This window comes from Psychrobacter luti (assembly GCF_014192115.1).
Taxonomy (GTDB): Bacteria; Pseudomonadota; Gammaproteobacteria; order Pseudomonadales; family Moraxellaceae; genus Psychrobacter; species Psychrobacter luti.
In genome coordinates this window covers 519043-576713 of sequence record NZ_JACHXL010000002.1, presented here as the reverse complement: position 1 = coordinate 576713, position 57671 = coordinate 519043, and the positions used below count along the sequence as shown (strand labels likewise).

At 42.2% G+C, this 57671-nt stretch carries 48 protein-coding genes, 1 tRNA gene and 1 other RNA gene (2 of these 50 only partly in view); 19 read left to right on the top strand and 31 right to left on the bottom strand.

The window, feature by feature from the left end:
- A protein-coding gene (locus FHS24_RS06795) for an FAD-binding oxidoreductase (protein WP_183620006.1) crosses the window boundary here: on the top strand, positions 1-896 show its 3' portion. 565 nt of this gene lie to the left of the window's left edge; 896 of the gene's 1461 nt are visible here — the last part of the coding sequence; the start codon falls outside the window, past its left edge; it ends in the stop codon at positions 894-896.
- A 149-nt stretch (positions 897-1045) separates the two neighbouring features.
- Here FHS24_RS06795 and FHS24_RS06790 read toward each other — a convergent pair whose 3' ends face one another.
- On the bottom strand, positions 1046-1675 hold the full coding sequence (locus tag FHS24_RS06790) for a BLUF domain-containing protein (protein ID WP_183620004.1): 630 nt from the start codon (positions 1673-1675) through the stop codon (positions 1046-1048).
- 640 nt (positions 1676-2315) lie between these two features.
- Here FHS24_RS06790 and FHS24_RS06785 point away from each other — a divergent pair.
- From FHS24_RS06785 to lspA, 4 genes are all read left to right on the top strand, one after another.
- The gene (locus tag FHS24_RS06785; protein WP_183620002.1) at positions 2316-3953 is read left to right on the top strand and encodes a carbon-nitrogen hydrolase family protein; all 1638 of its coding nucleotides are present in this window, start codon (positions 2316-2318) and stop codon (positions 3951-3953) included.
- Between the two features lie 120 nt (positions 3954-4073).
- Positions 4074-4637, top strand: coding sequence for a protein disulfide oxidoreductase (locus FHS24_RS06780; RefSeq protein WP_183620000.1), 564 nt, complete (start codon positions 4074-4076; stop codon positions 4635-4637).
- 425 nt (positions 4638-5062) lie between these two features.
- Entirely contained in the window at positions 5063-7924 is a 2862-nt protein-coding gene (ileS, locus tag FHS24_RS06775; RefSeq protein WP_183619999.1) for an isoleucine--tRNA ligase, read from the top strand.
- A complete protein-coding gene (gene lspA / locus FHS24_RS06770; RefSeq protein WP_183619998.1) occupies positions 7917-8555 on the top strand; it encodes a signal peptidase II in 639 nt (212 codons plus the stop codon). Before ileS ends, lspA begins: the two co-directional genes overlap by 8 nt.
- A gap of 142 nt (positions 8556-8697) precedes the next feature.
- Here lspA and FHS24_RS06765 read toward each other — a convergent pair whose 3' ends face one another.
- Both FHS24_RS06765 and FHS24_RS06760 read right to left on the bottom strand, forming a co-directional pair.
- A complete protein-coding gene (locus FHS24_RS06765; RefSeq protein ID WP_183619997.1) occupies positions 8698-9189 on the bottom strand; it encodes a hemerythrin domain-containing protein in 492 nt (163 codons plus the stop codon).
- 190 nt (positions 9190-9379) lie between these two features.
- A complete protein-coding gene (locus tag FHS24_RS06760) occupies positions 9380-10057 on the bottom strand; it encodes a DUF1294 domain-containing protein (RefSeq protein WP_183619996.1) in 678 nt (225 codons plus the stop codon).
- Positions 10058-10214: 157 nt separating this feature from the next.
- On the opposite strand from FHS24_RS06760, the gene fkpB reads away from it, so the two are divergent.
- Both fkpB and FHS24_RS06750 read left to right on the top strand, forming a co-directional pair.
- On the top strand, positions 10215-10712 hold the full coding sequence (gene fkpB / locus FHS24_RS06755) for an FKBP-type peptidyl-prolyl cis-trans isomerase (protein ID WP_183619995.1): 498 nt from the start codon (positions 10215-10217) through the stop codon (positions 10710-10712).
- A 41-nt stretch (positions 10713-10753) separates the two neighbouring features.
- The gene (locus FHS24_RS06750) at positions 10754-11794 is read left to right on the top strand and encodes an NADP(H)-dependent aldo-keto reductase (protein WP_183619993.1); all 1041 of its coding nucleotides are present in this window, start codon (positions 10754-10756) and stop codon (positions 11792-11794) included.
- A gap of 184 nt (positions 11795-11978) precedes the next feature.
- Here FHS24_RS06750 and FHS24_RS06745 read toward each other — a convergent pair whose 3' ends face one another.
- Positions 11979-12779, bottom strand: a complete 801-nt coding sequence (locus tag FHS24_RS06745; RefSeq protein WP_183619991.1) for a lysophospholipid acyltransferase family protein — start codon at positions 12777-12779, stop codon at positions 11979-11981.
- A gap of 502 nt (positions 12780-13281) precedes the next feature.
- Between FHS24_RS06745 and hflX the strand changes: the two genes are divergently transcribed.
- The 4 genes from hflX to FHS24_RS06725 all read left to right on the top strand — a co-directional run bounded on the left by hflX (position 13282) and on the right by FHS24_RS06725 (position 17485).
- Entirely contained in the window at positions 13282-14727 is a 1446-nt protein-coding gene (gene hflX / locus FHS24_RS06740) for a ribosome rescue GTPase HflX (protein WP_183619989.1), read from the top strand.
- Between the two features lie 333 nt (positions 14728-15060).
- The gene (locus FHS24_RS06735) at positions 15061-15513 is read left to right on the top strand and encodes a CidA/LrgA family protein (protein ID WP_183619981.1); all 453 of its coding nucleotides are present in this window, start codon (positions 15061-15063) and stop codon (positions 15511-15513) included.
- 22 nt (positions 15514-15535) lie between these two features.
- On the top strand, positions 15536-16225 hold the full coding sequence (locus FHS24_RS06730; RefSeq protein WP_183619979.1) for an LrgB family protein: 690 nt from the start codon (positions 15536-15538) through the stop codon (positions 16223-16225).
- A 444-nt stretch (positions 16226-16669) separates the two neighbouring features.
- Entirely contained in the window at positions 16670-17485 is an 816-nt protein-coding gene (locus FHS24_RS06725; protein ID WP_183619977.1) for a lytic transglycosylase domain-containing protein, read from the top strand.
- A 138-nt stretch (positions 17486-17623) separates the two neighbouring features.
- Here FHS24_RS06725 and tsf read toward each other — a convergent pair whose 3' ends face one another.
- From tsf to FHS24_RS06675, 10 genes are all read right to left on the bottom strand, one after another.
- Positions 17624-18505 (bottom strand): translation elongation factor Ts, encoded by an 882-nt coding sequence (tsf, locus tag FHS24_RS06720; protein WP_183619975.1) that lies wholly within the window; start codon positions 18503-18505, stop codon positions 17624-17626.
- Between the two features lie 364 nt (positions 18506-18869).
- On the bottom strand, positions 18870-19673 hold the full coding sequence (gene rpsB, locus FHS24_RS06715; RefSeq protein WP_183619972.1) for a 30S ribosomal protein S2: 804 nt from the start codon (positions 19671-19673) through the stop codon (positions 18870-18872).
- 396 nt (positions 19674-20069) lie between these two features.
- Positions 20070-20519: a chemotaxis protein CheX gene (locus FHS24_RS06710; RefSeq protein ID WP_183619970.1), complete on the bottom strand. Its 450-nt coding sequence runs from the start codon at positions 20517-20519 to the stop codon at positions 20070-20072.
- A 40-nt stretch (positions 20520-20559) separates the two neighbouring features.
- Positions 20560-21009, bottom strand: a complete 450-nt coding sequence (locus FHS24_RS06705) for a chemotaxis protein CheX (RefSeq protein WP_183619968.1) — start codon at positions 21007-21009, stop codon at positions 20560-20562.
- 55 nt (positions 21010-21064) lie between these two features.
- A complete protein-coding gene (locus FHS24_RS06700) occupies positions 21065-21427 on the bottom strand; it encodes a response regulator (protein ID WP_183619966.1) in 363 nt (120 codons plus the stop codon).
- Between the two features lie 20 nt (positions 21428-21447).
- Complete coding sequence (locus FHS24_RS06695) at positions 21448-23649, bottom strand: ATP-binding protein (protein ID WP_183619964.1); 2202 nt, start codon at positions 23647-23649, stop codon at positions 21448-21450.
- A gap of 5 nt (positions 23650-23654) precedes the next feature.
- Positions 23655-24527, bottom strand: coding sequence for a substrate-binding periplasmic protein (locus FHS24_RS06690; RefSeq protein WP_183619962.1), 873 nt, complete (start codon positions 24525-24527; stop codon positions 23655-23657).
- A gap of 383 nt (positions 24528-24910) precedes the next feature.
- Positions 24911-26170: a multidrug effflux MFS transporter gene (locus tag FHS24_RS06685; protein WP_183619960.1), complete on the bottom strand. Its 1260-nt coding sequence runs from the start codon at positions 26168-26170 to the stop codon at positions 24911-24913.
- Positions 26171-26458: 288 nt separating this feature from the next.
- Positions 26459-27271, bottom strand: coding sequence for a crotonase/enoyl-CoA hydratase family protein (locus FHS24_RS06680; protein ID WP_183619958.1), 813 nt, complete (start codon positions 27269-27271; stop codon positions 26459-26461).
- A 181-nt stretch (positions 27272-27452) separates the two neighbouring features.
- Positions 27453-30932, bottom strand: coding sequence for an ATP-binding protein (locus FHS24_RS06675; protein ID WP_183619956.1), 3480 nt, complete (start codon positions 30930-30932; stop codon positions 27453-27455).
- Between the two features lie 453 nt (positions 30933-31385).
- Between FHS24_RS06675 and cysM the strand changes: the two genes are divergently transcribed.
- From cysM to FHS24_RS06645, 6 genes are all read left to right on the top strand, one after another.
- Complete coding sequence (gene cysM / locus FHS24_RS06670; RefSeq protein WP_183619954.1) at positions 31386-32357, top strand: cysteine synthase CysM; 972 nt, start codon at positions 31386-31388, stop codon at positions 32355-32357.
- A gap of 136 nt (positions 32358-32493) precedes the next feature.
- Complete coding sequence (locus FHS24_RS06665) at positions 32494-33318, top strand: 3'-5' exonuclease (RefSeq protein WP_183619952.1); 825 nt, start codon at positions 32494-32496, stop codon at positions 33316-33318.
- Positions 33319-33428: 110 nt separating this feature from the next.
- Complete coding sequence (gene rlmD, locus FHS24_RS06660; protein ID WP_183619950.1) at positions 33429-34970, top strand: 23S rRNA (uracil(1939)-C(5))-methyltransferase RlmD; 1542 nt, start codon at positions 33429-33431, stop codon at positions 34968-34970.
- A gap of 425 nt (positions 34971-35395) precedes the next feature.
- The gene (locus FHS24_RS06655) at positions 35396-37948 is read left to right on the top strand and encodes a RelA/SpoT family protein (protein ID WP_183619944.1); all 2553 of its coding nucleotides are present in this window, start codon (positions 35396-35398) and stop codon (positions 37946-37948) included.
- A gap of 66 nt (positions 37949-38014) precedes the next feature.
- Positions 38015-39001 (top strand): bifunctional DNA-formamidopyrimidine glycosylase/DNA-(apurinic or apyrimidinic site) lyase, encoded by a 987-nt coding sequence (gene mutM, locus FHS24_RS06650; RefSeq protein WP_183619942.1) that lies wholly within the window; start codon positions 38015-38017, stop codon positions 38999-39001.
- 327 nt (positions 39002-39328) lie between these two features.
- Positions 39329-39769 carry a hypothetical protein gene (locus tag FHS24_RS06645; protein WP_183619940.1) on the top strand — a complete coding sequence of 147 codons (441 nt, stop codon included), beginning with the start codon at positions 39329-39331 and terminating at the stop codon, positions 39767-39769.
- 83 nt (positions 39770-39852) lie between these two features.
- Here FHS24_RS06645 and mscL read toward each other — a convergent pair whose 3' ends face one another.
- The 3 genes from mscL to FHS24_RS06630 form a co-directional block, all read right to left on the bottom strand.
- Entirely contained in the window at positions 39853-40296 is a 444-nt protein-coding gene (mscL, locus tag FHS24_RS06640) for a large conductance mechanosensitive channel protein MscL (protein WP_183619938.1), read from the bottom strand.
- A gap of 240 nt (positions 40297-40536) precedes the next feature.
- Positions 40537-42384, bottom strand: a complete 1848-nt coding sequence (gene typA / locus FHS24_RS06635) for a translational GTPase TypA (protein ID WP_183619936.1) — start codon at positions 42382-42384, stop codon at positions 40537-40539.
- Positions 42385-42740: 356 nt separating this feature from the next.
- On the bottom strand, positions 42741-43919 hold the full coding sequence (locus FHS24_RS06630) for an OmpA family protein (RefSeq protein ID WP_183619935.1): 1179 nt from the start codon (positions 43917-43919) through the stop codon (positions 42741-42743).
- 564 nt (positions 43920-44483) lie between these two features.
- Here FHS24_RS06630 and FHS24_RS06625 point away from each other — a divergent pair.
- Entirely contained in the window at positions 44484-45071 is a 588-nt protein-coding gene (locus FHS24_RS06625) for a pilus assembly FimT family protein (protein WP_183619933.1), read from the top strand.
- Positions 45072-45093: 22 nt separating this feature from the next.
- On the opposite strand, the gene FHS24_RS06620 is transcribed toward FHS24_RS06625, so the two are convergent.
- The 13 genes from FHS24_RS06620 to coaD form a co-directional block, all read right to left on the bottom strand.
- Positions 45094-45894, bottom strand: coding sequence for a pyridoxine 5'-phosphate synthase (locus tag FHS24_RS06620; RefSeq protein ID WP_183619931.1), 801 nt, complete (start codon positions 45892-45894; stop codon positions 45094-45096).
- 64 nt (positions 45895-45958) lie between these two features.
- Positions 45959-46726, bottom strand: coding sequence for a DNA repair protein RecO (gene recO / locus FHS24_RS06615; protein ID WP_183619929.1), 768 nt, complete (start codon positions 46724-46726; stop codon positions 45959-45961).
- 80 nt (positions 46727-46806) lie between these two features.
- Complete coding sequence (gene era / locus FHS24_RS06610; RefSeq protein WP_183619928.1) at positions 46807-48000, bottom strand: GTPase Era; 1194 nt, start codon at positions 47998-48000, stop codon at positions 46807-46809.
- Positions 48001-48218: 218 nt separating this feature from the next.
- The gene (rnc, locus tag FHS24_RS06605) at positions 48219-49016 is read right to left on the bottom strand and encodes a ribonuclease III (protein ID WP_183619926.1); all 798 of its coding nucleotides are present in this window, start codon (positions 49014-49016) and stop codon (positions 48219-48221) included.
- Positions 49017-49159: 143 nt separating this feature from the next.
- Positions 49160-49555 carry a DUF4845 domain-containing protein gene (locus tag FHS24_RS06600; protein ID WP_183619924.1) on the bottom strand — a complete coding sequence of 132 codons (396 nt, stop codon included), beginning with the start codon at positions 49553-49555 and terminating at the stop codon, positions 49160-49162.
- 167 nt (positions 49556-49722) lie between these two features.
- Entirely contained in the window at positions 49723-50625 is a 903-nt protein-coding gene (gene lepB, locus FHS24_RS06595) for a signal peptidase I (protein ID WP_183619922.1), read from the bottom strand.
- 108 nt (positions 50626-50733) lie between these two features.
- Positions 50734-52530 carry a translation elongation factor 4 gene (lepA, locus tag FHS24_RS06590; RefSeq protein ID WP_183619920.1) on the bottom strand — a complete coding sequence of 599 codons (1797 nt, stop codon included), beginning with the start codon at positions 52528-52530 and terminating at the stop codon, positions 50734-50736.
- A gap of 430 nt (positions 52531-52960) precedes the next feature.
- A tRNA-Met gene (locus tag FHS24_RS06585) sits at positions 52961-53037 on the bottom strand.
- A gap of 134 nt (positions 53038-53171) precedes the next feature.
- Positions 53172-53538, bottom strand: an RNA gene (rnpB, locus tag FHS24_RS06580) — RNase P RNA component class A.
- Positions 53539-53612: 74 nt separating this feature from the next.
- Positions 53613-54353, bottom strand: coding sequence for a dethiobiotin synthase (gene bioD / locus FHS24_RS06575; RefSeq protein WP_183619918.1), 741 nt, complete (start codon positions 54351-54353; stop codon positions 53613-53615).
- Positions 54350-55666, bottom strand: coding sequence for an adenosylmethionine--8-amino-7-oxononanoate transaminase (gene bioA, locus FHS24_RS06570; protein WP_183620102.1), 1317 nt, complete (start codon positions 55664-55666; stop codon positions 54350-54352). Before bioA ends, bioD begins: the two co-directional genes overlap by 4 nt.
- 24 nt (positions 55667-55690) lie before the next feature.
- On the bottom strand, positions 55691-55939 hold the full coding sequence (locus FHS24_RS06565; protein WP_183619916.1) for a YfhL family 4Fe-4S dicluster ferredoxin: 249 nt from the start codon (positions 55937-55939) through the stop codon (positions 55691-55693).
- A gap of 121 nt (positions 55940-56060) precedes the next feature.
- Positions 56061-56570: a pantetheine-phosphate adenylyltransferase gene (gene coaD, locus FHS24_RS06560; protein WP_183619914.1), complete on the bottom strand. Its 510-nt coding sequence runs from the start codon at positions 56568-56570 to the stop codon at positions 56061-56063.
- A 311-nt stretch (positions 56571-56881) separates the two neighbouring features.
- Here coaD and smpB point away from each other — a divergent pair, with 311 nt between their 5' ends.
- Entirely contained in the window at positions 56882-57355 is a 474-nt protein-coding gene (smpB, locus tag FHS24_RS06555) for an SsrA-binding protein SmpB (protein WP_183619912.1), read from the top strand.
- Positions 57356-57474: 119 nt separating this feature from the next.
- On the opposite strand, the gene rarD is transcribed toward smpB, so the two are convergent.
- Positions 57475-57671, bottom strand: the 3' end of a protein-coding gene (rarD, locus tag FHS24_RS06550) for an EamA family transporter RarD (protein WP_183619904.1). It continues 826 nt past the right edge of the window; the window shows 197 of its 1023 coding nt (coding positions 827-1023); its start codon lies off the right edge, out of view; its stop codon occupies positions 57475-57477.

The following is a 57671-nucleotide window of genomic DNA, read 5'->3' as shown; positions in this document are numbered from 1 at the left end:
TCACAGTTGTCACTGGTAAAGGTGATATCTTGCAATTGAACCGCGGTATGGTAAAAAATGCTACCGGTTATGATTTGCGCCAACTGTTTATCGGTAGCGAAGGCACGCTTGGCTTTGTCACTCATGCGCAAATCAAGCTTGAGCGTCAGCCACAAGATTTAAACGTCATGGTCTTAGGCATGGACAGCTTTACTGATGTCATGAATGTGCTCTCTGCCTTTCAAGCCCGGATAGATTTGACGGCGTTTGAGTTCTTTGATGATGTGGCGATTGATAAGCTCATGGCTCATGGTCAAGTACAAGAGCCGTTTGAATCGCGCACTAAGTTTTATACCCTATTAGAGTTTGAAGCGCCATACGAGCCTATCATGGATAAGGCTATGGCAATCTTTGAGCACTGTATGGAGCAAGGCTGGGTCGTTGATGGGGTGATGAGTCAAAGCCTTGCCCAAGCGGAAGAGCTGTGGAAGCTGCGCGAATATATCTCTGAGACTATCTCAGTATTTACCCCTTATAAGAATGATGTCTCGGTACTAATCAGCTATGTGCCTGAGTTTATCGACGAGATTGACCACATTGTCAGCAGTAACTATCCGGACTTTGAAGTGTGTTGGTTCGGTCATATCGGCGATGGTAACTTGCATCTTAATATCTTAAAGCCTGAGAACATGAGCAAAGATAATTTCTTTGCCGAGTGTCAAATCGTTAATAAACACGTGTTTGAGACGGTAAAAAAATATGGCGGTTCAGTCTCTGCTGAGCATGGCGTTGGTATGACTAAAAAGCCGTATCTAAACTATAGCCGCAGCGAAACTGAGATTGAGTATTTACGCGAGGTCAAAAAAGTCTTTGACCCGAATAATATTATGAACCGTGGTAAGATTTTTGATATGTAATTCGTTCAATTTATGATTATCGCAATAATTTAATTGCATAAAAAAAGACGCTAAACGTTAAGTCTAGCGTCTTTTTTACTACTACGATAACAGCGTGTCATTTGTATAAAAATTTATGCATGTAAAAACATTTGAGCTTTTCTCGTGACTTATAAATAAAGCAGTACCAAGGCGATAATTAGCAATATACTGAGAAAACCTTGCACGACTAAAAAAGCTTGATGCGGGGCAGCCACATGATGCACCATATTGCCGAGCGCATTATAAGTCATACCTGCCGCTTTAATATGTGGCGGGGTGTCAAAGGTTTGGATAATTTGCAAAAACTGCTCGGTATGCTCATGCGACCAATCTTGCGGTGCAAATGGCAAATATGCTGACAGTTGCGCGGCTTGCTGCTTAGTCGTTGGTGACCATAACCAACGCTCCAAAAATAGTAAACGCATACGCCAGTCTGAAAAACGACGCTGCTTGATGGTTTTTAAGAGTAATACTTGTACATTTTTATGGCGAGTATCAGCAAAGATACGCTGAGTAAGCGCCGCAACTTTGGCTTTTTCACCTTCCATGCATTGTAAAAAATGACCATTGCCATAACATAATGTACCTGTGATGCCATGCTGCTGATTATATTCACGCGCATGGCCTTCTACTTCATCAAATATCGTCGCATTAAACCGTGAGGCAAGCGTCAAGCTGCTAACATACACCAGCTGTACCAATGCCGTGTCTGCTATTTCATCTAATTTACTCAAGGCATTAGGATAAGTTAGTGGCATAATAAAAATCCTAAAAGGTCATGGTAAAAGGCTATTGAAAAAAAACGCCAGATAAGATGATGCTTAAACAAATAAACCCATCATTCATAAAAGATTGCGAGTCACAAAAACCTAGCAAATATTTACGCCGCTTGACTGTCATTGAGTACTAGGCTTGCTATCATAAGCAGCGCAGTGTTAATCATATTTAAGCTTAATTGCATTTAAAATGAATTTATCAGCACAACAGCACAAACCCTATAAAATAAGGGCAAGATACAGTGCCAAAATAAGCATTTGCAAACATACTAAACCACCTCATTAAGATTAATAATAACAGAGGCAATGTTTATAACTTATTGGCTATAACTCATTGTAAATACAACGATAATTGATTGTAACGATTATATGAGCTTATTGGTATGTTTTTCTCGCCATTATTATCTGAATAAGTTATACCAAAAATGGAGTGCTAGCTTTTGTATGCAGCGATTGCAGCAAGATAAGAACCCTCATTAGGCGTTTTGCCAACGAGTTTAGATAGCTACCTCTTTTATGACTCACTTTATCAATACCTATTAATACTGATTTATAATTAACATCTTTATAATTAACATCGATTTATTACCACTGATTTATAGCAACGACAGACAGGAACATTATGAGCAAGATAGAAAAATTAGACGACTTTCACCTCACCATTGCTGAGATTAAGAAAAAAGATTATTCGCAACTTAAAGCTTTGATGGATCGTGTTTATGTCAACTTGGGCGGTGCGTGGTCAAAAAACACTATCAATACTTTGATTGACGCCTTTCCTGAAGGACAAATTGCGCTATTTGACCATGACGAGCTGATTGGTATTGTGCTATCTATGCGCGTTGATTACACCAAGTTTTCTAACCCGCATACCTATGATGATTTGATTGGCCATAAAGAAATTATTAGAGATGACCCTGAAGGCGATGCTATTTATGGCTTAGATGCGTTAATCGACCCTGAATATCGTGGCTACCGTTTAGGTCGTAGGCTTTATGATGCGCGTAAAGAGCTGTGCCGCCAGTTAAACTTCCGCGCTATCTTAGCCGGTGGTCGTATTCCCAATTATCACAATCACCAAGACTTAACACCTGGCGAATATATTGAAGCCGTTGAAGCTCGTGAAATTCATGACTCCGCGCTGTCTTTCCAATTATCAAATGGCTTTATCGTTAAACGTATTTTGACGGCTTATTTGCCAGATGACAAACAGTCTAAAGGCTTTGCGACCTTACTCGAGTGGGCAAATATTTATTATGAGCCGCAAGATTATAAGCCCAATACACGTAAATCAGAGGTCAGAATAGGCGGTATCCAGTGGCAAATGCGTGAAGTTGAATCACCTGAAGAGCTGCTACAACAAGTCGAATTCTTTGTCGATATCATGGCTGATTACAACTCCGACTTTGCTTGTTTACCAGAATTTTTTAACGCACCGTTAATGGGTTTGTGTGAATCAACTGACCAAAACGTAGCGATTCGCTTTTTAGCCGGTTATACCGAATGGTTTAAAAACGAGATTTCGCATTTGGCGGTTAGCTATAATGTTAACGTCATCAGCGGCTCTATGCCGTTCTTGGACGACGACGATACCTTGTATAACGTTAGCTATCTATGCCGCCGTGATGGTACAGTTGAAGAGCAGCGCAAAATTCACATTACTCCGCATGAGCGCAGCGCGTGGGTGATTGAAGGTGGTGATGAAGTCAAAGTATTCGATACCGATGCTGGACGTATTGGCATTTTGGTTTGCTATGACGTTGAGTTCCCAGAGCTTGCGCGCTTAATGGCACTTGATGACATGGATATCTTGTTCGTACCATTTTGGACAGATACTCAAAACGGCTATCTGCGCGTCCGCCACTGTGCCCAAGCACGTGCGATTGAGAATGAATGCTATGTGATGATTTGCGGTTCTGTCGGTAATTTACCGCAAGTTGAAAGCTTGGATATCCAGTATGCGCAATCGTCTATTTTCTCACCATCGGATTTTGCTTTCCCGCATGATGCGATTATGGCGGAAACCACGCCTAATACAGAGATGGTATTCTTCTCGGATTTGAACTTAGATAAGCTTATCCATGTTCGTAATGAAGGCTCGGTGCATAATCTACTTGACCGCCGTGATGATTTATTTAGCTTAAAATGGAAGAGAAAGGCTAAAATTCCAGCAAGTAAATTAACCGATGAAGAGCGCCGTGAAAATTCAGGCAGCGTCCTTATTGGCGATCCACTGCAAGACCGTGCACAAAAGCCTTAAGCGATTACTTTAAAATACAGGCATTAAGAATAATAACGTAGAAAATATAATAATACGGCTGACCATTCAGCCGTTTATTTTTATCTATCAAAAACTTTAAGAGCAAAAAAAGCAACCACTATGACGACTGATTCTAATCTTAATATTGAAAAGACTATTGATACGCCAAAAAAAACGCCCAAGCAAAAGATATTCTCTTTTGCTAAAAACCTGCTTATATATGGATTGGTATTTGCGGTCATTTATATTGCTATTAACTGGTGGCGACAACCCGTCATGCCCGCCAATCCGCAATTGCAACTGACTGACTATCAAGGGCAGAGCGTTGACTTAGCAGCGCTGAGTCGGGATAAGCCAACGCTGGTATATTTTTGGGGAACCTGGTGTCCGGTTTGTCGGGTGACCTCACCGACCATAGATAAGCTTGCCGCTGCAAATGACTATCCTGTGGTGACCATTGCGATTAAATCAGGCTCTGACCAAGAGCTACACAGCTACCTTACTGAACACAATTATCGCTTTACCACCGTCAATGACCAAGAAGGTGAGATATTTGCTGATTGGCAAGGGCAAGTAACGCCGTCTTATGTCGTCCTAAAAGATGGTGAGATGACGCAAGGCTTGACTGGTATGCAGCCACTTTGGTCGCTGAAATTGCGCTTGTGGTTGTCAGAAGTTTTTTAGCGCTTAGCCAATTAGGTATAATCTAACAAATAGACAATCAAATTTGTGAGACCTATGATTTAATAGGCAAGGTATTGATGCTGACATAAGTGCTTGGTTTTGGCTAAAAGCAGGCCGATACTGGTCAGCTCTTTTTACCCTACCCGTTTTGTCATATAATAGCTGCCGTTATCATATTCACTTTTCTAATTATCCTGCTATCTATTAAAGATATTTTTTGTTGCAATCGTCTCATTAGTATTTATGATGGACGTAACTATTTACAAGCAACTCATACACAACACGTTATAAGCAATATCTTCTAAGCAAAGTTTTCTAAGCAAAAGGCTAGCATCGATTATCAAATGTTTGACCCCATATTATATTTAACCTTAAGCCTGAATTTCAAACGCAACCTCTAACCATCATTTTATAAGACACTTTCTATGACTGATAAAAGTAACGATACACCAAGCCAAGATTATAAAGACACCCTAAACCTTGCTGATACACCTTTTGCAATGCGTGCAAACCTTGCCAAACGTGAGCCAGATTGGCTTGCCGCTTGGGAAGCGGATGACGTGTACGGCAAAATTCGTCAGGCACGTGCGGGTGCGACCAAATACATTTTGCATGATGGCCCTCCATACGCCAACGGTCAAATTCACTTAGGTCATGCGGTCAATAAAGTATTGAAAGACATTATCGTGAAGTCAAAAACCTTATCAGGCTTTGATGCGCCTTACATACCTGGTTGGGATTGTCATGGTCTACCTATCGAGCAAAAGGTTGAAGCCAAAGTCGGCAAAGTCGGCCAAAAAGTCTCTGCGACTGAATTCCGTGGTCTATGCCGCGAGTATGCAAGCACGCAGATTGAACTGCAAAAAGCAGACTTTAAACGTCTAGGTGTGTTCGGTGATTGGGACAACCCTTATCTAACGATGAACTTCCATCAAGAAGCCAACATCGTGCGCGCCCTTGCCAAAATTTATGACAATGGTCACGTAACCCGTGGCATGAAGCCCGTTAACTGGTGCTTGGACTGTAGCTCCGCTCTAGCTGAAGCCGAAGTTGAATACCAAGATAAAGTCTCTGACGCTATCTATGTAAGCTTTGATGTGCTGGATACCGGAAAGGTTGCGGCATTGAGCGAGATTGATGGCAATATCGCAGCCATCATCTGGACCACAACGCCTTGGACACTACCTGCTAACCAAGCAATCGCCGTACATCCTGAGCATGACTACAGTGTGGTGGCGACTGAAAAAGGCAACTTCTTATTAGCCACTGATTTGGTTGAAACGGCATTAACCGAGCTTAAGCTCAGCAATCAAGGCATATTGGCAACCGTATCAGGACGTGAGCTTGAAGGTCTGCACGCCCAGCATCCATTAATAGAAGACCGTCAAGTGCCGCTTATCCTAGGCGATCACGTGACCACTGATAGTGGTACTGGCCTCGTCCATACTGCGCCCGGTCACGGTCTCGACGATTATATCGTTGGTCTGAAATACAACTTACCTGTTGAAAATCCAGTCAGCGGTACAGGCGTTTATTTGGACAGTGCAGCGGTATTTGCTGGTGAGCACATCTATAAAGCCAATCCGCAAATCATTGCCGCCCTCCATGATAACGGTCATTTAATCAGCCATACCAAAATTGAGCACAGTTATCCGCATTGCTGGCGTCATAAATCACCGATTATCTTCCGTGCAACGCCGCAGTGGTTTATCAATATGGAAGCCAAAGGTTTACGCGAGCGTGCGCTTGCTGATATCCCTAAGGTCAACTGGACGCCAGCGTGGGGACAAAACCGCATTGAAGCGATGATGACCGGTCGTCCAGATTGGTGTATTTCACGCCAGCGTACATGGGGCGTGCCGATTGCCTTTTTCACTCATAAAGAAACGGGTGAGCTGCATCCAAACACCCTTAAGCTGATGGAAGTTGCTGCACAAAAAATCGATGCAGGTGGCGTAGAGGCTTGGTTTGATGCCAGTTGTGAAGATTTCTTAGGCGCGGAAGCCGCTGACTATGATAAAGCGACTGATACCCTAGACGTTTGGTTTGATTCAGGAACGACGCATTTTGCAGTACTTGAGCAACGTGATGAGCTGACCAATCCCGCTGATATATATTTAGAAGGCTCGGATCAGCATCGCGGTTGGTTCCAGACGTCATTATTAACCTCAGAGGCGATGTACGAGCGCCCACCGTTTAAGCAAGTATTGACGCATGGTTTTGTGGTTGACGAAAACGGCCGCAAGATGAGTAAATCACTGGGCAATATCATCACGCCGCAAGACGAGATTAATAAAACAGGTGCGGACATGCTGCGTTTGTGGATTGCGTCTAGCGATTATCGTTATGAGATGAGCGCAGGTAAGACAGTCTTTAAAGGCGCTATCGATATGTATCGCCGTATCCGTAACACCTTACGCTTCTTACTAGCGAATACTGATGACTTTGATCCAGCCACCAACAGTGTCGATATTAATGAGCTGGTCAGCCTTGATAAATTCATCATTGAGCGGGCGCAAACGGTACAAGCGCAAATCATTAGCGCTTATGATGCGATGGACTTTCATCAAGTCACCCAGCATGTCACCGCGTTTTGCTCGCAGGATTTGGGTAGCTTCTATTTAGATATTATCAAAGACCGTCAGTACACCACCCAAACTGATGGGCAGCCGCGTCGCTCTGCGCAAACGGCGATTTACCATATCACCCATGCGTTGATTCGCTGGATTACGCCGATTTTATCATTCACGGCACAAGAAGCATGGGAAGTATTGGAAGGTAAAAACGGTAATGACGCAGGATACGTGTTTACTGAAGAATGGTATACCTTCCCAGAGTTTGAGTTAAGTGCCATCAGTACCGATGACTGGCAACGTATCATGCAAGCAAAAGATATGGTCAATAAACATATCGAAACAGCACGCGGTGAAAAAATCATCAATGCCAACTTATCTGCTGGCGTTGATTTATATGCCGATGGTGCAATGCATGAAAGTTTGGCCAAGCTTGGTGAAGAGCTGCGTTTTGTGTTAATTACCAGTAGCGCGACATTGAAACCAATGAGCGCCGCTCCTGCTGCGAGCAAAGACAGTACCGCTGCCCAAACTGATAGCAATGCCGATGAATCAGTCGATTTATTGGTCGAAGTCAGTGCTGCCACCGGCACCAAATGCGTACGCTGTTGGCATATCCGTGATGATATCGGTACAGATATTACGCACCCAGAATTATGCGCACGCTGCGTGACCAACGTCAGCGGTAACGGCGAGGTGCGCCATTATGCCTAATTCTACGCCTAATCCGACAGACTCATCGGAACATAAGCAGCCGCAGGTTGAGGTTGATCATTCGCCTAAACCTGCACATGCGACCACAGGTAGTTCAACCACGCCTAAGAGTCGTCTGAATAAGACCCCAAAAATGGTTGCTAATGGCAGTCGCGCCTTTATGTGGTACTTGCTGTCGCTGGTGGTCATCATCATTGACCAGTGGACGAAATGGCTGGCTGAAACCAAGCTAAATTTCCTCGAGCCAGTACCCGTGATTGAGCCGTTTTTGAATTGGACGCTTGCTTATAACTATGGCGCAGCGTTTAGTTTCTTGGCAGATGCTGGCGGTTGGCAAAAGTGGTTTTTTGCTGGATTAGCTCTAATAATGTCGCTGTTTTTAATCGGTTATTTGGTAAAAGCACCGCGTAAAGCCAAGCTGCTATCGTTAGGTCTAGCCCTGGTGCTTGGTGGCGCTATTGGCAACTTGATTGACCGCTTACTACATGGTCACGTCATTGATTTTATTCATGTGCATTATGCCGACATTTGGCATTATCCAATTTTTAACATTGCCGATGTTGGTATTTGCATTGGTGTGGCGCTGATTGTTATCGACATGCTGTTTTTAGAAAAGAAGCGTGAGGTCTAGTGTTATAACGTATTAGACTGTCCTCGAAACGACGAGATTCATACCTTTAAGAATAATCCTTAAAAAAATAGCCACTATCAATAGTGGCTATTTTTATGCGCTAATTTTCTTATTTATCAAAAAACACAAAACATTTTGGCAATCAATCATCCGCATGTGTTTGCTTAAACTCAGCATACTCAACTTGATATAATGAGCCAAGACGTTGCTGCAAGTCGCTATCTAAAATCTTTTTCGCCTCTTTAAAAAACTCATTTTCCTCTTCTTTTAAATGATGGCGTACCTTATGAATCAAATCTGCACAGGTACTATCCCACTTCTCTTGACCAATACGTCCATCATCCAAAGTCTCCATCATCTCATCCATTTCATGATGCTCAGTAATGGCATGCCGAGATAAATCAAGCCCGTCATCATGCTGCATGACGGGCACATATAAATGACGCTCTTCTGCCGCCGCATGCGACTGTAATTCAAGCTTTAACTCTTCATAAATGGCTTTACGCTGCGACTCATCTTTCGTACTTTCAAGCTTATCGCATAACGCTCGTTGAACCTCATGATTGTCGATTAACGCAGCAAAAATATCTTGCGTTAAATTAACATCATTAGTCTTATTGTTGTTATTACTCATTATTTTCCTCTTTAAGATTATTAATATATTAAGTATTCAAATGATTCTATTTAATCCTCAAGTATAATAACAATAATAAAAGAAGCTATTGTCATCTATCAGTTAGCGATAGATAGTCATTTGGTTAAAGCCAGTATTTGCATAATAATAATGAATTAGGCAATTATTTAATCAATGTATATGCCAAAACTTAACCAAACGGCAAATTTGCCAAAAATGCAAAGTCTTTACCCGCCAATATAAACAACAATCCTGCCAAGTTAATAATCACAGTTAAATAATAAGCAATACGAAATTCAGGCTTTTGCGACTTATGACGTAAGTAGGTTTGCGCGACCATCGCTCCGACCCAACCACCAAGCGCACTTAAAATATGCAAGGTTGATTCAGGCGTACGCCAATCGCCACTTTGGGCAGCGGCTTTGTCTTTGGCATACATGCCATAGGTAATGATGCCTAATATAGCGTACCAAGCAAGTACCAGCCAGCTTAGCTTATTCATGAATACAAATAAAATTAGAACCCCATAAAAGCCAATACCGAGGAATAAGCGCTTCTTTTGTTCCGCTTCAAACTCTGCTTGGGCGCTACGTTTGTGATTTCGCTGGCGGATTTGGCTGTTCTTTTGCGCCATTTTTTGCTGCACAAAGCTGAGCTCTTGTACATCCTTTGCCTGCAGGCGACCCTGATTGTCTTGCCCCACTGTAAAAACTACTTGCTCACCAATTTCGGGACAACGCTGGGCTTTAAACGCACTGACATGAAAAAATACTGACTCGCCTGCTTCCGTTTCAATAAAACCAAAACCCTTATCTTCTTGCCATTTTTTAATATAACCTTGTTGTTTATTTGCCATCAGTTTTGCCATAAATACTTCGCTCTCTCTTAGATTCGCCAAATATATTACACTATTTGCGTTACACTATTTAGGCTTACAACTTTTACCAGATGTCTTATCATTTGCGACATTATTTTTCACCATATTTTTAATTATTTTTCGACTCCAGCAATAGGTAGCTTTTACTATGACCGACTCCCAATTTATCACGCCTAATGAAGATATACGTATCACCCATGGCAGCCTTGTTAAACTGCATTTTGAAGTATCGCTAGAAAACGGTACGATGATTGACTCAACCTTTAACCGTGATGCACCAGTGACGCTGACGATTGGCGACGAGAGCTTGTTGCCAGGGTTTGAGCAAGTACTGATGAACCTACGGGCTGGCGATACGCGTAGCGCTCACCTTGACCCTGAGCAAGCATTTGGTGAGTGGAATCCTGATAACATCCAGCATTTTAGTCGTACCCAATTTGCCTTGGTCACTGACAATCCTGAAATCGGTATGTTGGTCGAGTTTGAAGACAAAGGTAAAAACACCCTGCCTGGTACCATTAGCGCTATCAATGACGACGAAGTAGAAGTCGATTTTAACCATCCACTTGCCGGTCAATCGGTACTTTTTAAAGTTAAAATATTCCAAGTCACCCCACCGGGCGTCACGGGTATCAAACTGATGTAGTATAAAAATAGCTCTATATTAAAATTAAAAAGGACAGAAAAATGCAATATCAAACACTGCCGCAGCTCAATGAAAAAGTCTCAAAAATTTGCTTAGGGACGATGACGTGGGGACAGCAAAATAGCGAAAGCGATGCGCATGCACAGATGGATATGGCGCTTAGTGCAGGTGTGAACTTTTGGGATACCGCCGAGATGTATCCATCACCGCCTGATAAAGACAAACAAGGCGATACCGAACGCTTTATGGGCACGTGGTTTAACAAAACCAAACAGCGTGACAATGTCATTCTTGCCAGTAAAATATCACCGATGAATTTTTTACGTGACGGTCAAACACGCTTTAATGCTGCGCATATCAGTAGCGCCATTGATAGCAATCTCGAACGTTTGCAGACCGATTATATTGATATCTATCAGCTACACTGGCCTGAGCGTCAAACCAACTATTTTAGCCAGCTCGGTTATACTGAAGAGATGGCAGCGCAGTCGCTAGATGATTTGACGCCTTTTTTAGAAACCATCCAAGCATTAAATGATGAGATTAAAAAAGGTCGCATTCGCGCTTATGGATTATCAAATGATACCGCCTGGGGTCTGATGCGCTACCTGTGGGAAGCGGAAAAAAATGGTTTAATCGCGCCTATCACGGTGCAAAATCCTTATAGTTTGCTAAACCGCGTATATGAAGTTGGCATGGCAGAGATTGCCCATCGTGAAAATGTTGGTTTACTTGCCTACTCGCCGCTTGGTTTTGGGGTATTGTCTGGTAAATATCTTGACGGTAAACGTCCTACTGGCGCGCGCTTGACAATGTATGACCGCTTTGCCCGTTATACCAATGAAGAAGCAAAAGCCGCCACTGCTCAATACGCTAAAATTGCTGCTGACGCTGGTTTGGATATGGCGCAAATGGCATTGGCCTTTGTTAATTCGCGCTCGTTTGTCACCAGTAATATCATTGGGGCGACCACCACTGAGCAGCTGCAATCCAATATTGATAGCATCAACTTAACTTTAAGCGCAGACGTCTTAGCCGCTATCGAAGCGGTACATACCCAGCATCCTAATCCATCACCATAGTTTTCTGGCGTTATAATCTGATGTTTTTCAGGGTTTAATAAGCTAAACTGCCAGTATTTGCATAGTAAAGAAAAAGGCGCAAACCTTAGTATTGACTACTAAGATTTGCGCCTTTTTTATGACTACTTTTCTGCTACTACTTTTTCTATTAAAACTTTTCTATTTTAGACCGTTTGATGCTTGCTTATACTTTAGCTACTTTCGTTAATACGCGTGAATGTAATTCAGCCAAGCCTTCCTGCATATGCGCTTGTAATAAATCAGTCAGCTCACTTTTGCTTAGGCCTTTAGGATCTATCGGCTCAAGCGGTAAGACAAAAGCCGTCACGTCTTTACTATCAAGCACTTTTTTTAGGCTATCTTTCATCGTCAGCTTACCGTAATAAGGTAACGCTTCACTCAAAGTGCCGTCCTTATTCACATAAGCAATCACCAACGGGCGTACCGGCACGTCAGCATCTATCGCCGCTTGTAGCAAAGTGCCATGGATACGCTTAATCTTTTTGCCATCGGTGGTAGTGGCTTCTGGAAAAAACATTACCGAAAAACCCTTGGTTAAAAAGGTGGCAATTTGGGCAGCGACCGTGCCGGCATCACCGGAACCACGCTCGATAAATACCGTACCTGCAGCATGCGCCAACTTACCAAATATCGGCCAATCGCCAATCTCAGCTTTCGATAAGAAAAAAGCAGGGCTTAGCGTACCCACTACCGGAATATCCATCCATGACACATGGTTAGAGACCCATAGACCGTGGTGCTGCTCTACGCGCTCGACTGCCACAACCTGTACACCAAAAGAGCCTGCCATTTTACGACAAAACGCTTGAATATAGCGCGGTAGTTTTTCGCGTGGCGGCTGTTTAAAGGCACCAATACGTTGGGCTGCGCGCAGTCCGCCAGCGATAGTAGTTGTCATGCCAGCGATTTGTTTGCCGCGACCTAGTTGCTGTTTGAGTGAAAAGCCTGACTTAGATTGGCTCATCTGTGTCCCTCGTGGTTAAAAACTTATGGGTTAAAAAATTCTTTATTAAAGAGCTTAGTGATTAAAAAGCCTATTACTTAAAAAGCTTAACGCTTAAAAAACTTATGATTATATCTCTTAAACAAGCGTCATGAGTATAACAAAATTTATTCATTCAGTGACGACTTGTGCACTGAGTTATGAGTGGCTTTTGTTAATATTTTGCAATAGTTAGCTATCAGCTCATTTTTACGCATCTCATTTTTACTTTACCACCGCTCGACAGATTAGCACGTTTAGAAAAGCCAACCTTGCCGTTAATAGCTTTCTTATGAGAACCTTCATACTTTCACTACTATATTATTTAATAATAAACCCTGTAACATAAAAGCATGGCTAATTGCGTTAATACGCTTTAATATCAAGTGATAAGACCACATATAGAGGGTCATATGAAGGCTATATCGACAGTTAATAAATCGATAACCGCCATCTATTTACTTAATGATATAGGTGATACTCTTTGGAATATTTTGAAAGACATGAAGGTGGCGAGCGCGCCATTATAGTACATTTAGACATCCGCCAAATTCAAGATCCTGATGATCTTAACGAATTTGAGCTGCTTGCAGATTCGGCAGGTGCTGATCGCTTGGCACTGGTCACAGGCTCACGTGCACGTCCTGATGCCAAATACTTTGTTGGTAGCGGTAAAGCACAAGAAATAGCAGAATTGGTGCGCGAACATGACGCTGATATCGTCCTTTTTAATCACAATTTATCGCCATCACAAGAGCGTAATATTGAAGCTTTGGTACAATGCCGCGTCCTTGACCGTACAGGCTTAATTTTAGATATCTTTGCGCAGCGTGCCCGTACTTACGAAGGTAAGCTGCAAGTTGAGCTTGCGCAGTTAAATCATTTATCGACGCGCTTGGTGCGTGGTTGGACGCATTTGGAGCGTCAAAAAGGCGGTATCGGTCTACGTGGACCCGGTGAAACCCAGCTTGAAACAGATCGTCGCTTATTACAAGTACGTGTAACTCAGCTAAAAACCAAACTTGAAAAAGTACGTCAGACTCGTGCCCAAGGTCGAGCACGTCGGCAAAAATCAGACGTGCCAACGATCTCACTTGTTGGTTATACCAACGCTGGTAAATCTACCCTATTCAATCGTTTGGTTGATGAAAACATTTATGCGGCAGATAAGTTATTTGCCACGCTTGACCCAACGTTACGTCGTTTAGACTGGCAAGGTGTTGGTCGCGTCGTATTGGTCGATACGGTGGGTTTCGTTCGTCATCTGCCACATGAGCTGGTCGAGTCGTTTCATGCAACACTAGAAGAAACGTTAGAAGCCGACTTATTGCTGCATGTTATCGATTCATCTAGTGAAGATATGCACGAGCAGATTCAAGCGGTTAAAGATGTGTTGGCTGAAATCGATAACGATGTGCCTGTGCTCAACGTATATAATAAGATTGATTTGACCGATGAGCCTGCACACATTGGCTATGCTAAGGAAGGTCAGCCAAATCGAGTTTATGTCTCTTCTCGTCAAAACCTCGGTATGGAAGAGCTGTCACTTGCTGTCCAGCAACTATTAATGGGTACTTTGACAACCTTTGATTTGACCCTGCCTTATAATGCGGGTCAATTTAAAAATACCTTGTATGAGCTTGGGGTGATTTTGGAAGAAAGCTACGACGACAATGGTCATGAATGCTTAACCATTCGTCTACCAAGTGACAGGCTCAAGCAGCTACTGGGTCAAGCCAATTTAAAACCATTAGATGTATTGCCGTTAGCACAGGCAACGCTGCTGATGCCGATACTTGAAGAGTTTGAACAGATTGATGAAGAAATTAACACTAATGAAGAAGAATCTTTAACGGCAGAAGAAGAAAACGCTTTTGCTGAATTTGAAGCATTAAATTCCGCGGCCCAAGAATCTGATTCGCAAAGTTAAATAGATTCGCTTTAAACCATTCAATCTAAAATAAATCTTGAGAAAAGGACGCTATTGTTTGATAGCGTCCTTTTTATATGCCCTGTGCTTAGTCACTATTTTATAGGAGATTTAAAACCTGCATCATATCCTCATCGCACCTGCAATCCATGCTTAGGCTTTATTAGTTTGCTTACTCTCTATATAATCAGGCAATATGCTTGCATTAAAATATCTCTGGAAAATATACCAGTAACGTTTAATTGCTAGGTTTCGCAATTAATAATGCTATGTACTTCTATGAGCTCCCATTTATACCCTCTCTTGTTATATTTTATTTGGCCAAAATTATTTATGAAGCCTTCCTCTTCTTCAAACATACCCTTATGGACGGCGTTAATATTAACGCTGATAATGGTTGTGGTGGTTCGTGAGTCTGCCGTCATTGTTTGCCAATTGGCCGGTATCGAAAAAGCTGCCAATATTGTCGGTTTGCTGACCATGTTTGTCATCTTGCTGATTTGGCGGCTCATAAAAGGGCTGCCCAGTTGGCTAACCCAAGCAAGCAACACCTTATTGGTTGATAGTGGCTTTGCTTTTTTACCCGTTTCTGCCGGCGCAGGCTTGCTGCTATTCGCATTAGGCGATGAGTTTTGGGGGGTGATGCTGACGATGATTATCAGTACACTTATCCCACTTTGGGGGCTGGCTATCCTTGCCAATCGGTCTCTTAATAACAGCAGTGATACAGACAATACGCTTAACGACAATACGAATATGACCAACAAGCAGAAGGGACAGCACTAAGCTGTAGGGACAAGGCAACGTTATGAGTTTTAGTAGTGTATTTACAGCAACCCTTGCTGCGATATTATTAACCTTGGCAGCGCACGTCATTGCTCGCGTCCTTGCGCGCAAGCTGTCATGGTTGCCCATGGTCATCACCGCATTGGTATTAGTGTTGCTGTTTTTATTTATTTTACAATGGGATTACAACCATTATTACAGCGTGGCAAAACCGGTATTTGACCACTTATTAGGCTATGTGACGGTATTATTGGCTGTACCGTTGGCAGCGATGAACTTTAAAGGCTTGCCGGTCAAAAAACTCACCATGATTGTGGCGCTGGCAAGTTTGGTTGGCGCCTTGCTACCCATGTCATTGGCGTATCTGTTTTCACTTAGTGATGAGACCATCTTGGCCTTTGCCACCCGTTCAGTGACCACACCAATTGGTCTTAGTGTGGCAGATTTGATTAAAGCCCCGCTGGCAATGGCAAACTTAATTATTATTGTCTCAGGAATCATTGGCGGTACTTTAGCGCGCTTCTTATTTCGCGGTGTTGACGATGACCGCGCCAAAGGCTTAGCACTTGGCTTAGCCGCCCATGCATTTGGAACGGTAGAAGCGTGGCAAATCAGTCATACTGCTGGACGCTATGCTGCATTTGGCTTAGCCGTTAATGGTTTAGTCACCGCTATTTGGGTACCTATCTTTATTAGTGCGTTATCGTCTTGAAATGATTTAAGTTAAATGTAAACACAAAGCCCATCATCCTTGATGGGCTTTAACTTTTACCTAAGCTTATTTTACAGACCTTTTTAGCTTCATGTCTTAATGAGTTTTATAGCAAAGATAAAGACGAAAACCTCGCCATTATCAGCTACTGAGTAGCATCCCTTCTATTACCATCTTGATTTCATTCAATTTTTTTTACAAATTAAAATAACTTTTGACTGCGCGTGCACGCATTCAGATGTGGCAAAAACTTATTTTGTGTTATAGTAAACAACTATTATTTTTTGTATCTATTGCAAGTGGTTTTGTTAGACGTGAATTCGTAGGTAGTCGCCATATTTGGTTACTATAAAATCCTACAGACGCGATAACCGCTTTGACGCGCGACCTGACGCGCTTATAGGCAAAGCAATTTGCTATTACTCGATAAAAAGTGATAACCCTATGATAAATATTGCACCTTTAATGACGCGCTGCTTGTCTCCCGTTTTACTGACAGCTATTGCCTTCTCTAGCCTCCCTATCGCCGCTCAAGCAGGCAATATGTATATCTACAAAGACAAAGGCGGACAAGTACTCCTTACCAACGTCAATCCTAGCGGTAATTTTGATAAATTTAACAAAAAAGTAAAAACCACCTATTATAAAGATTCTAACGCTTACAATGCTGGTAGCAATGCTAGTGCTGATTACGGTAGCAGCACTGCAAGTAGTAGCAGTGGCCGCAACTCTTATGATAGCTATATCCGTGCTTCAGCCGAGCGTCATGGCGTAGATCCTGCGCTGATGAAAGCCATGATGCATACCGAATCTGCGTTTAATCCCAATGCTCGCTCACCTGTCGGTGCCCAAGGTTTGATGCAGCTGATGCCAGCTACTGCCCGCCGCTTCAAAGTCAGTAATCCTTGGAATCCTGCCGATAACATCGAAGGCTCAGCGAAATATATCGCTTGGCTGATGCGCCGCTTTAACAATAATGTTGAGTTTGCCGTGGCTGGTTATAATGCTGGTGAAGGTAACGTCGATAAATACAATGGCATTCCACCGTTTAAAGAGACGCGTAACTATGTCAAAAGTGTGATGAGCCGCTATCATAGCCTATATAAAAACGATTCAGGTTTATCTGGCAATACGATGAACGCCAGTAATAGCAATAACACCAATAATAATGGCGGTGGCATGCAAAACGTCAGTTATGGCACCAGTAGTAATACCAACAGTGCCAGTTACGCCAACTCTGCTTACTTAGCACTACGTTAATATTGATAATTGATATTCACACTCAGCATAAATAGCTTATTTTTTGAAGCTTTCAGAAGTAAACAAACACAAAAAAGCCCGTTATTGATATAACGGGCTTTTTCACGATTTATACTACTTATCTTATATTACTTAAAATTACTTGCTAGCAGCTTGAGCAGCAGCAACTTCAGCAGCAAAGTCTTCTTGCTTCTTCTCGATGCCTTCACCAACTTCTAGACGTTTGAAATCAAGTACTTTTACGCCTTCAGCTTTTAGTACGTCACCAACTTTTTTCTCATTGTCCATCACGTATGGCTGACGTAGTAACGTTACTTCGTCTAGGTACTTACGTAAGCCACCTTCGATCATTTTTTCAACGATGTTGTCAGGCTTGCCAGACTCTTTCGCTTTTGCTTCGATGATGTCTTTTTCGCGTGCTAGTACATCAGCATCTACGCTTTCATCATCTACTGCAACAGGGTTGAATGCTGCAATGTGCATTGCAAGGTTTTTACCCGTGTCTGCACTGCCGCCTTCGTAAGATACAACCACACCGATACGTAGACCGTGACGATATGCAGCAATGTTAGCGCCTTCAAGTACTTCAACACGGCGGATTTGAATATTTTCACCGATTTTTTGTACTAGAGATACACGTGCTTCTTCAACCGTTTGACCACCGCCATAAGGTAATGCAGAGATAGCTGCAACGTCAGTCTCATTGTTTTCTAGCGCGATATTTGCGACTTTTTCTGCAAATGCAGTGAAGTTTTCATCTTTTGCAACGAAGTCAGTTTGGCAGTTAACTTCTAACAAGAATGCTTTGGTGTCGCCTTGAGCGATGATGATAGCGCCGTCAGCTGCGATGTTACCGGCTTTTTTAGCCGCTTTCGCTTGACCTGATTTACGTAGGTTATCAATAGCAGTTTCAACATCACCATTTGACTCTTCTAACGCTTTTTTACATTCCATCATGCCAAGACCAGTACGGTCACGCAATTCTTTTACCATTTTGGCAGATACTTTTACTTCTGACATAAGAGTTACCTTTTATTATATACATGAATATTGTTATGTAGGGGTATGCTTAAAATCTATTCGATAACTTGATTAATATCAAGTCGACATTACTCTTAATATTAGACTTAAGCCTTAATAAAACCACTCATATTTAATGATTATTTATATCATCAAAAAAGCAATATGGCTCGTATAGACGATAATACTCGCCCAATCATGACACGCTTATTAATTTTGACCATAAACCATTAAGAGCAAGGCATGACGAGTAAAACTACATCATGCCTTTTATGAGCTTATATGCTGTTAATAACCTTATATGAATGCTGACAAGATAACTATCAAGACATCGTTACAAAGTTAAACCTTAGCGGTCAGCGATTTATTCTGCTGGAGTTGCAGCAGCTTCTTCAGCTTTAGCTTCAACTGGCGCTTCTTCAGCAGCAGCAGGTGCTTCTTGGTCAGCTTTACCACCAGCTTGAGTTTGTGCGTATTCTTTACCAGCGATAATCGCATCAGCCATAGAAGTTACGTACAAAGTCACGGCACGGATAGCATCATCGTTTGCTGGGATGATGTAATCAACGTTATCTGGGTTAGAGTTAGTATCAACGATACCGATAACTGGAATACCTAGGTTTTTAGCTTCTTTAATAGCGATCGCTTCATGATCTACGTCTACAACGAAAATTGCGTCAGGTAGGCCGCCCATGTCTTTGATACCACCTAGTGAACGCTCAAGTTTTTCCATATCGCGAGTACGCTCTAACGCTTCACGCTTAGTAAGCTTAGCGAAAGTACCGTCTTCTGCTTGTTTTTCTAGCTCTTTTAGACGGTTGATTGACTGGCGTAGTGTTTTCCAGTTAGTCAACATACCACCTAACCAGCGATGGTCAACGTATGGCATGCCAGCGCGTGCTGCTTGCTCAGCGATGATACCGCTTGCTGCGCGCTTAGTACCCACGAACAATACTTTGTTTTTCTTAGCAGCTAGGCCGTTTACGTAAGTCAATGCTTCGTTAAACGCTTTTACCGTGTGCTCTAAGTTAATGATATGAATCTTGTTACGGGCACCAAAAATATATGGACCCATTTTTGGATTCCAAAAACGCGTTTGGTGACCAAAGTGAGCGCCGGCTTGTAGTAAGTCGCGCATTTCGATTTTGGTTGGATTCTTTGTAGCCATGTTAAATGTCCTGTTGGTTGGGTTATGCCTCCACATCACAAAAACTGCCTATCTAGCGACACGCATCTGCCCTTGTTAATGCTCATCAATAGCGCATTAAGCCAATAGTAAATTTGGGCAAATTAATCAAGTCGCCAAACACCCAGCAATTTTTTGCCATGATGTGTGTGTCATTGGTTGATGGGTTGGTTTAAAAAACTAGCTATGATTTGAAAGTATAGAATACTAAACGCTAAAAAATAGCTGGGCTGTATTTTAGCATATAAGTGAGAGTGACTGCTAGCGCTAGCATGATATTTAAGGAGATGATATTCCATAAAAAAACGACGTCTAAACGTCGTTTTTAATTGTTAGTTTTGCTTATAGCATCACTAGCTATCAGTGCTGAGCGTTAAGCTAAGCGATAGAAATACCAATAACAGCCTTGTAGCCGCGCCACGTGAAAGGCGTGACATAGCTTTGGCGGTCTTTTGGCAAATAAGGAATGCTCGGTATACCTTCAATAATCTTGGGCGGTGAAATAATAAAATCGGCACCAAACTCAGTGCGGGCGTTACCTGAGATGGTATTTGCCATCTCACCCAATAAGTCTTTCATCATCGTAATAGACGAGTCAGGCTCACCCATTACTTTGATTACTTCCCGCAAAATATTGCTCGGGGCGCTGACATATACGCAACCTTCAAGCGGTCCAGAGATTGTAATCATACCGCTATAATCATAACCCACGGCATTTTTATTACTGTTTAAATACGGCGTATCAATCACCACTGGCTCATCATCAATCTGCGCGAAAAATGCACTGATTGAACTTAAAAAGACGCCTAACTTGTCTACATTAACCATAATAGTTTATTGTCCATATCGATCATCATTGGGGTTGGATTTAGTCTTGCAAACAAACCACAATCTCCCCAATTTGACCTCGCCAGCTTACTGGAATGATAAAAGAACGCCCATTTTTAGGCAAAATAATGCTTTGCGGTGAGCCTTTGAACACTAACGGTACAGAGATATGAAACTCTGCACCAAACTCGTTGCGGGCATTACCAGATACAGTGTTAGCGACCTCTCCTGCCAGATCCACCAAATTATCTTCGCTTTGATCGGTTTCACCCATGCTATCTAGGATACTGGCCAATAACGCGCTGGTAGCAGAAAAGTAAACCACGCCTTTTTGTACCCCTGAGATACCGATGACGCCTGTATAATCATGCACTTTAGGCTGCTGATTTTCTAGTAAATAAGGGGTATCAACAACCAACTCTTCAGTACCAAACTGATTAAAGTAATTGGTAATGATACTCACAAAAATTTGTAACTTTTGCTCTTTCATAATGTGTGTTCTTTAATAAGATATTTACTTAATTTATTAGGGCGTGTCCTAGCGGCTAGTCTTGTACAAGCTCATACAAAGACTCTACCAGCTCTTCTTCTGAAAAAGGCTTGCATAAGAAACCACTCGCACCCAATGATAATGCCTCAATACCAGTCGATTTATCAGACAACGCCGACACCACTAAAATCCGCACTTCAGGGTCAATCGCAATGATTTTTGCAATACATTCAAGTCCATCCATTTGTGGCATGGTTAAGTCCATGGTCACCACATCAGGACGATGAATATTGAATTTTTCGACGGCTTGGACACCGCTGGTTGCCGTAGCAACCAACATAAACTGGCCAGAATCATAAGCACGCTGAATACGGTTTCGAATGATATTTGAATCATCCACAATCATTAATTTGTACATAATGTCTCTATTGTCCTTAATTACGCAGCAGGCAAGGTGATGATAAAACGGGTCATTTTTCCAAGCTCAGTATTAACGTTAAGCTTTCCGTTGTGCTCTTTGACCAACGCCTTGATGACGTCTAAGCCCACACCGCGACCGCCATCTTCATCGGCATGTTCTTTGGTTGAGAAACCAGAAGAAAATAGCGTTTTGAGTAATTCGCCTTCAGTAAGTGCGCTTGCGTCTGCATGACTAAAGTGCCCTTCGGCAATCAGCTTATTACGAATGCCTTCATAGTCGATACCTTGACCGTCATCTTGCAAGGCGATGATTAGACTTTGATTATCACGCTGCATCTCTAAGTCAATACTACCGATTGCAGACTTACCTGCTGACTGACGCGCTTCAGGTGATTCGATACCATGTACTACCGCATTACGTAACAATTGAATACTGATCTCTTTGATCGGTTGTTTGAGGCGTTCAGGAATATTTATATGTGCTAAATTATGACCGTTAAATTGAATTCTCTTGCCCTGTCTTACCGCAATATCTTTGGCAAAATCTTGATAATAAGATAAATACTCGTCATCTGACTCATCGCTCAAATCAACTTCACTACCGCCACCGAAATTTATGTTAGTGATAGCAGTATCTGCTACTTGGGCTTGGACAATGCTTGGTTGTGGTTCAGTCTTTACTGGCGATACAGGTTTTGCATTACTGTTAGCTTTTGGCGCTGCCTGATTAATACGCTCACCTAACGTTTCAATGGTGTTCGATAGGCTGAGTAAGTCATCCAAATGTACGGCGAGCGGTAAGAAGTTATTGCCCGATAGCTTGCCCTGATTTTGCAGCGCATCAAGCTTGTCTTCTGCGTCTGATGCAATTTTGGTAAAGCTGTGTAGCTTAAGCGCCGACGCTTCACCTTTTAAGCTGTGCATTTCGCGATAAATCGCATTGAGCTTACCTTCAAGCTCAAATTGCGAGCTGCCAGGGTTTTTCAAAATATTGTTCATCTTATCGATATGAACTTTGGTATTGTTAATAAATTCATTAATGATTTTTGGATTCACATTTAAGATGGTCGTCAACATCTCAATCTGCATGTCATTTTGCGAACGCTCTTTTTCTAGGCGCTGTTCTAGATAAACAGCATCTGAGACGTCATTAACGTTGACCAGAATACGGGCAATGTCTTTATCTTCATAAACACGTGAAAACTTAAAGTCTAGGAAGCGGCTCGTGGTGCTCTCTTCTCCAGATGCGTTGTGTAGCATGACTTTATGCAATGGGTTTAAAGAATCAACCAATTTTTCTTTGACACGTGGGTTATATAGTTGCTCAATAAATTGACGCGTGGTTTTCAAATCTTTGTCTGAAATACGACCGCGTAGTACATCGGCAAAGTTTTCACCTGACAATCTTTCTTCACCAATAATGCCGTTTAGGGCGCGTGAATGCTGCTGACCAATATTCAAATCTTTATCTAACAAGAATAGACCCGTATTTACGGTTTCCATGATTTCTTGCGTTTCGCGGCGAGCAGCCAATGCTTCCGCATCGGTATCACGCAGACGGCGTACAAAGAAGAATACAAAGATTAGGAAGTAAGCAAAAATAGCTGCAACCCCTAATATCTGAATCAGACGTATGGTGTCTGCTTGGCGTTCAGCGTTGATAAACACTTCATCAGTGAGCTGGTCTAACGAATCATTAATGAGCAAACTTGAAGTCTTTGCCTGCTCTACTGCTTGAGTCAATTCATCAGATGAATCAACCATGATATTATCAGCGTCTTTTAGGTAGGCTTGAATTTTAGGTTCTAAAAGCTGCCATTGCTCATTAGCTGCAGTAATCTGCATCTGAGACTGACTATTAATTTTTGGTAAATTATAGCTTTTACCATCAATGTCGGTGATTTTTCCACCTTGTTCAATCGCATTAATAGAGCTGGTAATGAGGGTTGTATTTTCTTCCAAACGCTCTAAAACTCGTTGGATATGTGGTGAACTGGTGTCTTCGCCATAACTACTATCTAAGTCAAATAAGTCTTTAATTACCGCTTGCGCGCTATTGGCGACTTGGTTAGTTTGGTCAATTAAGACAGTATTTCTTTCAAGCAAGCTTGATGTATAGAAAGTAAATGCCAGCAGTGCGCCAATCAAAGATAAAAACAGTGCAATTGAAATAATTAGACTGTGATAGCGTTTATTGTCAATATTATGTGAGGTTGCCATCTTCTCTAAGCTCCTTTATTCGTTTGCTGAGTGGTCGTATTGCTAGTAGCAGGAGCAGTTCCGCCCAACCATTTTTGCTCAATCTCTTTGAACTTACCTTTCTCTTTAAGCTTAGTAATACCTTCATTAATTGTCTTAATAAGCTTAGCATTGCCTTTTGCCATCAATATTACTTGTTGGGCTGAGGGATTGTCTTCACCTTCATAAGGAACGATAGTGACCTTATGTTCAGGATGGTTTTTTGCCGTATATTGTAAGATGGGTAAATCATGCAAAATTACGTCAACTTTCCCTTGCATGAGGTCTTCAAATAGCAGGAATGCTGTGCTTTCAGTGGTCATTTGACTATATTTGCCCATTGCTTTGAGCTGATCATCTTGCTTTGAGCCTTCCATAGCAGCGACATGCATACCTTGCAAATCTTCTATTCCATTAATTTTCACATTGCTTTTGGCATACATGATTGAGGATGGATTAAAGAAATAAGTATCAGATAAATCATACTTTTCAGCACGGTCGTCTTTGTAGGATATGCCTGATATCGCTAAATCACGACCACCTGATGCCACGCTATCAAACATGTTTTGCCAAGTCTCTTTATAAAACTCGACCCTGAATCCCTGTTCTTCACCGATAGCACGAATTGAATCGATATCTATACCTTGCATATTGCCGTAGTCATCTTGGAAAGAAAACGGAGGCATCGTGCCTGTAGTCGCAACTTTTATCACTGGCGCTGTGGCAGGTAGCTGACTGACGAAGTTGTCTTTATTATCGTTAGCAGCATTGGCATTGACACTCTCTTGAGTAGTAGAGTTACTACATCCAAACAGACCTACACTCAACATAATCGGTAACACTCGATATAACTGCTTCATATACTATCCTTATGCCTCGGCTTTATATTGCAAATCAAAGAAAACAATACTGAAAACTACTGTAATGTTTTCACAACAATCTATTACAATAAGTTACGCTCGATAATAATTGAGCAAGTCTACTATTGCAATAATTTTGTTTAGCTATAGCGTACATATTTTTATATATGACAATAAACATATATAAAAATATTATGAGTAAATGAAATTATTGCTCTAATATTTAATAAACATATATCCATTAGAAATAGATTAACTAATGTAATAGATAGATAAAAAACGGAAAACAACAAAAGGAGCAGACATAAAAAAAGTATTCAGGCATTTTATACGCACTGAATACTTTTTTTATAAGTTAAAATTAAATGAAATTTATCGGTTAATTATTCTGCATTATCCAAATTCAAATTACGGTCTATTTGCCAAATTAAATAAGTACCAAGACTCATCAGCGCAAACATCGCGATACCGATTTTCAATACTGGATTGACGGGGAATAAGTTTAATAATAAACCGCCGAAAATACCGACTGAAAACATCAACGAGCCTTGTAGAGCACTGGCCATACCAGCGCGGCGTTTTTGGAAAGCGAGCGCGATCGCCGATGCGTTTGGCTGCGTCAAACCTAAACCGGCAATACAGAAGAAAATACAGGCTAAAACCAGGGGCAGCCAAGCATCGGTGCCAAATACAATACCAAGGGTAAATAGCGCTCCCGCTGAGATGACCTGCATCATCGCCCCAAAACGCAGAATACTCAAAATACGGAAACGATTGGTTAGCCATTGATTAAGCTGGGTTAAACCCACAAACCCTGCCGCATTCATGCCAAACAACCAACCGAAATGCGTCGCTGACATGCCGTAGGTATCCATGATTAATTCAGAAGCAGAGCTGATATAGACAAACATTGCCCCCATAAGTAGCCCGCCACCAATCGCTGGATAATTAAAAGTCGGGTCTTTTAATAAATCCCAATATTGACTGAGCACTTCTCTAGCAGGACGAACGTTACGGTTTTCTTCGGTGAGCGTTTCAAAAAAGAAAAACTTGGTCAGCAACAAGTTTAACGTGCCAAAGGCCGCCAAAAACCAGAAGATAGAATGCCAGCTGAAAAATTGTAAGAATACAGCACCCAGTGACGGCGCTAATATCGGCGCTAAACCCATCACCAATATCATGATAGAAAAGGCTTTCGCCGTTTGCTTAGCAGTCAGGCGATCACGAATAGCGGCACGGGTAACGACCGCGCCAACACAAGCACCGAGCGCTTGCAAGGTACGACCGACAAACAATACGTATTCATTATCGGTAGTTGCACAAATAATAGAGGCAATCACATATAAAGTCATGCCTATATATAAAGGTTTGACGCGTCCAACGCGATCACTAAATGGGCCATAAAACAGCTGACCAAATACCAAACCGACAAAATAAGCAGGAACAGAATTGGCCATAAATGCCGTTGAGACACCAAAATCATCTGCCATCGACGGTAATGCGGGCAGATACATATCAATCGATAATGGTCCGACTGCAACAATAAGCCCAAGCATCATAATCCATGCAACAGGCAAATCAGCAGAGCGCACTCGGTCTGCAGCATTCGGTTTATTAGGCAGGGAGGATTTTGGAGCAGACATAGTTAGACCATATGATAGAGTGATTATTATTTTATTATTGATGCCTGATTTGTTTTGTAACTTTAATAAGCTTTTATTTTAAACCAAGCCTTTTTTAAAATAACTTCTATAAGCAATCATGCATACTGACAGGCAGCAACGCAAAAAGATATTCAGGCAGCGACGCAAATAGACTACAAAAACAGATAATGCTATATTGCACTATCTGCTTGTAATTCAATAGATGCTTGATGTGAATAAAATAAGCCTGTATCACTCAAATACAGTGTCGAAATATGACTCATTTGTCTAACGGAATTGACGTTTGCCAAAAGCGGTACTGGCTTGCTTGGCTTTTCTAAGTGCCAGCTTACGGTTACGACCAAACATCATTTTTAATTGCCAGATTTTTTCTTTATATAGCGTTGTGGCTGGCTGTTGGAACATGGCGTTAATAACGCGTTTACTTGCTAGCACTGCATCGGGTGAACGCTCAGCAAACTCAGCGGCAAGCTTTTGTGCCTGCTCAAGTGGCGTCTCACTACAATGGCTGACCAGACCAAGCGCTTTGCCTTCCTCAGCATCCACGGTACGAGCCGTCATTGCCAGCTCTTTTAAGATATCAGCGCGTACGACGCCAAACCCTGATTGGGTCAAGCCCATGTCAGGAACCAGCCCCCACTTGGCTTCCATAATAGACAATTTGCAATCAGGATGGCTGATGCGCACATCACAGGCCAGCGCCAGTTGCAGACCTGCACCGATGCAGTAGCCCTCTAAAACCGCAATCACTGGCACGGGGACATCACGCCAAACCAAGCAGACGCGTTGAAATAGACTTTGCCAAGGTTTAATAAGTTCCCATAACGCAAAGGCTTGGTTTTTAGGATGGTTTAAATCGCCTAAATCGATACCAGCACAAAACGTGCCTTCAGCGCCATTAAGAATCACCGCGCGTATGCTTTTATCTTTACTGATACGACCGGCGACTGCTATCAACTCTTCGACCACTTTAAAACTCATGGCATTCTTTTTTTCAGGTCGATTGATGGTCACCGTTAATATATTGTTATTGGCGCTGACTTGTAATGTCTCATACTGGTAAGTGGCAATAGCGTGCATAATCATCCTTAATAATAAATAAAACAAATGTAATGGTTGGTACTCGGATTAATATTAACAGCCTTGTACTAACCCTTCCTTATCAATAACTGACTGCTAGGGTATCGTTTATCATCAAGATCATCTAATTTCTGTCTCACCCCTAGCTCATTTTTGCCTTAGCACTATAAAACCAGCTGTCCTAAATCATTTTCCACGTCATATCATTTTCACTTAGACGGTGATAATTAAGCTGCGGATAAGCCGATAAATCCAGTGTTTGTAAGTTATTTAACGCGGTCAATAGCGCATCATAATAAGGCTCGAGCATCGCAAATTGGGCGGGCGTGGTATGTTGGATATTTAATAAGCATTTATCCTCTAAATCTTGGCTGGCCTGACGTAATTGCGGCACGCCTGTATAACGACTGCCACCTAATATACGATGGGCAATTTGCGCAAGCGTACTGCGGTCGCGACTCTCCCATGCCTGCATCAAAGCTTGCTTTTCATCATTAATGGTATCGAGCATCATAATAATCAGCTTGGCAGCCAAATCAGGTTTATTGGCTGAACGCGTTAAGGCATCTTGCCAATTTAAAATCTCTGAGGTATCAAGGGTATTTATACCCAAATCTGTATTATTTTGACTTAGTATTGTATTTATCTTTTGCTCATCTTTAGCATTCTGTGTCATTTTATAAGGTGGAGAAACCAATGGTGTTTGACCCTGCTCTTGATAACGCAAATTCTCATAGCGCGGTTGGGTTTCGCGCGGTGTCTCGCGTCTATAATCCTCACGCGGCTGACTATCACGCAAGTAATCATCGCGAATTTTCTTCAGCGATAAAGGTCGGGTGATTTTTGCCGGACTTACCGCTTCAGTATCACTATTAGAATTAGCATCGTTATGATTATTATCTCCTCTAATGATCGGATAATTCGGTGCTGTCAGACCTGTATATGCCGTTAAAGCGTCCTGCGTTAATGTATTGTTTAAATTAGGGCTTTGTAAGTCAGTGCTAGGCAAATTTTTAGCGTGTAAATCATCATTAGTAAGAGCGGTTACTGGCGGTACTGAAGTGGTACGACCAAGCCATTTTTGCAGCACTTGTAGTAATTGTGGCTGGCTAATAGGCTTACCGACATAATCATTCATGCCGCTAGCAATCAGCTTTTCTCGCTCATCAGCTAAGCCATGAGCGGTCAAGGCGATAATGGGAATATGATGATCAGGTGTTTCGATATTACGGATTTGGCGCGCTGCTTCATGCCCTGACATACGCGGCATTTGAATATCCATAAATATCAAATCAATACTGCTTTTGTGCACCGCATTGCCTTTATCATCTGTCGTAGCATCGTCAAGATGTAATGAGCCAACCGCCGATTTATTGACATCGTCGCGGGCCTCGGCTTTAGATATCTGGGTCTTTTTCGACAAACTTTGTTTTTCAGTTTTAGCGTTTTTGATATGCTTGGTTTGCTGTTTACTAATAATTTCTATCGCATCAAAACCACTACTGGCAGTAATCACATGGATACCAAGCTCACTTAGTAGCGCATCAAGCACCAGTAAGTTTGGCAGATGATCGTCGACGGCTAAGACAGTAACGCCCTTCCAGCGTGGCTCTTGAACGCCACTCGGAGCGCTGCGTTTTTGCGTATCAAGCATCGCATAGAGCTGCCTTTTATCTAATGGCTCATACAAAATATTGGCATGATAACGATTGAGCAGCGCTTGGTCAGCGGCAACTTGATAGCCAAACACCGCCAGCTTACCCTGATAATGCAGGCGAATCTGTTTGAGTAGTGCCATCATATCGTCTTGCGTATCATCATCAACGATGACCCAATCCCAATAGTTGCCGCGCTCTTTGAGCGACTCAAGTACGCCCGGTAAAGAGTTGGCTTGGGTTAGGGTAATCGGTAAATGTTGCAAACTGGCCTTAAGGACCTGTATAGACGCGGTATGATTGATCCAAACCAGCACATTAAATTCGTCCGTATCGCTGGCAAGCGGCGCGAGCACTGGCAACTCAATAGTTTGCCCAGTCGCCGCCTCTAAAACATCGACATGGGCTGGCATTCGAAACCAAAATGTTGCTCCTTGGTTAGAGATATTTTCTTGTACATTGTCATAAAAGCCAATATCGCCGCCCATCAGCCGTGTTAATTGCTTAGAGATGACCAGACCCAAACCGGTACCACCATATTGACGCGTGATCGACGGATCACCTTGACTAAAGCTTTGAAAGAGCATTTTTTGGTCAGATAATGAAATCCCTTTACCGCTATCTTGCACACTAATCATCAAGTAATTGTCGCGATGATCGTCTAAGCTAACGCGGACGACCACATCACCGCTGTCCGTGAATTTAATCGCATTACCAACAATATTGGTCAGTACTTGTTTAAGACGCAGGGCATCGCCGTTGATACGCATCGGCACGTCGTTATAAAACAGCACCGCCATGCGCAGACCTTTTTCTGCAGAGACTGGTGATAGCATATCGACCACATCATAAATGGTGTCATAAAGGTCAAACTCGTGACGATCAAGCACCAGTTTACCCGCTTCAATCTTGGAAAAATCCAATACATCATTCACGAGTGCCAATAAATGCGCCGACGATTTGCGAATGGTTTGCACGTACAAATCTTGTTCAGGATTAAGCTCACCGTGACGCGCAAGCAAATTAATAAAACCATCGATACTGTTTAATGGTGTGCGTAATTCATGGCTAATATTGGCCAAAAACGCTGACTTGGCTTGGCTGGTTGAAATTGCAGCATCACGGGCATTACGGATAGAGATGTTTTGCATCTCCATCTCGTCAAATGCTAAGCGCAAATCATCCTCAGTTTGCTCGGCATGATCTTTCAAATCTTGGAAGCTGGCATGTAAACGGCGTAAGGTCTTGACCAAATCTTGCTGTAATAAATTCAGCTCACCATTCGATTCAACCGGAATAGGCTGATAAAGGTTGTCCACGTGGGTACGTTGTAATTGCAAACGCAGCTCGTAAATCGGCGCAATCCAACGTTTTGAATAAATATTTAAGCTTAACAATAAAATCAAAATGGTAAATAAGCCGGTAATCGCCAGCGCCATGGCGATACGATAACGGGCAATATAAAGCGGCTCGTTATCCATATCGACCATTAGCCACACTTGCTGCCCGTCAAACTCACCCAAGGTACTACCGTAAGCTGTACCAATAGGCGTTGGCTTTTGCGATAAAAAAAGCTCTGATGAATCTATCAGTGGCCATGCCTCATCGATACCATAGCCGACACTGGCGAGTACTTCATTGTTTTGATTAATAATCGCAATACGCTGGACATGCTGCTCCGATTGCATGCGTCCTAGCCTATCTTGAATACCTTCTAGCGTCGCTGTCGCTGCTTGCGATTTATTGTCGGCCTTACCTTTACTATCACCCATTTCTGCCTGCTGCTTTTCTTGCTCTAATAGTTCAGGAACAAGCTCCGCAATCGCAGGCGTATAACGTATCAGCACTGCCTCTGCCAATACTTCTTGTTCAGAATTACTGGCGCGCATGGTTTCATAAAACACCAAAATACCACCTACCGCTGCCAATAAACAAATCGGCAAAAATACCAATATAATCAGCTGGCCATAAGCACTACTGGTATCAAAACGTTTTTTGTAAGCCATGCTGGGTTTACTCTCCACTGATATTGGGTACAGATATTATTGGTGATAGATATTGTACGATGCGCTTATGTGTTAATAATTGGTTAAGCACTAACAGCAAGCCATCAATGATAGCTTGAGATTATCTTAGCAGGATTCTATCAAAGACGGTTAGCCATTCATTGACTCATCTTCATTAACGAACGCTCATTAAGCAAGCGTTATTGCTCGAAAGGCTGCGTCTAATATTGATACCTCATTTTCATACGTTAATATAAATAAATGGAATTATGAATAAACAAGCTATCCTCAATAAAAACTTATGCATTAAGCGCAGCTGAAAACAAAATGATATAATGACGCAACTTTTTATTGCGTCACCCTCAATACCTGATAGTCATGAAGTACTGGCTTGTTAATGTCTTAGTACCTATCATTTAAACAGCGCCTATTAATAATTAATAAGGATACCTTATGTCCGCTACGGCCCAGTCAAACGCCAATTTTATTACGCAAATCACAGACCTTGCCGATTGCGTGGGTCAGACGCCATTGGTTAAGTTGCAACGTCTGCCTGAGCAAGAGCAGATTACTAATGGGGCCGTGGTACTTGCAAAGCTTGAAGGTAATAACCCTGCCGGTTCAGTAAAAGACCGTCCAGCGTTTAATATGATTTATCAAGCTGAGTTACGCGGTGATATTAAACCGGGCGATATGTTGATTGAAGCGACCAGCGGCAATACGGGTATAGCTTTAGCGATGGTTGCGGCGATGCGCGGTTATCCAATGACCTTATTAATGCCAACCAATTCGACCCAAGAGCGTAAAGACGCCATGACCGCTTACGGCGCGACGTTAATTGAAGTCGACGAAGGCATGGAAGCAGCACGCGATATGGCGTTGCAGATGCAAGCGGATGGTAAGGGTATCGTCTTAGACCAATTTAATAATCCTGATAATAAACAAGCACATTATCTGACCACCGGTCCTGAGCTATGGGCGCAAACTGACGGTAAAATCACTCATTTTATCAGCTCTATGGGCACCACCGGCACCATCACTGGGGTGGCTCAATATCTTAAAGAGCAAAATCCTGATGTTAAAATCATCGGTCTGCAGCCTGATGAAGAAGCTTCTATCGCCGGTATTCGCCGTTGGCCGGCTGCTTATATGCCGGGTATTTTTGAAGCCGACTTGATTAATGACATCATGGATGTCGATCAGCATGTCGCCGAAGTCTATATGCGCAAATTGGCCAAAACCGAAGGCATTTTTGCTGGCGTATCTTCAGGCGCTGCCGCTTGGGCAGCCGTCGAAGTCGCAAAAGCAAATCCAGATGCGGTCATTGCCTTTATCGTTTGTGATCGCGGCGATCGTTATTTATCAACCGGCTTATATAATGTTATCGATGACGATACTGACGACAGTAACGTGAAGATAGCCTAGATCGTGCAAAGTAAACAGTAGAAAGTAAGAAATAGAAAATACGCACAATGCAGCAGCATAAGCTAATAAATCATAAGCTCAGCAATTATAACTTTATCAATCATCAACCAAAGCTAATAGTTAGGTAGGATTATTTATGTCAAACGCCCTTTCGTCCAAACCTATCTTGGTTTTTGATATTGAGACGGTTGCCGATATTGAGGCTGCCCGCCGTATTTATCCGCAGTTGGCCGAGCTAAACGATGCCGATGCCTTAAGCGCATTGACGGCGCTGCGTATCCAAGAAGCAGGACATGATTTTATGCGTTTGCCCCTGCAGCGTATTGTCTGTATCTCTGCCCTTTATATTAAAGACGGTCTATTTTCTTTATTTTCTTTGACAGCAGATAAGTTTAGCGAAAAAGACATTCTGAGCAAATTTTTCCGTGCATTCAATGATCTTGAAAAGCTGCCGCAGCTGATTAGCTGGAACGGCTCAGGCTTTGATATCCCCGTGCTTATTTATCGTGCGATGCAGTATGACTTGTCAGCGCCGTGGTTGTTTGAAGAAGGCGAACGTATTAAAAACATGCGTTTTGATAATTATGTCAATCGTTTCCATACTCGTCATCTAGATTTGATGGACAGATTTAGCCAATACGGTGCCAGCCGCCGTGAAGCCATGGATATCGTTGCCAGTCTTTATGGACTACCCGGTAAAACCGATGTCGATGGCAGTATGGTTGGCGAGCTGGTAAGCAATGGCGATTGGCAAACGCTATCGATATATTGCGAATCCGATGTGATGAATACTTGGCTGATATATCTGCGTTGGTTACGGTTGACTGGTCAATTATCGTCAGCAGATTTTGAGGCCTGGCAGCAGCAAAGCCACGATTATTTGGCACAATACACCCAAGCAGATGGCAGTCCACGCCATCATGAATTTATTGCCGATTGGTCATCTGCGCCTACGCCATAGCAAATATTTTTATATAACGGACATCTTTATAAAGATGACGTCTTAACAACTTACGTCTCACCCTCATTTATCGTTATTTATCATTTATTACTTATTATTAAGGCAGGTTTATGCAACCCACCGATTCAAAGAACTCTACTATTCTAGATGCCAGCCAACAGCCTAACGAGACTCAGACCATTACTATTCCACCAAGTAAGAAAAAATCTAAACCCTCATCAAAGACGCGTCGCCGTTTAAAAGATGCCGAGCCTCTACCTTTTACGATTGATGGCTTATCGCATGATGGTCGCGGCGTTGCAGTGTATGGTAATGGCTTTGGTGAAGCTGATGGTCATATCGAAGACAAATATGGCAAAAAGATTTTTGTCAGCTTTGCACTACCGGGTGAAAGCGCCTTAGTCAAAATCACCAATAGCCGTACCAGTTTTGAAGAAGGTGATGCTGTTAGCATTATAGCCAACCCAAACCCTGAGCGCGCTGTACCGCCCTGCCCACATTTTGGCGTCTGCGGGGGCTGTAACCTACAACATTGGCAGCCAGATGCTCAAATCAACTTTAAGCAATCTGTACTTGCTGAAATGCTTATCCACCAAGCCAATGTCGAACCTGATCACTGGCTTGCCCCGGTAGTCGGCGATCGCTTAGGTTACCGTACCAAAGCACGACTAGGCGTCCGTTATGTCGCCAAAAAAGAAACTGCCTTGGTTGGTTTTCGTGAGCGCTCGAGTAACTTTTTAGCTGAATTAAATGAGTGTCATATCTTAGATCCGCGTATTGGTTTTGAGATTGAAAACTTAAAAGCACTTATCAGCACCTTAGAGAGCCGTGACAAGATTGCCCAGCTTGAACTAGCCATGGGCGAAGCGATGCCAGAGCTACCCGATGGCGATCAGCCGGTTGCCCTTATTGTGCGTAATTTAGCGCCATTATCAGATGCTGATGTCGAGAAGCTAAAAACGTTTTTTGCAGCGCGCAATTGGCAGTTATATTTACAATCAAAAGGTGCCGATAGCATTCAGCGTATTGCCTTGACTGAGAATGACGATATGAGTGAGCAGTTTGGGCGCTTATATTATCAATTGCCTGAGTATGATTTGACGTTTGAATTTATCCCGACGGATTTTACCCAAGTCAATTTATCGGTAAATCGCCAGATGACCAAGCTTGCTTGCGACTTATTAGACCTAAAAGCAGGCGAACGCGTACTAGATTTATTCAGCGGTTTGGGCAACTTCAGCTTACCACTAGCACGTTTAGTTGGCGAAACTGGCTCGGTCGTTGGCGTTGAAGGCAGTGAAGCCATGACCGCCCGCGCTGCCGATAATGCACGTCGCAATGGCATTAATAATACTGAATTTTATAGCCAAGATTTGACCCAAGATTGCACCGATAAACCTTGGGCCAATCAAGGCTTTGATGCGCTATTGATTGACCCGCCGCGTTCAGGCGCATGGGAAATCATGCAGTATCTGCCGAAGTTTAACGCCGAACGTATTGTCTATGTCTCTTGTAACCCTGCTACCCTAGCCCGCGATACCAAAGCTTTGTTAGAACAAGGTTATCGTCTGACGCATGCGGGGGTGATGGATATGTTCTGTCATACTGGTCACGTAGAATCAATCGCGCGCTTTGAAAAAGTTTCAGCTTAGCGATTGTTTTAAGAAACCAATCTTTTAGAACTTGGTTTTATGAGCATGGCTTTTTTAAGTATGACATTCTAAGAATCATAACGCTCGTTTTTAACCGCATCGCTTTATGCAAAAACCGATTAAGCGATAAGGTTAATAATGGGTTATGTTATTAAGACCGACATGATCATTACAGAGCCTTGCTTGATTTGTCATTGCAAAATGAGATAATAATAACCAATATATTGAGGCCTTCTTAATCGAGATATCATGAGTCTTAGTACTCATGACTCTATATGTTATTTATCTCTATCATTTTATAGCTGCTAGAAAAGGATTTTTTAGCGGCTGAATTGATTTATAGCTATTATTTGCCTATCGCAAGGTTTAAGTCTGCGTGGCAAATTAGGCGTTAATCAATTTTGAATAGCTAAGAGGAGTGGGCTATGGTAAAAATTCGTGAAGGATTACCGCTGGTAGATGGACAAACCACGCAAGCCGATAGCGCAACATTGGCAGCACAACTGGTCGCAAGCCAACGCTCGCATCAGTCTGCCAATAGCTATGCCCAAATTCCACTCGATATCAAGTATCAGCTTGCTACTCACAAGCTGCACACCACCTTTGATCGCTCTGCCCAGTATGCTTATCATAGCCATGATCCGAACCTTAAAGATGAGTATTTAGAAAATCAGCTTCTTGATGACACATCTACGCTTTCAGAAAAAGAGCTTGAAGCGATTGATTTAGATCAAATAAATATCGACGTCCCTACTTGGCTTGACAATGTCGCCAAGCGTATCGGTCAAGATTCCGTACCCAATCTTAGCCTTGCCTGCGAATTTATCCGCAGTCACATGAATACCAGTGAATCTGAGCGTTCTGGCGCTTACGTCACGGGTATTGCGATGACCGATATTTTGACCTACCTTTATCAAGATGAAGATGCGCTCGTCGCAGCGATGCTCTATCGCAGCGCTCGTAAATCGATTATCAGCTTAGCTGAAATTGAGAAAAAATTCGGTGCTGATATCTCAACCTTGGTTAAAGACACCTTGGCAATGGGTAAGTTGTCCGAGATTATCGAAAGCAATAAGCGCTTAGAAGATCATTTCGTCAATAATCAACGTGATCAGCTATCCAATATTTATAGTATGCTCATCTCCGTCACCAATGATGTAAGAGTCGTGCTGATTAAATTGGCTGAGCGAACCTTTGCCATGCGCGAACTGACTTTTTCTAGCGAAGAGCGCCAACACCGTGTTGCGCGTGAGGTCATGACTATTTATGCGCCATTGTCACATCGACTCGGTATCGCTCAGCTAAAATGGGAGCTTGAAGATTTAGCGTTCCGCTATCTTGCACCTGAGCGCTATAAAGAGATTGCTCGCCTATTATCAGAAAAACGTAGCGAACGTGAGTCTTATATTCAGCGTGTGCAAGATAAGCTCAATGCAGCTTTAGCAGAAGCAGGTATCGAAGGCGAGGTTTCAGGGCGCGTTAAGCATATCTACTCTATTTACCGAAAAATGAAGCTCAAAGGTTTGTCCTTTGATCAGCTTTATGACATTCGGGCGCTGCGCGTTTTGGTCACCAATCCTTCGGATTGCTATCACGTTTTGGGATTGGTACACGGCTTATGGCGCTACATCCCTGAGCAGTTTGACGACTATATTACTAATCCAAAATCTAACGGTTATCGCTCGCTACATACGGCAGTCATTGCCGAAAACAAATCTCTTGAGGTTCAGATTCGTACGCATGAGATGCATTTTGAAGCCGAGCTTGGCATGTGTGCTCACGTCAACTACAAAGAAGGCTTGAAGAATAAAAAGGACAATTACCTTAACCAAAGAATCAGCTCATTACGACAACTGCTTTCTATCAATAATGAGACGCGCAATCAGCCGCGCTCAGCATTATTAACGGGCGAAGAGTTAGAAGAAATCGAGTTTGACGAAGAAGAGCAATTGGTTGATTTTGACGAGCTCGAACGTATTTATATTTTTAGTCGTGATGGCGATATCACTGAGTTGCCTAAAGGCGCAACAGTACTGGACTTTGCTTATTATGTACACACGCAAGTCGGTAACCGTGCCCAAGCGGCGCGCGTCAATCAGCGCTATGTGCCGCTGACTTATCAGCTAAAGACGGGTGAACAAGTTGAGATTATCACCAAAGCATCACGTGAGCCTAACCGTGACTGGCTAGTTGCCTCGCTTGGCTATATTCATACCAATCGCGCGCGCTCAAAACTGCGTCAATGGTTTAACAAACAAGACCGCGATAAGAATATTGAGATAGGTCGCCAAATGCTCAGCAAAGAGCTTGAGCGTTTATCGGTTCATCCAAACAGTATCGATTTAAACGACTATACCCAGCATTTTAATGTTAATAATACCGATGACATTGTCGTTGGCTTGGTGACGGGTGATATTGGTTTGAACCAGTTGACCAGTCATATTTCTCGTCAGTTACACCTAGAGCCTGAAAGACCTGAAGACGACTTTACTCCTAGCATCGACACTAGAGACGCAGGGAAACTTGATGCCTATAAAATACATATCGATGGTTTAGATAATATCGAGATTAACCTAGCAGGCTGCTGTCATCCCGTCCACGGTGAACCTATCGCAGGCTATATTACTTTGTCACGCGGCGTCAGCGTCCATAACCGTGGCTGCCCTGAATATCTGCGCCTGATTGAGCGCGACCCTGAACGCGAAATTGATGCCGCTTGGAGGGTAAAATCGGGTCGTTATCAACCGGTAGATATTCATGTAGAAGCTTATGACAGACGCGGGTTACTGCGCGATTTAACCCAAATCATTGATAAAGAAAATGTTAATATTCGCCAAGTTGAAACGCTGAGCAATGATGACAATATCGCCTTTTTAAAGTTTCATATTGAAGTTTCGGGGCTGGCACATTTATCGAAACTACTGGCCAAACTTGAGCAGCAGCATGGTATCTTACATGCTCGCCGCGCAGTTGCCTGATTATTAAGTCAGCACAATTTTCCAAGAACACCTTTAATCCATAATAGAGTTTTCATAAGAAATACTATGCCTGAGTTACCCGAAGTAGAAACCACCAAAACCAGCCTTACGCCGCTACTAGGTCAGCAAGTCACCAATGTCAAAGTCTTCCAACCAAAACTACGCTGGTCGATGCCTGATGATTTAACTCAACTGGTTGATTACACTTTAGATAGCGTCGAGCGCCGAGCAAAGTATTTAATTCTGAATTTTATACCTCTATTTTCTGCGAATACCAATCCGTCTATCCAACCTGAGAACTTAGCACCGCGTCAACTGTTGATTCATCTGGGTATGTCAGGTAGCTTACAGCAACACAGCTATGGCACTGATAAGCGTAAACACGACCATTTGATGGTGACTTTTAGTGGCACTGATGATACCCAAACACAGCTGCATTACTATGACCCAAGGCGCTTTGGGTCGGTGTTATGGTTTGAAGACTATGGTTCTAAGCTATTAGATCATTTGGGGCCCGAACCATTATCAGCAGAATTTACCGCTGATTACTTATATCATTTGATTCAACGTTCAAATAATCCAAATTCAATCTCTGATAGCAGTATCGTTAATCAGAGCAGCAGTAACCAAAGTAGCCCTAAAAAAGCGACGACCAATAAAACACCTAACAAGCAACCGATTAAACGCGCCATTAAATCCGTCATTATGGAGCAACAAATCGTCGTTGGCGTTGGCAATATTTATGCGACTGAAAGCCTCTACTTATCAGGCATTCATCCGGCCGTGCCCGCTCATCAAGTTTCCTATGAGCAAATAGTGACTTTGGTTGCCCATATCAAAGCGATTTTAAAGAAGGCGATAACCCTTGGCGGTTCCACCTTACGGGATTTTACCGTTGCCAGTGGCCAAACAGGTTATTTTCAACAAACCTTAAATGTCTACGGTAGACAAGGTGAAACTTGTCCACACTGTGACACATTACTAGAAAACATTAAGCTTAATGGACGTGCCAGTGTTTTTTGCCCTGCTTGTCAGCCAATCAATATTAAGTAATCCCCTTTTAATAAGACTATAAATGTTTCAAGCAATAGCATTGGTTAGTTACTTTAGACCGCTTATTTATAGTTCTACATAAACTCATCTAGAGTCACTCATAATAAAAGCTCTCTGCTAATACAGATAACCTACGCATTTTTGTTGCTTATTAGCGTACATCTTGCTTTAATAGTGCTAATATTTACATAAATAGTGCAAACCGTTTATTTATCTGTAATATTAAGAATAACTATCGTTGTCGCCTTATTTCTATAGGGAATTTACCTCTGTGTGGAAATAGCAGCAGCTATGAATCATACTACTTATGAGTTTTAGGATATTATTATGAGTGCTCCAGCTAACATGAAACGCACCGCTAAATATAAGTTACTGACCATGATGGCAAGCGTAAGCTTAATTTTTGCTAGCATGCAGCCCGCTTTAGCAGCGATAGAAATTGATGAAACTGATTTTGGCCCTTCTTACGAGACAATGGCAGTAGACACGATTGTCGGCAAACCCTTACAGTTGGTAGCTGCAGTGGCGGGAACCGCCGCCTATATCGTAAGCTTACCCTTCTCACTGATTGGAGGCAATGCAGATCAAGCACAGCAAAGGTTATTCGTTGAGCCATGGGATGCGATGGGACGCTGCTTGGGCTGTACGGTTGCCGAAGACAATTACTATAAATCACAAGTCGTTGATAATAATGTCGTGCGTATTGTTGTCGATCGTCCTTCAGAGATTCTAATTAATACCAATGACTATGTGGTAGTTACACCATAAGCTATAATCGTTGAACTAACCAATCGACAATAAAAAAAGGCTAACTTATCGTTAGCCTTTTTTATTACAGTAAGCCAATGATTTTATTTCGTAATGTGAGTATTGCTAAGCTTAGCACTAATCTCACGAAGCAATTGCACCTCTTCTGACGGCTCTTCTACTGCTTCTTCTACCTCGTCTTCACGGCGTAATCTATTCACCATTTTAACCATCATAAAGATAATAAACGCTAAAATTAGGAAGTTAATCAGCACAGTAATAAAACTACCATAGGCCAAAACTGGTACACCTGCCTCTTTGAGCGCATCGTAAGTCATGGCCACGCCTTCAGGCGCGTCGCCTAACATGAAAAACATATTTTTAAAGTTAATTTCGCCGCCTGCAATGAAAGCGACGATAGGCATAATAATGTCTTCAACTAAAGAAGTCGTGATGGTCGCAAAAGCACCACCAATGATGACACCGACCGCTAGGTCCATCACATTACCTTTTAGAGCAAATTCTTTAAACTCAGATACCATACTCATAATTTCAATCCTCAAAAGTCTTATCTATGGTCAGATAAATAGCCGAATAGTTAATCTCATATAGAGACTACTTCCTAAACAACAGGCACAAAAAAGCAGTATAAAGTGAACCATATTCGACTCACTCTATACTGCTGATTATAACTCTGACTCAATATAAATAAAGGGTATCTTTACTAATATCGAATACTTCTCTCAATTCTTAACAAAATGTACGATTAATATCATTTTTGTCAATAATTAAGCACCTTTCTTACGACCGTGACGCTTACGCTCACTTTCAGTCAAGTAGCGCTTACGAAGACGAATTGCCTTCGGCGTTACTTCTACAAGCTCATCATCCTGAATAAATTCAAGTGCTTGCTCTAGGGTGAACTTAACCGCTGGTGTTAGAGTTAGCGCTTCATCAGTACCACTGGCACGGACGTTGGTCAACTGCTTAGCCGTCGTCGGGTTAACTGCCATGTCATCGTTACGTGAGTTCAGGCCAACAATCATACCTTCATATACTTCAAGCTGTGGCTCAGCAAACAACTTACCGCGTTTTTGTAGGTTAAATAGCGCAAAACCTAGGCAAACACCCTTCGCCATAGAAACCAAGACACCATTAGAGCGAGCACCAACTTCACCAACTTTCTGTGGACCGTAATGTGAGAAGCTTGACGTCATGATACCTGTACCTGACGTTAAGGTTAGGAACTCTGAACGGAAACCAATCAAACCACGTGCTGGCATTGTCGCTTCGATACGCATACGACCTTTACCATCAAGCTCCATATTAGTCATCTCGCCCTTACGCAAGCCAACCTGCTCCATGATAGGACCTTGATGCGCGTCTTCGATATCGAAAACAACGTTTTCATACGGCTCTTGGAGCTTACCATCAACTTCTTTAACGATAACTTCTGGGCCTGAAACACCCATCTCAAAACCTTCACGGCGCATGTTTTCAATCAATACAGACAGATGAAGCTCACCACGACCTGATACTTTAAATTTATCAGGAGACTCAGTGTCTTCTACACGTAGTGCCACGTTATGAATCAATTCACGCTCAAGACGCTCACGAATATTACGTGAGGTCACAAACTTACCTTCACGACCAGCAAACGGTGAATTGTTTACTTGGAAATTCATAGATACGGTTGGCTCATCAACAGTCAACGCTGGCAATGCTTCAACAGCGCTAGGATCACAAATTGTATCTGAAATATTAAGCGCATCGATACCAGTAATACAAACGATATCACCCGCTTGTGCATCTTCTACATCAATACGATCGAGACCATGATAGCCCATAATTTTTAGAATACGACCATTACGAGTATCGCCATTTTTATCAATGACAGTTACTTGAGTATTGGTTTTTACTTTACCGCGCTGAATACGGCCAATACCGATAACACCTACAAAGCTGTTGTAATCAAGGCTTGAGATTTGCATACGGAATGGTGCATCTGCGTCAACCTGTGGAGGCTGCACAACATCAACGATGGTTTTAAACAACGGCGTCATATCATCCGCTAAGTTGTCTGCTTCTAGGCCAGCAATACCATTCAATGCTGAGGCATAAACAACTGGGAAATCTAATTGCTCATCAGTCGCACCAAGGTTATCAAACAAATCAAATATTTGATCCATTACCCAGTCAGGACGTGAACCTGGACGGTCAATCTTGTTAATAACAACAATTGGTTTTAAACCTTGCTCGAATGCTTTTTGAGTCACAAAACGCGTTTGTGGCATCGGGCCATCAACGCCGTCAACTACTAGCAGTACGCAGTCAACCATTGACATAACACGCTCAACTTCACCACCAAAATCTGCGTGACCTGGGGTATCAACAATGTTAATACGGTACTCAGTGCCATCAGTATCATCTGTCCAGCGGATAGCTGTATTTTTTGCCAAGATGGTAATACCACGCTCTTGCTCAATATCACCTGAATCCATTGCACGTTCAGCAATGTTTGCACGATCGCCAAAAGTACCAGATTGATGTAATAGCTTATCAACCAAAGTTGTCTTACCGTGGTCAACGTGGGCAATAATTGCAATGTTACGCAGGTGTTTGATATCGTTCGCCATATAAAATGCTCGTTTCGTCTTAAAAAAATGCAGTAGCAATAAGCGCCGCTGGATAAACTTTTATCATCAATCAGATAGATATTGAATACTTACTTTTAGAAGTCCGTACAATAGGTTGGGTTAATCTAATAATTTCAATATAATCATATATCTACACTGATAAATTCATCGTACAGATAGCTATGCTAATGTACATTCTGTCAATTTACAGAATGTTTCGGTAGCTAGTATAACATTATTGCTAGATAAATTTATGTAATAACTTGCTTTTCTCAATACATCAATAAAAAAAAGCCACCCAATGGGTGGCTTTTTTTGTAACTAATTACTTTACAACATAATCAACTAGCTATTACTTATTGAACAACCATATCTTTAGTTTGTTCAACAGTCATGGTTTTGTCACCAGTGATGATGGCATATACACGACGGTTCATAGCGCGACCTTCTTCAGTGTTGTTGTCAGCGATTGGTTGGTCATAACCATAACCAACTGTTGATAGACGGTTTGGTGCGATACCAAATTCGTTAGTCAACATAGATTTCACAGCGACAGCACGAGCTTCAGATAGACGTTGGTTATAACGTGCTGAAGGACCAGTTTTAGAAGCATGACCTTCTACACGTGCTGTAGAGTTAGGATACTCACGCATCTTCTCTGCAACTTTAGCGATTTCTGGTTTGTATTGGTTTTTGATAGCTGATTTGTCGTTATCAAAGAATACACGTAGCTCCATTTTTAGCTCATCAGTAATATCTACTGGTACTGGGCAACCGCGCTCATCAACTACTACGTTCATTGGAGTGCCTGGGCATGCATCGATGCTATCAGGTACGCCATCGCCGTCAGAATCAAGATCAGACTCAACAACAACGATTGGTGGAGTCATTACGTTAGGCTCTTCCATTGGCGGAACAGCTACTGTAGGTGCTAAATGACCACCTAATACAACCTCTAGACCGGCCAAAGCCATGCCTTCCCACCAGTTGTTATCAAAGTTATGAATCGCACGGCCTTCACCACGTAGGCTTAGGGCATCATTGATACGATACATAGCACCTAGACCTAAGTTACCAATGGTATCTTTAGAGCCGGTAAGAAAGTTACCAGCTGCGTCTTCAACTTCAATTTTAGATTGACCAGCACCAACTAATACATATGGTTTAAATGCGTTATCCGTATAGCCACTGAACTCTTCAAAACCGATCAAGAAGTTACCAGAAATCATTTCTTGTTCAGCGTCATTAGTAACAGTGCCGGCAGCGTTAACAGCATCAGTATTTGATACACCATATTCTACTTGGAACTGAGTAGATGGAGTTAGCTCAATACCTAATGCAGCACCAGTATAAAGACCATTTTCTTTGTAGTATTTATTTCCATCTGTAGCACCCATAACTTCTAATTGCTCATCATCAGCACCTTCGCTGTAATGATAACCTAAAAGTAATGGGCTAATAGTAACACCAGCATTTGCTGCTAGTGGGGCCGCTGTGATGGCAAACAATGCCAAAGCAATTTTATTTAATTTCATGAACTTCCTCCAAAGGATAATTTTAGTAATGCGTTAAGCAAAACCGCTTCTCAAGATGGCTGAAAATAGACATCATTTACGAATTTGAAATTACAAAGCAAAACCAATTAAGAAGTAGCTTAGCGATTATCAATTCAGTTTACAACTTTTTTCGTTAACCAGCTACACATTATTACACGATAATGTCATAACTAAAACACATTAGCTAGCTTAACTTACTGAGAACTAACACACCTTACACTTTTTATCTTTTGTATGTTAGGTCGCAATAGGTGATGAAACGAATCATACCTATTGTTTGGGTTTATTTTAATACAAAACCTTAGTTTTCTCTATTGATAAAACTGCTCATTCACGAATTGAAACATTTTTTGACACTAGACATATATTTAGTTTATATTCACATTAGTGAACATTATTCTATCTGTATTAAAGAGCGTCTCTTGTTGACACCATTTTAAGTTATTAACATTTTAGATGTTGAACATTATTAATAAAGCTAGAAATCTTGCTCAATGACATTTCATATATTGCCATACCTCTTTATATAGGTAGCAGTTCATCATGATGAAATCATATAAATTCTTATCTTATAAACGAAAGCATTTTCAGCCAAATAATGAGCGGGGTTTTACTTTAGTAGAATTGATCGTAACAATCACAGTCTTAGCCATCATAATAACGATTGCGACACCTTACATTTTAGAGCAGTTAGCACGCATGGAAGCGAAACGTATTGAAGGTCAAATCAGGAATACGTTAGCCTTAGCGAAAGCTGAAAGTTATATAAGAAGACAAGACTTGCTGGTTTGCTTGTCTAACAACGGTGCTATCTGCGATAGAGATAGTTATAAGCAGTTATTATTATTCTTAGATAAAAACAATAATAAAAGTTTTGATTTGGGAGTCGATGACTTGCTAGAAGAACAAGCCTTAGAGCCTAAATATAGTACATTATATTTACGTGTGGGAGATAAGCGCCATTACACTAAATTCTGGGGCGATAGCGGTAAGCCTCGTGGCCACTTCGGACATTTCAAATATTGTCCAACCTCAAGCTACAATCACACCATGTATCAAATCTCATTCAGTCAAGGCGGTCGCGTTACTTATAAGCCTGATGCGAGCCACCCTACTGATTGCGGAAAGTAAAAAAACGATAAGGTTAAAATAATTACGCACTTTGATGCATAGCATTTTTCATCATAATAACTGCCTGCTCTAAGCCAACAAAAACGGCATCGGCAATAAGGGCGTGGCCAATATTTAGCTCATATATACCGTTAATTTGGGCAATAGCATAGACATTGTCACGTGTTAGACCATGACCTGCATTAATCAGCATATTGCTATCAGCATCTTGCGCAGTCCGCACCGCTTGCTTAATCCGTGTAAGCTCAGCATTCATCTTATCGATGTTACAGACCAGACCTGCCTCAGCATAGGCACCTGTATGTAGTTCAATCGCATCGGCACCGCAAGTTACCGCTGCAGCAATCTGCTTATCTTCTGGATCGATAAACAAAGAGACTTTAATACCGACCGCTTGTAACTTGGCAATATAGTCCGTCAACCAAGGCATCTGTCCTGCGACATCAAGACCGCCTTCGGTAGTCAACTCAGCACGCTTCTCAGGTACTAAACATACCCAAAATGGCTTGACCTTGCGAGCAATCTCAAGCATCTCAGTCGTTGCTGCCATCTCCAAGTTCATTCTCGTAGTCAACTGCTCAGCAATCTCATACACATCGGCATCTTGAATATGACGACGGTCTTCACGCAAATGAATCGTAATGCCATCTGCCCCTGCTTGCTCACATAACAGAGCGGCTGCCAATGGGCTTGGATAACTGACACCTCTTGCTTGGCGTAAAGTCGCTACATGGTCAATATTAACCCCTAACAGAGGTTTTTTTAAGCTGCTCTCCAAGTTTTCCGTTAAATTAGCTGCCTGTACTACCGTTGTGTTGGTCATAAAAAATCCTTTCAATAATATCCAGATCATTTACTAAAAAGTGGGTGTAAAATATTCATAAACCCTAGGATTGATAGCGCTGTTGCTGTTGCCAGAGCAAACGACTTTGTAATGGCTGGTAATCAAGCAGATGATCAATCAGTTGTCGATGTAAACGCGACCAAGTGTTGAGCGTAATAGCAGAGATACCCTGCTCTACCATCACTAAAACCTCACTACCTTTAAAAACAGTTTGTGCTACTATTTTTTCGTTATCTTCTTTATGGACAATCGGCACCAAACCCACATCAGGCAAGAATCGATAAACGCAGTCAGATTCAATTGGTTGATCAAGGCTGTCATGCTTTAATGTTAAAGCAAAGCCCAATTCATTAAATAGATAGGTCTCAAACTGGCGCAAACATAAACGCAACTCATCAGCAGTTAAAGGCTGCTTAAGCTGCTGTAGACTGTTTTGATAATGTTGCCATAATACCGGCATAGGATCTTCAGTAGGCAATAGCCGCCACAATATCTCATTCAAGTAAAGGGCAGCGTATTGATGTTGTCCGCTGATACTTTCATGATGGAGCGCCTCTGATAAATTAGCGTTCTCATCTTTTTGCTCTATAAGCGTTTGAATGGCATTTAACGGCGCAATATTAATCTGACTGAAGGTTTTTAAATCGCGTTTGCCAGTTGCAAAAAGTTGCAGTGGCATAAAGAGCGGTGCGCCTTTTTTGCCAATTCCATGGATGACACCATGGTGCTGAGAAAATAAATAGTATAGGGCGCGTTTTTCTTGATAAGGACGCTGATGTAATAAATAACCGATTAACGCTTCGTTACGCATTGATTATTACCTCAGCAATGATGATATAAACGTATGGCGCCATAAATACATGACACCATACTATTTCTGTTAAATCGCTATTAATATCCTAAACTGGTCAAAGCACGCTCATCATCAGACCAGCCACGTTTCACTTTTACCCACAGTGTTAACATGATTTTCTTGTCAAACAGCTGTTCCATGTCTTTACGCGCATCCATGCCCACTTGTTTGATACGCTGGCCTTTATCACCAATGACGATTGCTTTTTGCCCACTGCGCTCGACATAAATGGTCGCATCGATAAAGGTGCAAGCTTTACGGGGGCGACCAGTTTTTGGGTCTATATGCGCGGCTTCGTCTTTAAAGCCATCAATCTGTACGGTTAAATCGTATGGTACTTCATCACCTGCACTACGCATGATTTTTTCGCGGATAATTTCACTGGCTAAAAAGCGCTCTGAGCGATCGGTAATCTGCTCGGTATCATAAATAGGATCGGCGATTGGCAAATGTGAGGCAATCACTTCTTGCAAACGATCCAAGTTTTGATTCTTTAAAGCAGAAACAGGGACAATATCAGCAAAATCAAAACTGTCGTTAAAGGTTTCGATCAATGGCAATACGCTACCTTTATCTTTTAAAGTATCGGCTTTATTAATCACCAATACCACAGTTAAATTGGTATCGCCAAGCTTTTGTAAAACAAGCAAATCATCGTCGCGCCATTGGTCAGAATCAACGACAAATAAAACCAAGTCAACATCAACCAAGGCAGAGACGGCCGCTTTATTCATACGCTCATTGATAGCACGTACTTCGTTGCGATGAATACCTGGAGTATCAACAAACACCGCTTGCATCTCATCGTTAGACAAAATACCGTGAATACGATGGCGGGTCGTTTGTGGTTTACGCGAGGTGATAGACAGTTTTTGACCCAACAAGTGGTTCATCAAGGTTGATTTACCCACATTCGGGCGACCAACAATGGCCACATAACCTGTTTTAAAACCATCAGCCATATGTGCATTATTATTGGGTGAAAAGAACTCTTCGATCGCCGTGTCATTTTCTAGCGCGTTATCTTCTATTGAGTTATTCTCTAACGCAGTATCTTTTGTGTTATCAACATTTAGCTTAGCATCATTTAATCTAGTATTGCCTAATTCAGCGTGGTTTTGTTCAACGTCATTTGTTTCAACATTATTTTGGATTGAACTGGTATCGGTGTTTTCGGTCATATTTTTGGCATTATCTTCATTATTTAATGGCAAGTCGTTGTGATTGCTCATGGGTTAATCCTATGGAGGTTGTCATCAGTCAAGCCACTTATCAGTGATTTGAATTAAAGTGGCATGAATCTGATCATATTAAGAGTATTTGGTATTTCGAATAATCGTTTATTGAAACAATCGAAAACTTAGCACTTAGAAAAATTAGTATTTAGAAAACGGAACATTTCAATAAATGGACTTTAAAAAAGCGGTGTAAAACACGTCTGAAAAATTATCTATGAGCGTTTTTTAGGCTGACCTGGCAATTTATGCAACTGATTAATCATCAGCTCTGCCGCTTTTTGCTCAGCGATACGGCGACTTTCACCCGACTCGGTAATATCAGGACAGTTATTAATATTTACCTGACAGCGCACCACAAAAATTTGATGCGGGGCGTTACCGCGAGTTTCCATCAGCTCATAATGCGGCAAATCAAACTGCTTAGATTGCAACCATTCTTGTAAGCGGCTTTTGGCATCTTTGAGCGCTTTTTGATCATTAACATTATCAATGAGGTCGCCATACCAAGAAAGCACGCAATCACGGGTAATATCCATATCTTGGCTATCTAGATAAATCGCACCAATCAATGACTCTACCGCATCCGCTAAGATAGAAGCACGATTGCGCCCGCCGCCTTTACGCTCACCGACTCCTAATATCAATTGATTAGAAAGCTCTAGATTTTGGGCAATAATAACCAGCGATTCTTGCCGAACTAAAGTCGCGCGCATACGGGTCAGACGACCTTCGTTTTGCGTCGGATAACGGTGATATAACGCTTCACCGACTATCATACCTAGTAGCGCGTCACCCAAAAACTCTAAACGCTCATAGTTTTTCTTACTATCAAATGAGCGATGGGTGAGCGCCAGCTTAGGCAGACTTAAATCGTTAAACACATAACCCAACTTGCGCGTTAATATCGCTAACCGTTGAATAAATTCTGAGCTAATAATCAGCGTGTCATCAGACATGCTACTTTTTTGGTGATTAGGAACCGCCTGAGGATACTGCGAAGTTGGTTTCATGCGTGGCTTGTGATTATCCCTTTTGTTGCATTTTTTTGCATTAATGAATATGGCTAACTTTTGGTGCGTTAGAATCTTTTAAATTTCTTAAAAAAGTAAATATCAATCATGAATATTCACTTTTCTATAATGTAGAGTACAGATTATTCGGCTGTGGTTGCATCAATGTCGCCTTCAAAACGATTAACGATATCGACATTACCAAAAAGTTTATTAGTGACTTCATACTGCTTATGAATAGCAAGTTGACCTGTTTTTTTATCCGTAAAGGTAAAAACCTCTTCTGCTTGCGTATCATAATCAGCATTAATAGACAGCTGTTTATTGACACGTTCAACAAACTGTTTGGCTGTTTCCTTATTCGCGTTGGATTCTTTAAGCTGCGCACTTAACGTTTTAGTCAGCTGATAATCACCAATCTGCGCCGGTACGATAGCGACGATCAGTTTGGCAGCCACACCCAAAACGATAATGATAAAAACGACACTCGTCACACTAGCACCGCGCTGCGAAGACAAACCAGATAATTGATGCACCATAATACCTCTCAAAGGGTAAATTACTTAAGTTGCTATAGATAAACCGCCATACTATTAATATCATTGTTTAAAAATTGATATTTATAAGTCATTCAGCAGTTTATTAAATAGCCATAATATTAGCACAAACTATTATCGGTAAATCAATCTTTAGCACATCGATGATATCAATCAATACTACCATTACGTTTAAAGGTAGGTAAGTTAAGACCAGGTGGCTTATGCATCCAAATATAGACCGCTTTACCCGCTAAATTGTCATCAGGAACGAAACCCCAAAAACGCCCATCAGCACTACGATCGCGGTTATCACCCATCACAAAGTAATGACCTTCAGGAACATTGATACGCCACTCTGTCCCTTCAGAGCTGACCACTTCTGGTGACTCTTGCTGTAAAAATGGCGCATATTGTGCACTATTCATATCAGGTAAGTAGCGCACCAAGTGTTTGTTGTTCCCTTGAGTCTCTTCAAAATACTGAGCTGCATTTTCTTCTTGTTGACCCATTTGTATAGCATTATCTTCAGTTAATACTTGCCCTGGTGCAACTTGCCCTGCAGGATATAACTGTGAGGTGAGCTCAGCATCGGCAGCAAAATTTACCGCTTTGGTAGGAACTGGCGTGTCGTTAATCGCTAACGTACCTTGACTATAACTAACGCTATCACCCGGCAGACCAATGACGCGCTTAATATAATAAATACTTGGGTTTTCAGGATAGCGAAAAACCGCCACATCGCCATGCTCAGGCGCACCTGTATCAAGCACTTTATTATAAGTGAGCGGCAGACGCACCCCATAGGCATATTTATTGACTGCGATAAAATCACCAGTATATAAAGTCGGCACCATAGATGATGAGGGAATATTAAACGGCTCAATCAAGAATGAGCGCACAATTAATACCACCGCTAGCACAGGGAAAAAGTCATACGCCCAGCGCACCAGCAAACTTTCTTTACCGCGGCCTCGTGTTTTACGTTGTTTAAGCGTTAGCTTGTCTAATAGCCAAATAATACCTAAACCAATGGTTAAGGGTACTAAAATCAAATTAAAATCAAAATCCATACTTATTTGCCTATTAGCGAGCTACTTATCTGCTAGTATTTACGATTAATAAATGAGGTATTAAAAAAAGATATTAAGACAAATGACGTTTGATCATTTATCGGTGATTTATTCAACTTGTAAAACAGCTAAGAAAGCTTCTTGTGGAATTTCCACATTACCGACTTGCTTCATACGTTTTTTACCGGCTTTCTGTTTTGAGAGCAGCTTTTTCTTACGCGAAACGTCGCCACCATAACACTTGGCTAGTACGTCTTTACGCATGGCTTTCACGGTACTGCGGCCGATAATCTGGCTACCAATCGCGGCCTGAATCGCTACATCAAACATCTGACGCGGAATCAGCTCTTTCATTTTACCCACTAATGCATTACCACGATAGCGCGCTTGGTCTTGATGCACAATCATGGCTAACGCATCGACTTTCTCGCCATTAATCAGCACGTCAACTTTGACCAATTTATCTACTTGATAACGCTCAAAATTGTAATCCAGCGACGCAAATCCGCGCGAGACTGATTTTAGACGGTCAAAGAAGTCCATGACCACCTCTCCCATCGGAATATCAAAAATCAGCTGCACTTGACGACCCATAAAGCGCATATCGACTTGGACTCCGCGGCGCTCGATGCAAAGGGTCATCACGTTACCCAAGTAATCTTGTGGCACTAAAATCTGACAGCGCGCAATCGGCTCGCGGAACTCTTCGATATTATTTGGCTCAGGCAATCTTGATGGATTATCAACATAAATGACTTCGCCGTTCTTCTTTTCAATCTCATAAATAACTGATGGCGCGGTAGTGATTAAATCCAAGTCATATTCGCGCTCTAAACGCTCTTGGATAATCTCCATGTGCAGCATACCTAAGAAGCCGCAGCGGAAACCAAATCCGAGTGCATCAGAGGTATCAGGCTCAAAGAATAGTGAAGCATCATTAATCTGTAGTTTTTGCAGGGCTTCGCGGAATTTTTCAAAATCGCTAGAGTCAACTGGGAACATGCCCGAATAAACCTGCGGCGTAATCTGCTTAAAACCAGGAATACGTTCAACGTCAGGGGTCTTTGAATGGGTAATCGTATCACCTACAGGTGCGCCTGCAATATCTTTAATACCGGCAATAATAAAACCAACTTCACCGGCTTCTAAAATTCCCGTATCTAAAGGCTTCGGCGTAAAGACACCAATCGAGCTGACCAAATGCGCTTCCTTGGTCGATAAGATATAAATTTTATCGCCTTTTTTGACCGTTCCTTCACGCACACGTACGAGCGAGACCACGCCTAAGTAACTATCAAACCATGAGTCGATAATCAATGCTTGTAGCGGCGACTCACGATCGCCAGTCGGCGCAGGAATAAACTCGACCAAGGCTTCTAGCAGCTTATCGACGCCAAGACCAGACTTGGCTGATACACGTGGTGCATCAACGGCATCGATCCCAATGATGTCTTCAATCTCTTGAATGACACGCTCAGGCTCAACTTGTGGCAAGTCAATTTTATTAAGAACCGCCATCACCTCCAAGCCTTGATCAACCGCGGTATAGCAGTTGGCAACAGATTGCGCTTCTACGCCTTGCGCAGCATCAACGACCAATAGCGCGCCTTCACAAGCGGCTAGTGAGCGTGATACTTCGTATGAAAAATCAACGTGACCAGGGGTATCAATAAAGTTAAGCTGATAACGCTCGCCGTTAGGATGGTCGTAAAACAAGGTCACGGACTGGGCTTTAATAGTGATGCCGCGCTCACGCTCAATGTCCATAGAATCGAGGACCTGCGCCTGCATTTCACGATCTTGCAGCGCACCGCACATCTGAATAAAACGATCGGCAAGGGTCGACTTGCCATGATCAATGTGGGCAATAATAGAAAAGTTACGAATATTGGCTAATGCAGTCACAAAGCGCCTACTAAATAATGGAGGATTGAATAACGAAAATAAATGCTGTTAGATAGAATCAATAAAATACTTACTCATATTACGGTATCAGCCAATACGCCAATACTGTCGTAATGAGTAAGTAAACTATCATATCTAAGGCAAAAGCTCATGGCGCTTATCACTACTGACTAACTCAATTGGTTAGTGATTAATACGCGCAGGCATGTGAGGGTATTCTAGCAGTTTTCCACTGTAAAGTAAGGCGATTTTATTAGCAAGATGTTGCGTGATACATGACTGCAATCAGCGGCTATTAAAATACAAAAAACTTTGCTCACTGCGAAGCTAGATAAAGCCGATGAGCTAGACGCTACTTGGCAAAAATCAGGCAAAAAAAAACCAATCATAGAATGATTGGCATTTTTAATACTGCTAGTCTTACTATAAATGGTGGCGATGAAGAGACTTGAACTCTTGACCTCACGATTATGAGTCATGCGCTCTAACCAGCTGAGCTACATCGCCATTTAAGGCTCGGTATAATACCGATAGAGATGACTATCGTCAACCCCTAATTATCGTTTATTTGCAAAAAATAGGAATTTTATTCAAATTAATGGCAAATATTCATAATGCTAACGATAAAAACGAACAATAAAAAAGTTGGTAGACCGATAAGCCGGGTTCTGTCGTGGACGATCATTCCTCTAGGCGTATCATCGCTGATACGCTCAAGCAACCTACCCGCATCGAACGCGGGCCGCGCCATGCCGATGCCTATTTGGTCTTGCTACGCGTGGAGTTTACCATGCCGTGAACTGTTGCCAGCCACGCGGTGCGCTCTTACCGCACCCTTTCACCCTTACCGATAATGTCTTGCGACACTAAAGGCGGTCTCCTCTCTGCTGCACTGGTCGTCAAGTTACCCTGCCCAGCCGTTAGCTGGCACGCTGCCCTATGTAGCCCGGACTTTCCTCCCCTGCGCATCTGTTGCCAGTGTGCAGCGGCGATCGTCTAGTCTACCAAGCGCGCTAGTATAGCAAACCTAAAGGCTGCGTGGGAATGTCTTTTGTGCTTATTTTGAGTTTATACCAAATAATTCAAATAATGGCTTCAATAAAATGCTGCGGTAATATTAAATCACCATTTATTTCTTCTTCAAATTTATTTTTAGCTTGGCATGGCAGCTGTAGCCAATGAGCATTTGGATAATTTTGCGCCAGATAGTTTTTTAAATAATCAATGCTGCTATTAGCAATCTCAGTATCGGTATTATCAGCAGTATCATGAATATGATTATAAATGACGCTATGTACCGTTAAGCCACGTGCTTTAATAGCCTCTAAACTAAGCAAGGTATGATTAATACTACCGAGCCTACCTGATGTGACTAGAATAACTGGATAACCTTGAGTGGTAATATAATCTAAGGTTAATAACTGCTCAGTAATAGGCACAAGCAAGCCACCTACCCCTTCTAATAAAACCACTTCATAATTGGTTTGCAGACTTTTTGTGGCGTTCGTAATCACATTAGGATCTAAAGCGGCATTGGCAAGTTTCACTGCCAAATGCGGCGACGCCGGCTTCTCATAACGATACGGACAAGTAGTGCTATCAATATCGCAAGGCTGCAACGGAATTCCCATCAATTGACGATGAGTGACAATATCATCGGCAATATTCATCTCGCCACTAGCTGAATTGACGCTAACCCCTGTTTGTACCAACTTTTGGGTGATGACATTAATACCTTGCTGTATCAGGGCTTTTGCTATCATGCCTGTGGCATAGGTTTTACCAATATCAGTATCAATGCCTGAAATAAATAGCACACTCATAGCGAAGCTCTATTGGTCGTAGAAATTTGATTCAAGTACGAAGTGACGACGGTTAGTAGTGACTGACATAGCGTCACCAGCTCATTATCAGTAATCACATAAGGCGGCATGATATAAACCAATTTACCGAATGGTCGCACCCAAATGCCATTTTCAATCAGTAAAGATTGAAAAACTCGCATATCAACGGCTGTATCTAGCTCAATGACGGCCACTGCGCCCAAACAACGCACCTCTTTAACACCAACTAACGTCGCTGCAGATGCGAGATGTTGCTCCATCACGGCTTGTATATTTGCCGTACGCGCTTCTATATCGTAGGACAAAATTAAATCAATCGAGGCACAGGCAACGGCACATGCTAGCGGATTGCCCATAAAGGTCGGGCCATGCATCAGGGCTGGATAATCACTTTGGCTAATGGTGTCAGCAATATGGCGCGTACATAAAGTCGCGGCAAAGGTCATATATCCGCCCGTCAGCGCCTTTCCAATGGTCATAATATCAGGGCTAATATTGGCATGCTCACAAGCAAATAACTTGCCACTACGCCCAAAGCCAGTGGCGATTTCATCCGCAATTAATACCACGTCATGCTCATCACACAGCTTACGTAACAGTTGCAAATACTGGGGGCTATAAAAGCGCATCCCGCCTGCGCCTTGAATAATAGGTTCAATGATAAAACCAGCAAGCTGATGACTATGTTTGGCAAAAAATGCGGTTAATTCATCACGTGTAGTTTGATTTAGCTGACGCCCAAACCCTAACGGCGGTGCAGGCACAAAATGCTGCAAAGGTAATTGCTTACCATAAAGGCTATGCATGCCAGCAAGCGGATCGCAGACGCTCATCGCGTGCCAGGTATCGCCATAATAACCAGAATGCGTCGAGGCAAACTGTTGCTTCGTTGGTCTCTTAGCAGCAATTTGATATTGCAGTGCCATTTTTAGTGCCACTTCTACTGCAATGCTGCCACTGTCAGCATAAAATATCGCATCGAGTCCAGCAGGTACAATAGCTAGCAGCTTTTTGCCTAAATCTATCGCCGGCTGATGGGTCAAGCCACCAAACATCACATGCGCCATTTTGCCCAATTGTTCAATCATCGCCGCATTGAGCACTGGATGATTATAACCATGCACGCTCGCCCACCATGACGACATACCGTCAATCAGGCGCGTGCCATCATTAGTGACGATATAAATACCCTCGGCATGATCAATAACGATATTTGGATAGGTGGGCGGCAAACTGGCATAAGGATGCCAAAGGTGCTGTTGGTCGAAGTCTTTCGTTGAAAAATTGCTCATTGAAGGGTTGGATGTTGTCATGTTTTATTCACCAGTAATACGCTTATATTTTGACATCAAATCACTCTCACTTTCGGCGTGGTTTGGATCATGCGGGATACAGTCAACAGGACAGATGACCACGCATTGCGGCTCATCAAAGTGCCCAACGCATTCGGTGCATAAATCAGGATCAATGACATAAATATCATCGCCTTCTGAGATGGCTTCATTGGGACAAGCAGGCTCGCAAACATCACAATTGATGCATTCATCGGTAATTAATAACGCCATAAACTGCTCCTTATTTGCTAGCAGTTGATAATAAATGAGTACGTCTGTTGTTTATTATTACACTTAATATTGAACAATCAGCCCATATTTAAAGCTTAACTTACTAAGCGTTTAACTAAATTTAGCTGCTGAGTTTTTTTATAAAAGCTTCTGAAACACAAGGTGGCACAAATTTGGTCACATCACCGCCAAGTTTGGCAATTTCACGAATCATCGTTGACGAAATAAACGAGTAATTTTGCGACGGGGTTAAAAATACCGCTTCAAAATTTTCATCAAGTTCACGATTCATATTGGCCAATTGAAACTCATATTCAAAGTCTGACATCGCTCGCAGACCACGTAGTACAGCGGTGGCGTTTTTTTCGCGCATAAAGTCGACCAACAAACCTTCAAAACCAATCACCGACACTTGCGGTAAATCAGCAAATACCGTTTCGACCAAGGCAACGCGCTCTTCAAAGTCAAACAATGGCTTTTTATGATGACCTGAGGCGACAGCAATGACCACCTCATCGAATAGTTTCGTTGCGCGTTTAACCAAATCCACATGACCATTGGTAATGGGATCAAAGGTACCAGGGTATAAAATCTTGGTATGCAGTTTTGAAGAAGTAGCAGAAAGGCTCATAACAGGACTAATATGGTTAATGATAATGACCCATATGCTAGCAAATTTTACTCAAACTTAATACTTATCTGCTACATTTGTCCTAACAGCCGATTTACCTTTTCGCCGTCTGCTTTGCTACAATAGTCGGTTCGACTCATCTCTTTTGGTATGCCTAATTTGCCATGCTTGACATCACAAATTAGCATGACAAAAAATCACCCCTACTAAAGGGTTAGGATGAGGAACAGTTGGACTGGGACACTGTATGTTGAAGCGATACTAGAACACGATATCCAAAAACAATATATTAAAGTCCTTATGGAGAAATTATGTCAAAAAAATCAAAAAAACCTGACAATCAAATTTGCGCCAATAAAAAAGCTCGTCATGAGTACTTTATTGAAGAGACGTTTGAGGCAGGTCTATCGTTACAAGGTTGGGAAGTTAAGGCCATTCGCGCGGGCAAGATGACCATTACCGAAGCGTATATTATCTTTCGGAATAATGAGGCGTTCATTTTTGGCGCGCATATCCAGCCGCTGCTCTCAAGCTCAACGCATGTCAGTCCTGATAGCATTCGTACGCGTAAGCTGCTGCTCAATCGCCGTGAAATCGAAAAGTTAATGGGCGCGGTCAATCAAAAAGGCTATGCTTGCGTGCCGTTATCCTGCTACTGGAAAAACTCTTTGGTGAAATGCCAAATTGCTTTAGCGCTAGGTAAAAAACAGCACGATAAACGTAAAACACTGAAAGACCGCGACTGGGAACGTGATAAGCAGCGCGGCTTTAAAAATGCCGACTAAATTTATTTGTTCAAGATTACGGTCTTAAATTAATTATTTTTAGCGCGATAAAAAAGGACGATGCAGCATAAGTTGCATTGTCCTTTTTTATTTGCGTCACTTGTTGTCTGTATAAAGTACTAAGCTGCATGAGACATTTTTTTTATTTTCGAGTGTTTATGAGCGCAGCACAATTGACGAACACCATGCACAATTAGACAAGCAATCCCGAGCCAAATTAAGCCGTAGCTATATATCATCGCGGATTCAAAAGGGTTACCTAATATGGTGATTGCCAAGATAAATAATAATGCCGGTTCTATATAGCTCATCATAC

Excerpts from the sequence above, each read along its gene's own strand:
- FHS24_RS06790 (WP_183620004.1), bottom strand. The coding sequence starts at position 1,675 with ATGCCACTAACTTATCCTAATGCCTTGAGTAAATTAGATGAAATAGCA.
- FHS24_RS06785 (WP_183620002.1), top strand. The coding sequence starts at position 2,316 with ATGAGCAAGATAGAAAAATTAGACGACTTTCACCTCACCATTGCTGAG.
- FHS24_RS06780 (WP_183620000.1), top strand. The coding sequence starts at position 4,074 with ATGACGACTGATTCTAATCTTAATATTGAAAAGACTATTGATACGCCA.
- ileS (WP_183619999.1), top strand. The coding sequence starts at position 5,063 with ATGACTGATAAAAGTAACGATACACCAAGCCAAGATTATAAAGACACC.
- lspA (WP_183619998.1), top strand. The coding sequence starts at position 7,917 with ATGCCTAATTCTACGCCTAATCCGACAGACTCATCGGAACATAAGCAG.
- FHS24_RS06765 (WP_183619997.1), bottom strand. The coding sequence starts at position 9,189 with ATGAGTAATAACAACAATAAGACTAATGATGTTAATTTAACGCAAGAT.
- FHS24_RS06760 (WP_183619996.1), bottom strand. The coding sequence starts at position 10,057 with ATGGCAAAACTGATGGCAAATAAACAACAAGGTTATATTAAAAAATGG.
- fkpB (WP_183619995.1), top strand. The coding sequence starts at position 10,215 with ATGACCGACTCCCAATTTATCACGCCTAATGAAGATATACGTATCACC.
- FHS24_RS06750 (WP_183619993.1), top strand. The coding sequence starts at position 10,754 with ATGCAATATCAAACACTGCCGCAGCTCAATGAAAAAGTCTCAAAAATT.
- FHS24_RS06745 (WP_183619991.1), bottom strand. The coding sequence starts at position 12,779 with ATGAGCCAATCTAAGTCAGGCTTTTCACTCAAACAGCAACTAGGTCGC.
- FHS24_RS06735 (WP_183619981.1), top strand. The coding sequence starts at position 15,061 with ATGAAGCCTTCCTCTTCTTCAAACATACCCTTATGGACGGCGTTAATA.
- FHS24_RS06730 (WP_183619979.1), top strand. The coding sequence starts at position 15,536 with ATGAGTTTTAGTAGTGTATTTACAGCAACCCTTGCTGCGATATTATTA.
- FHS24_RS06725 (WP_183619977.1), top strand. The coding sequence starts at position 16,670 with ATGATAAATATTGCACCTTTAATGACGCGCTGCTTGTCTCCCGTTTTA.
- tsf (WP_183619975.1), bottom strand. The coding sequence starts at position 18,505 with ATGTCAGAAGTAAAAGTATCTGCCAAAATGGTAAAAGAATTGCGTGAC.
- rpsB (WP_183619972.1), bottom strand. The coding sequence starts at position 19,673 with ATGGCTACAAAGAATCCAACCAAAATCGAAATGCGCGACTTACTACAA.
- FHS24_RS06710 (WP_183619970.1), bottom strand. The coding sequence starts at position 20,519 with ATGGTTAATGTAGACAAGTTAGGCGTCTTTTTAAGTTCAATCAGTGCA.
- FHS24_RS06705 (WP_183619968.1), bottom strand. The coding sequence starts at position 21,009 with ATGAAAGAGCAAAAGTTACAAATTTTTGTGAGTATCATTACCAATTAC.
- FHS24_RS06700 (WP_183619966.1), bottom strand. The coding sequence starts at position 21,427 with ATGTACAAATTAATGATTGTGGATGATTCAAATATCATTCGAAACCGT.
- FHS24_RS06695 (WP_183619964.1), bottom strand. The coding sequence starts at position 23,649 with ATGGCAACCTCACATAATATTGACAATAAACGCTATCACAGTCTAATT.
- FHS24_RS06690 (WP_183619962.1), bottom strand. The coding sequence starts at position 24,527 with ATGAAGCAGTTATATCGAGTGTTACCGATTATGTTGAGTGTAGGTCTG.
- FHS24_RS06685 (WP_183619960.1), bottom strand. The coding sequence starts at position 26,170 with ATGTCTGCTCCAAAATCCTCCCTGCCTAATAAACCGAATGCTGCAGAC.
- FHS24_RS06680 (WP_183619958.1), bottom strand. The coding sequence starts at position 27,271 with ATGCACGCTATTGCCACTTACCAGTATGAGACATTACAAGTCAGCGCC.
- FHS24_RS06675 (WP_183619956.1), bottom strand. The coding sequence starts at position 30,932 with ATGGCTTACAAAAAACGTTTTGATACCAGTAGTGCTTATGGCCAGCTG.
- cysM (WP_183619954.1), top strand. The coding sequence starts at position 31,386 with ATGTCCGCTACGGCCCAGTCAAACGCCAATTTTATTACGCAAATCACA.
- FHS24_RS06665 (WP_183619952.1), top strand. The coding sequence starts at position 32,494 with ATGTCAAACGCCCTTTCGTCCAAACCTATCTTGGTTTTTGATATTGAG.
- rlmD (WP_183619950.1), top strand. The coding sequence starts at position 33,429 with ATGCAACCCACCGATTCAAAGAACTCTACTATTCTAGATGCCAGCCAA.
- FHS24_RS06655 (WP_183619944.1), top strand. The coding sequence starts at position 35,396 with ATGGTAAAAATTCGTGAAGGATTACCGCTGGTAGATGGACAAACCACG.
- mutM (WP_183619942.1), top strand. The coding sequence starts at position 38,015 with ATGCCTGAGTTACCCGAAGTAGAAACCACCAAAACCAGCCTTACGCCG.
- FHS24_RS06645 (WP_183619940.1), top strand. The coding sequence starts at position 39,329 with ATGAGTGCTCCAGCTAACATGAAACGCACCGCTAAATATAAGTTACTG.
- mscL (WP_183619938.1), bottom strand. The coding sequence starts at position 40,296 with ATGAGTATGGTATCTGAGTTTAAAGAATTTGCTCTAAAAGGTAATGTG.
- typA (WP_183619936.1), bottom strand. The coding sequence starts at position 42,384 with ATGGCGAACGATATCAAACACCTGCGTAACATTGCAATTATTGCCCAC.
- FHS24_RS06630 (WP_183619935.1), bottom strand. The coding sequence starts at position 43,919 with ATGAAATTAAATAAAATTGCTTTGGCATTGTTTGCCATCACAGCGGCC.
- FHS24_RS06625 (WP_183619933.1), top strand. The coding sequence starts at position 44,484 with ATGATGAAATCATATAAATTCTTATCTTATAAACGAAAGCATTTTCAG.
- FHS24_RS06620 (WP_183619931.1), bottom strand. The coding sequence starts at position 45,894 with ATGACCAACACAACGGTAGTACAGGCAGCTAATTTAACGGAAAACTTG.
- recO (WP_183619929.1), bottom strand. The coding sequence starts at position 46,726 with ATGCGTAACGAAGCGTTAATCGGTTATTTATTACATCAGCGTCCTTAT.
- era (WP_183619928.1), bottom strand. The coding sequence starts at position 48,000 with ATGAGCAATCACAACGACTTGCCATTAAATAATGAAGATAATGCCAAA.
- rnc (WP_183619926.1), bottom strand. The coding sequence starts at position 49,016 with ATGAAACCAACTTCGCAGTATCCTCAGGCGGTTCCTAATCACCAAAAA.
- FHS24_RS06600 (WP_183619924.1), bottom strand. The coding sequence starts at position 49,555 with ATGGTGCATCAATTATCTGGTTTGTCTTCGCAGCGCGGTGCTAGTGTG.
- lepB (WP_183619922.1), bottom strand. The coding sequence starts at position 50,625 with ATGGATTTTGATTTTAATTTGATTTTAGTACCCTTAACCATTGGTTTA.
- bioD (WP_183619918.1), bottom strand. The coding sequence starts at position 54,353 with ATGAGTGTGCTATTTATTTCAGGCATTGATACTGATATTGGTAAAACC.
- bioA (WP_183620102.1), bottom strand. The coding sequence starts at position 55,666 with ATGAGCAATTTTTCAACGAAAGACTTCGACCAACAGCACCTTTGGCAT.
- FHS24_RS06565 (WP_183619916.1), bottom strand. The coding sequence starts at position 55,939 with ATGGCGTTATTAATTACCGATGAATGCATCAATTGTGATGTTTGCGAG.
- coaD (WP_183619914.1), bottom strand. The coding sequence starts at position 56,570 with ATGAGCCTTTCTGCTACTTCTTCAAAACTGCATACCAAGATTTTATAC.
- smpB (WP_183619912.1), top strand. The coding sequence starts at position 56,882 with ATGTCAAAAAAATCAAAAAAACCTGACAATCAAATTTGCGCCAATAAA.